Annotated in this window: 48 protein-coding genes (1 of these 48 cut by a window edge); 34 read left to right on the forward strand and 14 right to left on the reverse strand. The window is 65.6% G+C overall.

Annotated features, from left to right (window positions below):
- The 5 genes from AC1D0O_RS23330 to AC1D0O_RS23350 all read left to right on the forward strand — a co-directional run.
- Nucleotides 1-2,394: the 3' portion of an indolepyruvate ferredoxin oxidoreductase family protein gene (locus tag AC1D0O_RS23330; RefSeq protein ID WP_477655864.1), read on the forward strand. It extends 1,173 nt beyond the left edge of the window; 2,394 of the gene's 3,567 nt are visible here — the last part of the coding sequence; the start codon falls outside the window, past its left edge; its stop codon occupies nucleotides 2,392-2,394.
- Between the two features lie 219 nt (nucleotides 2,395-2,613).
- Nucleotides 2,614-2,961 carry a preprotein translocase subunit YajC gene (yajC, locus tag AC1D0O_RS23335; protein ID WP_477655865.1) on the forward strand — a complete coding sequence of 116 codons (348 nt, stop codon included), beginning with the start codon at nucleotides 2,614-2,616 and terminating at the stop codon, nucleotides 2,959-2,961.
- A gap of 106 nt (nucleotides 2,962-3,067) precedes the next feature.
- Nucleotides 3,068-4,945, forward strand: a complete 1,878-nt coding sequence (gene secD / locus AC1D0O_RS23340; protein ID WP_477655866.1) for a protein translocase subunit SecD — start codon at nucleotides 3,068-3,070, stop codon at nucleotides 4,943-4,945.
- 38 nt (nucleotides 4,946-4,983) lie between these two features.
- Nucleotides 4,984-5,937: a protein translocase subunit SecF gene (secF, locus tag AC1D0O_RS23345; protein WP_477655867.1), complete on the forward strand. Its 954-nt coding sequence runs from the start codon at nucleotides 4,984-4,986 to the stop codon at nucleotides 5,935-5,937.
- A 27-nt stretch (nucleotides 5,938-5,964) separates the two neighbouring features.
- Nucleotides 5,965-8,649 (forward strand): DUF1631 family protein, encoded by a 2,685-nt coding sequence (locus tag AC1D0O_RS23350; RefSeq protein ID WP_477655868.1) that lies wholly within the window; start codon nucleotides 5,965-5,967, stop codon nucleotides 8,647-8,649.
- 69 nt (nucleotides 8,650-8,718) lie between these two features.
- Here the strand turns inward: AC1D0O_RS23350 and AC1D0O_RS23355 are convergent, their stop codons facing one another.
- From AC1D0O_RS23355 to AC1D0O_RS23365, 3 genes are all read right to left on the reverse strand, one after another.
- Nucleotides 8,719-9,234: a Smg family protein gene (locus AC1D0O_RS23355; protein ID WP_477655869.1), complete on the reverse strand. Its 516-nt coding sequence runs from the start codon at nucleotides 9,232-9,234 to the stop codon at nucleotides 8,719-8,721.
- 78 nt (nucleotides 9,235-9,312) lie between these two features.
- Nucleotides 9,313-10,419, reverse strand: a complete 1,107-nt coding sequence (gene dprA / locus AC1D0O_RS23360) for a DNA-processing protein DprA (protein ID WP_477655870.1) — start codon at nucleotides 10,417-10,419, stop codon at nucleotides 9,313-9,315.
- A 96-nt stretch (nucleotides 10,420-10,515) separates the two neighbouring features.
- Nucleotides 10,516-11,739 (reverse strand): LysM peptidoglycan-binding domain-containing protein, encoded by a 1,224-nt coding sequence (locus AC1D0O_RS23365; RefSeq protein WP_477655871.1) that lies wholly within the window; start codon nucleotides 11,737-11,739, stop codon nucleotides 10,516-10,518.
- A gap of 229 nt (nucleotides 11,740-11,968) precedes the next feature.
- Here AC1D0O_RS23365 and def point away from each other — a divergent pair, with 229 nt between their 5' ends.
- The 6 genes from def (at nucleotide 11,969) to pyk (ending at nucleotide 17,511) form a co-directional block, all read left to right on the forward strand.
- A complete protein-coding gene (gene def, locus AC1D0O_RS23370) occupies nucleotides 11,969-12,490 on the forward strand; it encodes a peptide deformylase (RefSeq protein WP_477655872.1) in 522 nt (173 codons plus the stop codon).
- A gap of 84 nt (nucleotides 12,491-12,574) precedes the next feature.
- Complete coding sequence (gene fmt / locus AC1D0O_RS23375; protein ID WP_477655873.1) at nucleotides 12,575-13,561, forward strand: methionyl-tRNA formyltransferase; 987 nt, start codon at nucleotides 12,575-12,577, stop codon at nucleotides 13,559-13,561.
- A gap of 7 nt (nucleotides 13,562-13,568) precedes the next feature.
- Nucleotides 13,569-14,321 (forward strand): AzlC family ABC transporter permease, encoded by a 753-nt coding sequence (locus AC1D0O_RS23380; RefSeq protein ID WP_477655874.1) that lies wholly within the window; start codon nucleotides 13,569-13,571, stop codon nucleotides 14,319-14,321.
- Nucleotides 14,318-14,653 (forward strand): AzlD domain-containing protein, encoded by a 336-nt coding sequence (locus AC1D0O_RS23385; protein ID WP_477655875.1) that lies wholly within the window; start codon nucleotides 14,318-14,320, stop codon nucleotides 14,651-14,653. Before AC1D0O_RS23380 ends, AC1D0O_RS23385 begins: the two co-directional genes overlap by 4 nt.
- Nucleotides 14,654-14,769: 116 nt before the next feature.
- The gene (locus tag AC1D0O_RS23390; protein ID WP_477655876.1) at nucleotides 14,770-15,963 is read left to right on the forward strand and encodes a phosphoglycerate kinase; all 1,194 of its coding nucleotides are present in this window, start codon (nucleotides 14,770-14,772) and stop codon (nucleotides 15,961-15,963) included.
- 114 nt (nucleotides 15,964-16,077) lie between these two features.
- The gene (gene pyk / locus AC1D0O_RS23395; RefSeq protein WP_477655877.1) at nucleotides 16,078-17,511 is read left to right on the forward strand and encodes a pyruvate kinase; all 1,434 of its coding nucleotides are present in this window, start codon (nucleotides 16,078-16,080) and stop codon (nucleotides 17,509-17,511) included.
- 207 nt (nucleotides 17,512-17,718) lie between these two features.
- On the opposite strand, the gene AC1D0O_RS23400 is transcribed toward pyk, so the two are convergent.
- The gene (locus tag AC1D0O_RS23400; RefSeq protein ID WP_477655878.1) at nucleotides 17,719-18,462 is read right to left on the reverse strand and encodes a phosphatase PAP2 family protein; all 744 of its coding nucleotides are present in this window, start codon (nucleotides 18,460-18,462) and stop codon (nucleotides 17,719-17,721) included.
- Nucleotides 18,463-18,590: 128 nt separating this feature from the next.
- On the opposite strand from AC1D0O_RS23400, the gene AC1D0O_RS23405 reads away from it, so the two are divergent.
- The 5 genes from AC1D0O_RS23405 to AC1D0O_RS23425 all read left to right on the forward strand — a co-directional run bounded on the left by AC1D0O_RS23405 (nucleotide 18,591) and on the right by AC1D0O_RS23425 (nucleotide 23,267).
- Complete coding sequence (locus AC1D0O_RS23405) at nucleotides 18,591-19,286, forward strand: response regulator (RefSeq protein WP_477655879.1); 696 nt, start codon at nucleotides 18,591-18,593, stop codon at nucleotides 19,284-19,286.
- Complete coding sequence (locus AC1D0O_RS23410; protein ID WP_477655880.1) at nucleotides 19,283-20,620, forward strand: histidine kinase dimerization/phospho-acceptor domain-containing protein; 1,338 nt, start codon at nucleotides 19,283-19,285, stop codon at nucleotides 20,618-20,620. The genes AC1D0O_RS23405 and AC1D0O_RS23410 overlap by 4 nt, the downstream gene beginning before the upstream one ends.
- Before the next feature lie 145 nt (nucleotides 20,621-20,765).
- Complete coding sequence (fba, locus tag AC1D0O_RS23415) at nucleotides 20,766-21,830, forward strand: class II fructose-bisphosphate aldolase (RefSeq protein ID WP_477655881.1); 1,065 nt, start codon at nucleotides 20,766-20,768, stop codon at nucleotides 21,828-21,830.
- A gap of 113 nt (nucleotides 21,831-21,943) precedes the next feature.
- Complete coding sequence (locus AC1D0O_RS23420) at nucleotides 21,944-22,852, forward strand: phosphoribosylaminoimidazolesuccinocarboxamide synthase (protein WP_477655882.1); 909 nt, start codon at nucleotides 21,944-21,946, stop codon at nucleotides 22,850-22,852.
- 25 nt (nucleotides 22,853-22,877) lie between these two features.
- Nucleotides 22,878-23,267 (forward strand): hypothetical protein, encoded by a 390-nt coding sequence (locus AC1D0O_RS23425; protein WP_477655883.1) that lies wholly within the window; start codon nucleotides 22,878-22,880, stop codon nucleotides 23,265-23,267.
- A 7-nt stretch (nucleotides 23,268-23,274) separates the two neighbouring features.
- Here the strand turns inward: AC1D0O_RS23425 and trxA are convergent, their stop codons facing one another.
- A complete protein-coding gene (trxA, locus tag AC1D0O_RS23430; RefSeq protein WP_477655884.1) occupies nucleotides 23,275-24,168 on the reverse strand; it encodes a thioredoxin in 894 nt (297 codons plus the stop codon).
- Between the two features lie 180 nt (nucleotides 24,169-24,348).
- Here trxA and purE point away from each other — a divergent pair, with 180 nt between their 5' ends.
- Genes purE through AC1D0O_RS23455 form a run of 5 tightly spaced genes read left to right on the forward strand, consistent with a single transcriptional unit; the run spans nucleotide 24,349 to nucleotide 29,363 of the window.
- Nucleotides 24,349-24,858 carry a 5-(carboxyamino)imidazole ribonucleotide mutase gene (gene purE, locus AC1D0O_RS23435; protein ID WP_477655885.1) on the forward strand — a complete coding sequence of 170 codons (510 nt, stop codon included), beginning with the start codon at nucleotides 24,349-24,351 and terminating at the stop codon, nucleotides 24,856-24,858.
- Nucleotides 24,855-26,096, forward strand: coding sequence for a 5-(carboxyamino)imidazole ribonucleotide synthase (locus AC1D0O_RS23440; RefSeq protein WP_477655886.1), 1,242 nt, complete (start codon nucleotides 24,855-24,857; stop codon nucleotides 26,094-26,096). The genes purE and AC1D0O_RS23440 overlap by 4 nt, the downstream gene beginning before the upstream one ends.
- A 9-nt stretch (nucleotides 26,097-26,105) precedes the next feature.
- Nucleotides 26,106-27,104 carry an L-threonylcarbamoyladenylate synthase gene (locus AC1D0O_RS23445; RefSeq protein WP_477655887.1) on the forward strand — a complete coding sequence of 333 codons (999 nt, stop codon included), beginning with the start codon at nucleotides 26,106-26,108 and terminating at the stop codon, nucleotides 27,102-27,104.
- Nucleotides 27,105-27,146: 42 nt separating this feature from the next.
- Nucleotides 27,147-28,697 carry a hypothetical protein gene (locus AC1D0O_RS23450; protein ID WP_477655888.1) on the forward strand — a complete coding sequence of 517 codons (1,551 nt, stop codon included), beginning with the start codon at nucleotides 27,147-27,149 and terminating at the stop codon, nucleotides 28,695-28,697.
- A gap of 42 nt (nucleotides 28,698-28,739) precedes the next feature.
- Complete coding sequence (locus AC1D0O_RS23455; protein ID WP_477655889.1) at nucleotides 28,740-29,363, forward strand: LysE family translocator; 624 nt, start codon at nucleotides 28,740-28,742, stop codon at nucleotides 29,361-29,363.
- Between the two features lie 9 nt (nucleotides 29,364-29,372).
- Here AC1D0O_RS23455 and cutA read toward each other — a convergent pair whose 3' ends face one another.
- Together cutA and dacB are read right to left on the reverse strand one after the other, a co-directional pair.
- A complete protein-coding gene (gene cutA, locus AC1D0O_RS23460) occupies nucleotides 29,373-29,756 on the reverse strand; it encodes a divalent-cation tolerance protein CutA (RefSeq protein WP_477655890.1) in 384 nt (127 codons plus the stop codon).
- Between the two features lie 176 nt (nucleotides 29,757-29,932).
- Nucleotides 29,933-31,450 (reverse strand): D-alanyl-D-alanine carboxypeptidase/D-alanyl-D-alanine endopeptidase, encoded by a 1,518-nt coding sequence (gene dacB / locus AC1D0O_RS23465; protein WP_477655891.1) that lies wholly within the window; start codon nucleotides 31,448-31,450, stop codon nucleotides 29,933-29,935.
- Nucleotides 31,451-31,561: 111 nt separating this feature from the next.
- On the opposite strand from dacB, the gene tsaB reads away from it, so the two are divergent.
- From tsaB to AC1D0O_RS23480, 3 genes are read left to right on the forward strand one after another with little or no spacing between them, the layout of a single operon-like run.
- Nucleotides 31,562-32,320, forward strand: coding sequence for a tRNA (adenosine(37)-N6)-threonylcarbamoyltransferase complex dimerization subunit type 1 TsaB (gene tsaB, locus AC1D0O_RS23470; protein ID WP_477655892.1), 759 nt, complete (start codon nucleotides 31,562-31,564; stop codon nucleotides 32,318-32,320).
- Nucleotides 32,317-32,796 (forward strand): ribosomal protein S18-alanine N-acetyltransferase, encoded by a 480-nt coding sequence (gene rimI, locus AC1D0O_RS23475; protein ID WP_477655893.1) that lies wholly within the window; start codon nucleotides 32,317-32,319, stop codon nucleotides 32,794-32,796. Before tsaB ends, rimI begins: the two co-directional genes overlap by 4 nt.
- A complete protein-coding gene (locus AC1D0O_RS23480; protein ID WP_477655894.1) occupies nucleotides 32,793-33,554 on the forward strand; it encodes a uracil-DNA glycosylase family protein in 762 nt (253 codons plus the stop codon). The genes rimI and AC1D0O_RS23480 overlap by 4 nt, the downstream gene beginning before the upstream one ends.
- Nucleotides 33,555-33,561: 7 nt before the next feature.
- On the opposite strand, the gene AC1D0O_RS23485 is transcribed toward AC1D0O_RS23480, so the two are convergent.
- Nucleotides 33,562-34,449, reverse strand: a complete 888-nt coding sequence (locus tag AC1D0O_RS23485; RefSeq protein ID WP_477655895.1) for a DMT family transporter — start codon at nucleotides 34,447-34,449, stop codon at nucleotides 33,562-33,564.
- A gap of 194 nt (nucleotides 34,450-34,643) precedes the next feature.
- On the opposite strand from AC1D0O_RS23485, the gene pyrF reads away from it, so the two are divergent.
- A complete protein-coding gene (gene pyrF, locus AC1D0O_RS23490; RefSeq protein WP_477655896.1) occupies nucleotides 34,644-35,480 on the forward strand; it encodes an orotidine-5'-phosphate decarboxylase in 837 nt (278 codons plus the stop codon).
- Nucleotides 35,481-36,096: 616 nt separating this feature from the next.
- Here the strand turns inward: pyrF and AC1D0O_RS23495 are convergent.
- The 5 genes from AC1D0O_RS23495 to AC1D0O_RS23515 are packed head-to-tail and all read right to left on the reverse strand — an operon-like array spanning nucleotide 36,097 to nucleotide 42,042.
- Nucleotides 36,097-36,918: an amidohydrolase family protein gene (locus AC1D0O_RS23495; protein ID WP_477655897.1), complete on the reverse strand. Its 822-nt coding sequence runs from the start codon at nucleotides 36,916-36,918 to the stop codon at nucleotides 36,097-36,099.
- Between the two features lie 40 nt (nucleotides 36,919-36,958).
- Nucleotides 36,959-37,966 carry an NAD(P)-dependent oxidoreductase gene (locus tag AC1D0O_RS23500; protein ID WP_477655898.1) on the reverse strand — a complete coding sequence of 336 codons (1,008 nt, stop codon included), beginning with the start codon at nucleotides 37,964-37,966 and terminating at the stop codon, nucleotides 36,959-36,961.
- 41 nt (nucleotides 37,967-38,007) lie between these two features.
- Entirely contained in the window at nucleotides 38,008-39,057 is a 1,050-nt protein-coding gene (locus tag AC1D0O_RS23505; RefSeq protein WP_477655899.1) for a LacI family DNA-binding transcriptional regulator, read from the reverse strand.
- A gap of 40 nt (nucleotides 39,058-39,097) precedes the next feature.
- Nucleotides 39,098-41,011 carry a TRAP transporter large permease gene (locus AC1D0O_RS23510; protein ID WP_477655900.1) on the reverse strand — a complete coding sequence of 638 codons (1,914 nt, stop codon included), beginning with the start codon at nucleotides 41,009-41,011 and terminating at the stop codon, nucleotides 39,098-39,100.
- Between the two features lie 2 nt (nucleotides 41,012-41,013).
- Complete coding sequence (locus AC1D0O_RS23515) at nucleotides 41,014-42,042, reverse strand: TRAP transporter substrate-binding protein (protein WP_477655901.1); 1,029 nt, start codon at nucleotides 42,040-42,042, stop codon at nucleotides 41,014-41,016.
- A gap of 437 nt (nucleotides 42,043-42,479) precedes the next feature.
- Here AC1D0O_RS23515 and AC1D0O_RS23520 point away from each other — a divergent pair, with 437 nt between their 5' ends.
- The 8 genes from AC1D0O_RS23520 to AC1D0O_RS23555 all read left to right on the forward strand — a co-directional run bounded on the left by AC1D0O_RS23520 (nucleotide 42,480) and on the right by AC1D0O_RS23555 (nucleotide 50,196).
- Complete coding sequence (locus AC1D0O_RS23520) at nucleotides 42,480-44,084, forward strand: ABC transporter substrate-binding protein (protein WP_477655911.1); 1,605 nt, start codon at nucleotides 42,480-42,482, stop codon at nucleotides 44,082-44,084.
- 51 nt (nucleotides 44,085-44,135) lie between these two features.
- Entirely contained in the window at nucleotides 44,136-45,200 is a 1,065-nt protein-coding gene (locus AC1D0O_RS23525; RefSeq protein WP_477655902.1) for an ABC transporter permease, read from the forward strand.
- On the forward strand, nucleotides 45,197-46,111 hold the full coding sequence (gene nikC / locus AC1D0O_RS23530) for a nickel transporter permease (RefSeq protein WP_477655903.1): 915 nt from the start codon (nucleotides 45,197-45,199) through the stop codon (nucleotides 46,109-46,111). The genes AC1D0O_RS23525 and nikC overlap by 4 nt, the downstream gene beginning before the upstream one ends.
- Nucleotides 46,108-46,959 (forward strand): ABC transporter ATP-binding protein, encoded by an 852-nt coding sequence (locus AC1D0O_RS23535; protein ID WP_477655904.1) that lies wholly within the window; start codon nucleotides 46,108-46,110, stop codon nucleotides 46,957-46,959. Before nikC ends, AC1D0O_RS23535 begins: the two co-directional genes overlap by 4 nt.
- A gap of 20 nt (nucleotides 46,960-46,979) precedes the next feature.
- Nucleotides 46,980-47,741: an ABC transporter ATP-binding protein gene (locus AC1D0O_RS23540; protein WP_477655912.1), complete on the forward strand. Its 762-nt coding sequence runs from the start codon at nucleotides 46,980-46,982 to the stop codon at nucleotides 47,739-47,741.
- Between the two features lie 83 nt (nucleotides 47,742-47,824).
- A complete protein-coding gene (locus AC1D0O_RS23545; protein WP_477655905.1) occupies nucleotides 47,825-48,793 on the forward strand; it encodes a dipeptidase in 969 nt (322 codons plus the stop codon).
- 27 nt (nucleotides 48,794-48,820) lie between these two features.
- Complete coding sequence (locus AC1D0O_RS23550; protein WP_477655906.1) at nucleotides 48,821-49,267, forward strand: acyl-CoA thioesterase; 447 nt, start codon at nucleotides 48,821-48,823, stop codon at nucleotides 49,265-49,267.
- A gap of 23 nt (nucleotides 49,268-49,290) precedes the next feature.
- Nucleotides 49,291-50,196 (forward strand): EamA family transporter, encoded by a 906-nt coding sequence (locus tag AC1D0O_RS23555; RefSeq protein ID WP_477655907.1) that lies wholly within the window; start codon nucleotides 49,291-49,293, stop codon nucleotides 50,194-50,196.
- On the opposite strand, the gene AC1D0O_RS23560 is transcribed toward AC1D0O_RS23555, so the two are convergent.
- Nucleotides 50,183-51,133: a LysR family transcriptional regulator gene (locus AC1D0O_RS23560; RefSeq protein WP_477655908.1), complete on the reverse strand. Its 951-nt coding sequence runs from the start codon at nucleotides 51,131-51,133 to the stop codon at nucleotides 50,183-50,185. The genes AC1D0O_RS23555 and AC1D0O_RS23560 overlap by 14 nt on opposite strands.
- A gap of 100 nt (nucleotides 51,134-51,233) precedes the next feature.
- On the opposite strand from AC1D0O_RS23560, the gene AC1D0O_RS23565 reads away from it, so the two are divergent.
- The gene (locus AC1D0O_RS23565) at nucleotides 51,234-51,878 is read left to right on the forward strand and encodes an NAD(P)-dependent oxidoreductase (protein ID WP_477655909.1); all 645 of its coding nucleotides are present in this window, start codon (nucleotides 51,234-51,236) and stop codon (nucleotides 51,876-51,878) included.
- Nucleotides 51,879-52,415: the final 537 nt, after the last annotated feature.

The following is a 52,415-nucleotide window of genomic DNA, read 5'->3' on the forward strand; positions in this document are numbered from 1 at the left end:
GGCCGCTCCAACCCGAGCGACAACTGGCTGTTGCGCGCCAAGGCCGACTTGACGCCGGCCATCATCGCCAAGGCGATTGCCAAGCGCCTGAAAAAACTCGGCGTGCCGGCCGATGTGATCTCGCGCATGGACGAGCGCCTGGCCGTGATTGAAGGGCGAGAGCGCGCCCTGGCTGAAGGCAAGGCCGACACCGGCGAGCGCGCGCCCTGGTTCTGCAGCGGCTGCCCGCACAACACCAGCACACGCGTGCCCGAGGGCTCACGCGCCGTGGCCGGCATAGGTTGCCACTACATGGCGACCTGGATGGACCGCTCCACCTCCACCTTCACCCAGATGGGCGGCGAGGGCGTGACCTGGGTGGGCCAGGCGGCCTTCACGACCGACGCGCACATTTTTGCCAACCTCGGCGACGGCACCTACTTCCACAGCGGGCTGCTGGCGATACGCCAGGCCATCGCCTCGGGCGTGAACATCACCTACAAGATTCTTTACAACGACGCGGTCGCGATGACCGGCGGCCAGCAGGTCGGCGAACGGCCCGAAGGCCACTCGGTGCTGCAGATCATGCAAAGCCTGCGCGCCGAGGGCGTGGCCAAACTGGTGATCGTGACCGACGAGCCGCAAAAATACGACAGCGCGCCGCTGCTCGAGGGCGTGACGGTGCACCACCGCGACGAACTGGACCGCATCCAGCGCGAGTTTCGCGAACTGAAGGGCACGACCGCCATCATTTACGACCAGACTTGCGCGACGGAAAAACGCCGCCGCCGCAAACGGGGAACCCTGGTGGACCCGGAAAAACGCGTGGTGATCAACGAACTGGTCTGCGAAGGCTGCGGCGACTGCTCGGTGCAGTCCAACTGCCTGTCGGTGGAGCCGCTGGAGACCGAATTCGGCCGCAAGCGCCGCATCAACCAGAACACCTGCAACAAGGATTATTCCTGCGTGAAGGGCTTCTGCCCCAGCTTCATCACCGTCGAGGGCGGCCAGTTGAAGAAACCGAAGAAAGAAAAGAAGGGCGCGCCCAGCAGCCTGCCGCCGGTTCCAGAACCCATCTTGCCCGTGGCCGAAAACGCCTGGGGCATCGTGGTGGGCGGCGTGGGCGGCACCGGCGTTATCACCATCGGCCAGCTGCTGGGCATGGCCGCGCACATTGAAGGCAAGGGCGTGGTCACCCAGGACGCCGGCGGCCTGGCGCAAAAGGGCGGCGCCACCTGGAGCCACATCCAGATCGCCAACCGGCCCGAAGCGATTTACACCACCAAGGTCGACACCGCCAAGGCTGATCTGGTGATTGGCTGCGACCCCATCGTGGCCGCCAGCAAATACACGCTCACCGTCATGCAACCGGGCCGCACCTATGTGGCCATGAATTCGCATGGCACGCCGACGGCGGCTTTTGTGACCAACCCCGGCTGGCAATTCCCGGGCGGCAATTGCGAGAGTGCCGTGACCGCCGCAGTGGGTGCTGACTTGTTGGGCAGCTTCGATGCCGAGCAAGTGGCGGTGCAACTGGTGGGCGACTCGATTTACACCAACCCGTTGATGCTGGGCTTTGCCTGGCAAAAAGGGCGGGTGCCGCTGTCGCATGCCGCGTTGATGCGGGCGATTGAACTCAATGCCGTGCAGGTCGACAACAACAAGGCGGCTTTTGAATGGGGCCGTCGCTGCGCGCACGACCTGGCATCGGTGCAGGCGCTGTTCAAGGCCGCGCAGGTCATCGAATTCGTGAAGAAGCCGGCGCTGGCCGAAATGCTGGCCAAGCGGGTGGACTTCCTCACGGCCTACCAGAACGCGGCCTATGCCCAGGCCTACCAGGCGTTTGTCGAGAAGGTGCGGGCCGGCGAGGCGCCGCTCGGCAAAACGACGTTGACCGAAGCCGTGGCGCGTTACCTGTTCAAGCTGATGGCTTACAAGGACGAGTACGAGGTGGCGCGCCTGCACACCGACACGGCCTTCCTGGGCAAAGTGAATGCCATGTTTGAAGGCGACTTCAAGCTTCATTACCACCTGGCGCCGCCGCTCATTGCGCCGAAAAACGACAAGGGCGAATTGCAGAAGAAGCAGTTCGGCCCCTGGATGCTGGGTGCGTTCAAGATGCTGGCCCGCCTGAAAGGTCTGCGCGGCACCCCGCTGGACGTCTTTGGCCGTACCGAAGAGCGGCGCACGGAGCGGGCCCTGATCGAGGAGTACAAAACCAGCCTGGAAGAAGTGCTGGCGGGCCTGACGGCCGAAAACCACGCCACGGCGCTGGAAATCGCCCGGATTCCCGAAATGATCAAGGGCTATGGCCACGTCAAGGCGCGCCACCTGGCCGCCGCGCGGCCGCAGTGGACCGCGTTGATGCAGTCCTTTCGTACCCCCGGATCTACCGTCCAGCGGAAAGCCGCCTGAGCCCGGGGCCGCCTCGGCCCCGGGCTTTCCTTGACAAGCCGGCCCCGCGGCAAAGCCCGCGGCGGCCCGCTGCGCGTAAACCCGGCTTGAAAAGCCCCTGGGGCGCGCCAGTTACCCCTTTGTGCGGCTGCCCTGCCGCATACAATCGTGGACTCCGCGCGCCGTCCGTGCTGGACGGCGCGCGCGCCAGTGTGTCTTTAATATGTTGTGGAGTTAGCCGTGTTCATTTCTTCCGCCTTTGCCCAAACCGCTCCAGCCGCAGCCGCCGGTGGCGACATGATGTCGCTGTCTTCGCTTCAGGGCATGCTGCCCCTGGTGTTGATGTTTGTGGTGCTGTATTTCGTCATGATCCGCCCGCAGATGAAAAAGCAGAAGGAGCATCGCGCCATGATCGACGCGCTGGCCAAGGGCGATGAAGTCGCGACGGCCGGCGGCCTGCTCGGCAAGGTGAGCAAGCTGGGCGACGTTTACCTGACCCTTGAGCTGGCCCCCGGCGTTGAAGTGCAGATGCAGCGCAGCGCCATCATCCAGGTCCTGCCCAAGGGCGCGATCGGCACGGCCAAGTAAGGCATCAGGCCCCTTGTGAGGATCCACAGGGGCTTGCGGTATATCGGGGCTGCTGCTTGATGCGGGCGCCCCTTTTGTTCATTTGTCCACCAGGAACAGCCCTCCCATGAATCGTTATCCGGCCTGGAAGTACGCCATCATCGTGGTCGCGCTGCTGATCGCGGCTCTGTACACACTGCCCAATTTCTTCGGTGAAGCGCCTGCGGTGCAGGTGTCCAGCAGCAAATCCATCGTCAAGGTCGACAGCACGACCCTCGCCAAGGTCGAGCAGTCCCTCAAGGACGCCGGTATCGCGGCCGACGCCATTACGCTCGAAGGCAATTCCATCAAGGCGCGTTTCGGCGACACCGACACGCAGCTCAAGGCCAAGGATGCCATCCAGAAAGCCTTGGCGCCCGATGCGAACGATCAATCCTATGTGGTCGCGCTCAACCTGCTGTCGCGTTCGCCCGCCTGGCTGACTTCGCTGCATGCCTTCCCGATGTACCTCGGGCTGGACTTGCGCGGCGGCGTCCATTTCATGCTGCAGGTGGACATGCAGGCGGCGCTGACCAAGCGTGCCGAATCGCTGGCCGGCGACATCCGCCTGTCGCTGCGCGAGAAGAACATCCGGCACGGCGGCATCAGCCGCAATGGACAGGCCATTGAAATCAAGGTGCGCGACTCCGCCACCCTGGCCTCCGCCAAAGGGCTGATCCAGGACCAGTTTGCCGACCTGCAGACCGCCGATGCGCCGGACGGCACCGAATACAAGCTGACGGCCAGCATCAAGCCCGAAGCCGCGCGCCGTATCCAGGACCAGGCGCTCAAACAGAACATCGTGACCCTGCACAATCGCATCAACGAGCTGGGCGTGGCCGAGCCGGTGATTCAGCAGCAGGGCATAGACCGCATCGTGGTACAACTGCCCGGCGTGCAGGACACGGCCAAGGCCAAGGACATCCTGGGCCGCACCGCCACGCTGGAAATGCGCCTGGTGGACGACAGCGCCGAGGCCCGGGCCGCTGCGGGCAATACCGGCGCGGTCCCTTTCGGTGACGAGCGCTTCTTCGAACGCAACGGCCAGGCGGTGATCGTCAAAAAGCAGGTGATCCTGACCGGCGAGAGCCTGACGGATGCCCAGCCCGGCTTCGACTCGCAGAACCAGCAGCCCAAGGTGGACCTCACGGTCGATGCCAAGGGCGGGCGCATCATGCGCGACACCAGCCGCGAAAACCTCAAGAAGCGCATGGCCATCCTGCTGTTCGAAAAAGGCAAGGGCGAGGTCCTGACGGCGCCCGTCATCCAGGGTGAACTCGGCAACCGCTTCCAGATTTCCGGCTCCATGAGCGTCACTGAAGCCAACGACCTGGCGCTGCTGCTGCGCGCCGGCTCGCTGGCCGCGCCCATGGAAATCATAGAAGAGCGCACCATAGGCCCGACCCTGGGCGCCGACAACATCTCCAAGGGCTTTCACAGCGTGTCCTGGGGTTTTGTCGTGATCGTGGCCTTCATGGCGGCGTATTACATGCTCTTCGGCCTGTTCTCCGGCCTGGCACTGGCCGTCAACCTGCTGTTGCTGGTGGCGGTGCTGTCCATGCTGCAGGCAACCTTGACCCTGCCCGGCATGGCGGCCATGGCGCTGGCGCTGGGTATGGCCATCGACTCCAACGTGCTGATCAACGAGCGCGTGCGTGAAGAACTGCGCAGCGGGGCATCGCCGCAGGCGGCCATCCACGCGGGTTATGAACGGGCCTGGGCCACCATCCTGGACTCCAACATCTCGACGCTGATCGCCGGCTTGGCCTTGCTGGCCTTTGGTTCAGGCCCGGTCCGCGGTTTTGCGGTGGTGCACTGCATCGGCATCCTGACCAGCATGTTCTCGGCGGTGTTTTTCTCGCGCGGCTTGGTCAACCTCTGGTACGGCCGCCAGAAAAAGCTCAAGTCGGTTTCCATCGGCACCGTGTGGCGGCCCGCCGCGTCCGGCGCCGTGGCGACCAAGTAATCCCGGCCTCTTTTTCCTGAGTTTCCCAAGGACCCCAGATGGAATTCTTCAAAATCCGGCGCGACATTCCGTTTATGCGGCATGCCCTGATTTTTAACATCATCAGTTTTGCGACTTTTGCGCTGGCCGTTTTCTTCCTGATCACGCGCGGCCTGCACCTGTCGGTGGAGTTCACCGGCGGCACCCTGATGGAGGTGAACTACACCCAGGCCGCCGACGTTGGAAAGATCCGCGACACCGTGGCCGGCCTCGGATTCGCCGACGTGCAGGTGCAGAACTTCGGCACCTCGCGCGACGTGATGATCCGCCTGCCCGCCCAGAAGGGCGTGAGCACCGCCCAGCAAAGCGACAAGGTGCTGGGAGCCCTGAAGGCGGCCAGCCCCGACGTGACGCTGCGCCGCACGGAATTTGTGGGCCCGCAGGTCGGTGAGGAGCTGGCCCATGACGGGTTGAAAGCGCTCGCCATGGTGGTCTTTGGCATCATGGTCTACCTGGCCTTTCGCTTTGAGTGGAAGTACGCGGTGGCGGCCATCATCGCCAATCTGCACGACGTCGTCATCATCCTGGGCTTCTTTGCGTTCTTCCAGTGGGAGTTTTCGCTGGCTGTTCTGGCGGCGGTGCTGGCGGTACTCGGTTATTCCGTGAATGAATCGGTGGTGATCTTCGACCGGATCCGCGAGAACTTCCGCCGCTACCGCAAGATGAACACCGTGGAGATCATCGACAACGCGATCACCTCCACCATCAGCCGGACCATCATCACCCACGGCTCGACCCAGATCATGGTTTTGTCGATGTTGTTATTCGGTGGCCCTACACTTTTTTACTTTGCTCTGGCCCTGACCATCGGCATCCTGTTCGGCATTTATTCCTCGGTTTTTGTGGCGGCCGCGATTGCGATGTGGCTGGGCATCAAGCGGGAAGACCTGGTCAAGGCGCCGGCCAAAAAAGGCGAGGATCCCAATGACCCCAACGCAGGGGCCACGGTGTAAGCTATAGGCTAATCATCCAGGGCGGTCGTGGCTCCAAGCAACAAAAATAACAGTCTTCTGGTCGAGCAGGCTCGCGCGCTGTTTACGGAGCGTGCCGCTCGGATATTGCCCGCACTCGCCAAAACCATTAAGGACAAACTGTCCGCGCTGGTCGACCAGCCGGGCAGCGCCCGCGACATGCAGGAAAGGCGCGATGGCTGGCTGGCTTTCCAGAAAAGCGGCGATGCATGGGTCCGCGGCACCGCCGCGGCCTGGGCCAACGCGCAGGCCGTTCCCGCCGCCAACTCGCCCGCCCGTTTCCTGGACAGCGGAAAATTCGAACTGATGGGTAACGACGTGATGGAGGACAAAATCCTCGCCTCACGCCTGGCCCTGCGCCTGCTCGATTTCACCAGCTGGGAACTCAACGACCTTCGCTTGCGCATCCAGAACCTGGAGGGGATTTCCGAGCTTCACAAGCAGGACATCCTGCGCCCTGAAGTGCTCGCCCAGCATCTGGTCGAGCAGTGGAGCATTGCTTCCCTGCCCCGCGAAGTCTTGGTTGCGGTCCAGAGTTCCATCCAGAAGGACATGGGCGAGCACCTGCTCGAAACCTACCACGCCACCAACGAATTCCTTGTGCAGCACGGCGTCATGGCCGAAATCGACCTGAGGCCGTTGGTCAAGCGCACGCCTTCGGCCGCCGGTGCCGGCTCTGGCACCGCCGCCAAAACGGCAGCTGAAGCGCAGAGAGACAAAGCCCCGCAGGGCGGTGACAACCGGGCCGGGTCCGGCATGGGCGGCGGCGGTGCTTCAGGCGGTGGTGCGGCTTACGGCGGCCCCGGTGGGAACAATGCCTCATCTTCCTATAGTGACCCCGGCGGCCGGGGCCCGGCTTCCGCGGGCAGTGCCCGAGGAGGCGGTTCCGGCGCAGCTTCATCTTCATCATCCAGAGGCGGCGCCGGCTCTCCCTACGGCGGGACCGGCAACGGTGTGACAGGCGGTGGCGCGCGAGGCGCAAGCGGCGCGGCCGGCGGCGTTTCTGGCGGGCCGCCGGCGGGCCGTATTTCGGGTGGTGGCGCGGCCGCTCCCGGCGCTGCGGGCCGTCCCGGCAACGCAGGCAACGGCATTGAGAATGCCGGCAAGCCCAATGCGGCAAAAGGCCCCGAAGCGAACACCGGGCCGGGCCAGGGGGTGCACGAAGAAACCCGCATGCAGACCGCCACCACACCCCTGGCCAGGGCACGCATGCGCGCCCAGGGCGTGATGGGGCAACTCAAGCGCCTGCTGTCGAACCAGGCGGCGGGTTTCGACGACACGCGCCCCAGCCAGGCCTCGCCGCCGCTGGCGCAGGCCATGGCCAGCGTGGAACGCGCGGAAGAAACCGGCGCGGAACGCACCCTGCTCGCGGATGCGCAAGGCCAGGTCTACGGCCAGGCGCAGGTGGACCATGCCGCGGGCGTTCTGCGTGAGCGCACCACCAAGCTCAAGGAGGCTGCTTCCACCTCCTCCGAAAAAGCGACGATTGAAATCGTGGCCCTGATGTTCCAGAGCATCCTGGCGGAAGACCGTATTCCCGCCGTGATCCGCGTCTGGTTCGCGCGCCTGCAGATGCCGGTGCTGCGCGTGGCGATCTCCGAGCCCGAGTTCTTCGAGTCCCTGCAGCATCCCGCGCGCCGCCTGATAGACCGCATGGGTTCCTGCGTGCTCGGTTTCGACGTCACGGTGGCGGGCGGCGTGCTGGAAGCGGAGATCAAGCGCGTCGTGCAGGTGATCGAGCAATACCCTGAAACCGGGCGCCGGGTGTTCCAGCTCGTTTACGATGAATTCGACAAATTCCTGTCCAGGTTTCTGTCAGAACACGGCAGCGCTGCCCGCGTGGTGAGCGTGGCCCAGCAGGTCGAGCAAAAAGAGACCATGACCATCCAGTACACCATTGAGATGCGCAACATGCTCAATGACATGCCGGTCCGCGATGAAATCCGCGAGTTCCTGTTCAAGGTCTGGGCCGAAGTGCTGGCGATCGCCGCCATGAGGAACGGCCCGCAGCATGAGGAGACCCTCACGCTCAAGCGGGCCGCCGCCGACCTGGTGTGGGCGGCGAGCGCCAAGCCCAACCGCAACGACCGCGCCCGCGTGATCGCCGACCTGCCCAAGCTGCTGCAGCTGCTGCGCCTGGGCATGTCCATGCTGGGGCTGGGCGTAGCCGACCAGGACGGGCACCTGAAAATCATCAGCGACACGCTGGCCGATGCCTTCATGTCCAAGACCGACGCGATTCCCGTGGAGAAGGTGGAGGCCATGGCCAAGCGCCTGACCAACCTCGAGGATTACCTCTCCGACGAGGACGTCGGGGATTTGCCGCTGGATACCGACAGCCTGGTGACCATGATAGGCATAGACGCCACCGACATCGAGGTGATTGCCGACGGCGGCAGCCATCCCACAGAGGCCATGCGCGCCTGGGCCAAGGAACTGCAGCTGGGCTCGTGGTTCAGCCTGGACCACAACGGAAAGGTCAGCCATGTGCAGTTCGCCTGGTGCAGCGACCGCAAGCAGCTGCACCTGTTTGCTTCCGCTGACGGCCGCAATTTCCTGATTCAGGCGCGCCGCCTGGCCGCCTACCTGCAGGCGGGCTTGCTGGTGCCGACGGAAGAGGAGGCGCTGACGGTGCGCGCCACGCGCGATGCGCTGGCCAAGCTCGACGCCAATCCCGAGCGCCTGCTGGGCTAGGTCTTTAAATTACGCATTGGAAGAGCGCCCTGGCGCACGGGGCCAAGCCGCCGGCGCCCGGCGTTCAGTTCAGTGGGCCAGGCGGAATTCCGAGTCGTCGCACAGCTCGTCGAGCACCAGCGCATCGGGCTCTTCGCCAAAACTCCAGTACACCATGAGGACGATGATTTTCAGGTCGTCCAGCGTCACCGGGTCGCCCGGGGCCGCCATGGCGCGGTCGATGACGATCTCGCGCATGTGCGGCGGCAATACGCCGGAGGACTCGAGGAAGCTCACAAAACCCAGGCTCTGCGCGCCCAGGTGCACCTGCTCGGCGACGGAGTACACACGCAGGCTGCCGGCGGATTGCGGCTGAATGGCGGGGGCGGTTGCAGAGGAGTCGCCGTTATCCTGCGGGGTTTTGGCCGGCAGGCTGATTTGCGTGCCCTGGGCCGCGGTGTTCAGGCCGTCGAGCCAGACAAGGGCTGCCTGGATTTCCTCGGCATCGAAGCCCGCCGCGGTGAGTTTGCGGCTCAGTCGGTGGAGTTCGGGGCAAGCGTCACCTTGCCAGTAATTCTCGTAGACGTACACCAGTACTTCAAACATGCACCCAATATAACGCAGATGCAGCCGGCCGTGTCGATCCTCCGGCCAGGCGCTTGAGGCGCATCGGAATTCGCCTCGTCAACCGGCTGCGAGGCGCTGGAACAGCCCGCCCGGCAGGCGCACCACCTGCCCGCACAGTTCGAGTTCCAGCAGACTGGCCTGCAGCCGCGCGGTGTCCAGCCCGGTGCGCGCCTGCAAGGCGTCCAGGCTGACGGGATCAAACCCCAGGGCCGCGATCAGCGGATCGCCTGCGTCCGGGCCGGCCGCCGTCTCATCGTTGCCGGTTGCGCGGGGGACGGTAGAAAGGTTCAGCTCTTCCAGCACGTCCTGCGCCACTTCCACGAGCTTGGCCCCCTGCTTGATCAGCGCGTGGCAGCCGCGGGACTGGGGTGAGTGGATGGAGCCGGGAATGGCAAAGACTTCCTTGCCCTGCTCCGCCGCCAGCCGCGCCGTGATCAGCGAGCCCGATTGCAGCGCCGCTTCCACCACCAGGGTGCCGCGGGACAGGCCCGAGATGATGCGGTTGCGCCGCGGGAAATTCGCCGCCAGCGGCGGCGTGCCGAGGGGAAATTCGCTGACGATCATGCCCTGTTGCACGATCCGGTGTGCCAGCGCGAGGTGCTTCTTGGGATAGACCCTGTCCAGTCCGGTGCCCACCACGGCAATCGTTTCGCCGCCGCCCAGCAGGGCGCCGTCATGCGCCGCGCCGTCAATGCCCAGGGCCAGCCCCGAGACCACGCAGAGCCCGGCGCCGCCGAAGGCCTTGGCGAACTGCCGGGCATTGGCCTCGCCTTGCGGCGTCGGGTTGCGGCTGCCGACGATGGCGATCAGCGGCGCCGCTGTTGGCCGCCCGGCCAGCGTGCCCAGCATGTAGAGCATCAGGGGCGGGTCCTCGATGTCGAGCAGGGCTTTGGGGTATGCGGCGTCGCCCAGCGTGGCTACCTGCCTGTCCTCGCCGGCCTGCAGCCATTCGAGGGTGATCTGCAACTGGGCCGCCAACGCCGGCGGTTCCGCCAGGATGGCTTTGGCCAGCTTGGTGGTGCCGAGTTGTGTGAGGACTGCTGCGCTCTGGTTGAAGACAGCCTGGGCCGACCCAAAAGCCGCCAGGAGCTTGCGCGCGGTGTCGTTTCCCACGCCGGGGGAAAGGGTCAAGCGCAGCCAGGCTTGAAGCTCTTGCGTGTCCACGTCAGTCTGGCTTTGGGAGAGGGCCGGCGTTTGGCGGGCGCGCAAGCGCTGCGTCCGCAGGCCGCACCGTGGCGGGCCCGGACGCAGGCATCGCGCTTAATTCGGGTTGACGAAGCGGTCGCCGACCTTGACGCCGTCGGTGATCTGCAGGATCAACGCGTAGGAGAGCTTGTCAAACGTGCGGAACACCATCATCAAGCCGTTGCGCTCGTTCGGCAGCTTGATCTGCGGCCGCGCGCTGTCGGTCTTGTCGGCCAGGCGCTCGCCGTCCTTGAGGATGGCCATGACATGGCCGCGTTCAAGCCCGTCCGCAGCACCCCGGTTGATCACCACGACCTGGTTTTCAGCCGCGTTTGCCACGGCGCTGCCGTAAATGGAGACGATCTGGCCCGTAATAGGAGTGGCGGGCGCGTGCGGCACATAGCTGACCAACTCCCGGGGAGGGTCGGGGAGCAGGCGGTCGCCGACGCGCATTTCTTCCTTGGTAGACACGATGTCGATGGTGGCGGGCACGATTTCCGGCTGGGGCTTGCCGTCCTTGCCTGGAACCTCGGTGACGGATTCGCCGCGCATGAGTTCGGCCTTGCCGATGTATTGCGCCTCGTAGCCCAGGATCTGCTTGGTGGTCGGGTCTTTCAGGGCCGTGGCATTGCGGTAGACGCGGTAATCCAGAGGCTGGCCTTTTGCGTCGCTCAGGGGAGTGCCGGTGGCAACGCCGCCCACGTACTCGCCGCGCGCATAGGCGCGGTCGCCACGGCTTAGCAGCACACGCCCTTCCTGGGCGGCGACGATGCGGGGAGCCCTTGAAAAGGTCGCATCGTCAACCAGGACGGCTTCCGAGAGGAAGGGTTCGATGACGTTGGACGCCAGTGTGGGAATGGAGTTGTCGGCCAGAGATTCGTAGCGGGTGCGGGGCGACACGCGCACCGTGTCCGTCGGCGGGCCGTCGCTTGAGGCCTGGCGCGTGCGCAGGGTGGCGCGGCCACCGGTCTTGTCCAGGTAAAGGTGCTGCCCGGGGTAAATGCGGTGGGGGTTGCGGATGTCCTGCAGGTTCATGCCCCACAGTTCCGGCCAGCGCCAGGGGCTTTTGAGGAACATGCCGGAGATGGCCCACAGCGTGTCGCCGCGCTTGACGGTGTATTCGTCCGGGGCGTTGGGCGCCAGCTCGCTGAGCGGGACACCCGCCTGGGCGACCTGGGTGGCTGTTGCTTTTTGGCCCGGTGTGATGGGGAAATTCTGGGCATGCAGGCCGCCGGCAATGCCCAGAAGGGCGGTGGCGGCTATTGAAATTTGACTGAAACGACCAAAAATTGTTTGCATCTTTGTAGGCCTTCGGCGCTTTTAGAGGACTGGCACGGCACGATCCGCAATGGATGCGGGCGAAAAAGAGCGTGTCATATCTTGATAAATTACTAACGATTTTGTACCTAAGCCCTTGATTAAGCAACGAATACACGATTCTGGGAATATCAGGATGCTGAAAAACCGAGAAAAGTGGCGAAAATAGCGACATCTCCCCTTCGCCCCTCCTTTTCCCTTGCCTTCCCTCATGAGCCAGCTGACCATTCTTCGTTACCCCGATCCCCGCCTGCACACGGTGGCCAAACCCGTGGCGGCCGTGGACGCCCGCCTGCGCAAGCTGGCCGATGACATGTTTGAAACCATGTATGAGGCGGCGGGCATAGGGCTTGCCGCCACCCAGGTGGACGTTCACGAGCGCCTGATCGTCATCGATGTGAGCGAAGACCGCAACCAGCCCATGGTGCTCATCAACCCCGAAATCGTCTGGGCCAGCGAGGAAACGCGCGTCGGCGACGAAGGTTGCCTGTCGGTGCCCGGTATTTATGACGGTGTGGAGCGCTCCACGGCGATCAAGGTCCAGGCCCTGGACCTGGACGGCAAGCCCCAGGTGTATGAAGCCGAAGGCATGCTGGCGGTCTGTATCCAGCATGAGATGGACCACCTGCTGGGCAAGGTGTTTGTCGAATACCTCTCTCCTTTGAAGCGCAACCGCATCAAGACCAAGATGATCAAGCAGAAAAAGGACGAGGACCGCGAAGCCACCCGCTGAGCGCTCCGCCGGCCGCAGCGGGACACGCGGGGCTTTGCCGCCCGCAGTCCGGGATTTCCCTAGGACTCTTTAGAATCAGGCGCCATGCGCGTCATTTTTGCCGGTACCCCTGAGTTCGCCCGTGTGGCCGTCGAAAGATTGCACGCAGCCGGTTTTGAAATCCCCCTGGTCCTGACCCAGCCCGACCGCCCCGCCGGCCGCGGCATGAAATTGCAGGCCTCTCCCGTCAAGCAGTGGGCTGAAACTGCCCATATCACGGTCGCCCAGCCCCGCAGCCTGCGCCTGGACGGCAAATTCCCCGATGATGCCGCCAGCGCCCGTGAGGCCATCGCCGCCGCGCGCGCGGACCTCATGGTGGTCGCGGCCTACGGCCTGATCCTTCCGCAATGGGTACTGGATACGCCCAGGCTGGGCTGCCTCAATATCCATGCTTCCTTGCTGCCGCGCTGGCGCGGCGCCGCCCCCATCCACCGCGCCATCGAGGCCGGCGATGCCGAAACCGGCATCACCATCATGCAAATGGATGCCGGGCTGGACACCGGCGACATGCTGCTGGTCGACAGGCTGCCGATCACCCCACAGGACACCACCGCTTCCCTGCACGACAGGCTGGCGGATTTGGGCGGGCGGCTTATTGTGGAGGCGCTGGAGCTCGCGGCCTGCGGCGGCCTGAAGCCCACGCCCCAGCCAACCGAGGGCATCACCTACGCCCACAAGATAGAAAAGCACGAGGCCATGATGGACTGGGCGCAAGGCGCCACCGTGCTGGAGCGCCGCATCCGCGCCTTCAATCCCTTTCCCGCTGCTGCCGGCGTGCTGGCGGGTCAGACCCTCAAGTTCTGGCGCGCCGAAATCCTTGCCGGCGCGGCCCGGCCCGCCGGTGCAGAGGCCGGCCAGGTGCTGGCCGCCGGCGCAGAGGGTATAGACATCGCCGCCGTGGACGGCGTATTACGCGTGAGCCGGCTGCAAAAAGCCGGCGGCAAGGCCCTGGATGCGGCCGATTTTTTGCGCGGTTTCGACATCCGGCCCGGCATGGTGTTCAGCCAGGCGGCGGCAGGCCAACAGGAATGAGGGTTTTGTGAAGACATTGTTCAAGCATCCGGAGTTCCGGGTGGGCGCCAGCGAACTCGCGGCCGTGGCGCCCGGCATTGCCGCCTGGGGCCTGATGACGGGCGTGGCCATGGCCAAGTCGGGCATGAGCCTGATCGAGGTGCTGCTCATGGCCATCCTGGTGTTCGCCGGCAGCTCGCAGCTGGCGGCCCTTCCGCTCATTGTGGCCGGCGCCCCCATGTGGGTGATCCTGGCGACCTCGTTTTGCGTCAACCTGCGTTTCATGGTTTTCAGCGCCCACCTGCGTCCCTATGTGATGCACCAGAGCCTGTGGCGGCGCCTGGTCTATGGCTACGGCATGGCGGACCTCAACTACGTGCTGTTCACCAAGCGCTTTCCGCACCCTTCCACCGATCCGCTGGTCATCCGGGGGCAAGAGGCCTACTGGGCGGGCAGTTGCGGGGTCAGCTGGGTCAGCTGGGTCGGCGCCAGCCTGCTCGGCATCGCGCTGGCCAATTCCATCCCGCTGTCCTGGGGGCTGGGCTTCGCCGGCATCCTGGCCTTGCTGGGCATCATGTGCTCGCTGGCCACCACCCGGTTGCGCGTGGTGTCGGCCGGCATCGCCGGCGCGGCCGCCGTGGCCACCTTTGCCCTGCCGCTCAAGCTCAACATCCTGGTGGGCATCGCCGCAGCGGTGGCCGTCTGCCTGCTGCTGGAAAAACCGGTGCCGGCCAAGCCCGCCGCGCCCGCACCCGCCCCCGGAACCGGAGATGCCGCATGAACCAGACCGACCTCTGGACCGTGGCCACCATCCTCGGCATGACGGCGATCACCGTCCTCACGCGCTGTTTCTTTTTCCTGTCGGACAAACCCTGGACCCTGCCGGCCTGGGCCCAGCGCGGCCTGCACTACGCGCCTATCGCCGCGCTGGCCGCGGTCATCGTGCCGGAAATGGTGATGACCCAGGGCCACCTGATCGCCACCTGGAAGGACGCGCGCCTGTTTGCCGTCGTCGCGGGCACGGCCTGGTACTACTGGCGCCACGGCGTGCTGGGCACCATCCTGGCCGGCATGGCGGTCTACCTGCCGCTGCACATAGCCCTCGGCTGGTAGGTAAGCAAACGCAAAGGCGCCTCGCGACCGGGTTTCCAGGAAAAGCGCCCGCCTACAATTGCGGCAGCTCAGGCCGGCACCGGCCTGAAGATCCACTTCCCTTGCGAGCCGTTTCCATGAATTTCATCCGTTTCTCCGACCTGTGCGCCAGCGGCAAAGTTGCCGGCAAGCGCGTGTTCATCCGTGCCGACCTCAATGTGCCGCAGGACGACGCCGGCAACATCACCGAAGACACGCGCGTGCGCGCCTCCATCCCCTGCATCCAGATGGCGCTGGACGCCGGCGCTGCCGTCATGGTGACCTCCCACCTCGGGCGGCCGGTGGAAGGCGAATTCAAGCCGGCCGACTCGCTGGCGCCCGTGGGCAAGCGTCTGGGTGAGTTGATGAAGCGCGAAGTGCCCGTGGTATCCAACTGGGTCGACGGCGTGGACGTCAAACCCGGCCAGCTGGTGCTGCTTGAGAACTGCCGCCTCAACAAGGGCGAGAAGAAGAACAGCGAAGAGCTGGCGCGCAAGATGGCCGCGCTCTGCGATATTTTTGTGCACGATGCTTTCGGCACCGCGCACCGCGCCGAAGCCTCCACCTACGGCATCGCGCAGTACGCTCCCATAGCCAGCGCCGGCCCGCTGCTGGCGGCTGAAATGGACGCGATTTCCAAGGCGCTGTCCAGCCCGCGCCGGCCGCTGGTGGCCATCGTGGCCGGCAGCAAGGTGTCGACCAAGCTCACCATCCTCAAATCGCTGGCCGCCAATGTCGACCAGCTCATCGTGGGCGGCGGCATCGCCAACACCTTCATGCTGGCCGCCGGCCTGAACATCGGCAAAAGCCTGGCCGAAGCCGACCTGCTGGCTGAAGCCAAGGCTGTGATCGAGGCCATGAAGGCGCGCGGCGCCGAAGTGCCCATCCCGACCGACGTGGTCACCGCCAAGGCCTTTGCCGCCGACGCGCTGGCCACCGTCAAGGCCGCCACCGAAGTCGCCGACGACGACCTGATCCTCGACATCGGCCCGCAAACCACCGCACGGCTGGCCGCGCAGCTCAAGGCCGCCGGCACCATTGTCTGGAACGGCCCTGTCGGCGTCTTCGAGTTCGACGCCTTCGCCAAAGGCACCGAAGGCATCGCGCGCGCCATCGCCGAAAGCAGCGCGTTCTCGATCGCCGGCGGTGGCGACACGCTGGCCGCGATTGCCAAGTACGGCATCGAAAAGCAGGTGGGCTATATCTCCACCGGCGGCGGCGCTTTCCTCGAAGTGCTGGAAGGCAAGACCCTGCCGGCCTTCGAGATTCTGCAGAAACGCGCTGCGGGCTGAGCGCTTTCGCTGTCTGCGACAGGGGCTGTAATGGCCCCGGCGGCCAAATTGGTAACGCCTCCGTAACTGTTTCCGTGTGAAAATCGGAAACTAAATTACATGGAGACATTCCCTATGCCGCGTCGCGCCACCAAGATCGTTGCCACCCTCGGACCCGCCTCCAGCGACCCCGCACTGCTGGAGAAAATGATCCGCGCCGGCGTCAACGTGGTGCGCCTGAACTTCAGCCACGGCACCGCCCAGGACCATGTGGACCGGGCCAAGCTGGTGCGCGAAGCCGCCCAGCGCGCCGGCCGTGAAGTCGCCATCATGGCCGACCTGCAGGGCCCCAAGATCCGCGTCGGCAAGTTCGCCGAAGGCAAGGTCCAGCTGGAGCCCGGCGAGAAATTTGTGCTCGACGCCTCCCGCACCGAGCCCGGCGACCTGAGGGGCGTCGGCCTGGACTACAAGGAACTGCCGCGCGACGTCAAAGCCGGCGATGTGCTGCTGCTCAACGACGGCCTGATCGTGCTCACCGTCGACGTGGTGCGCGGCGAAGAAGTGCACACCACCGTCAAGCTGGGCGGCGAGCTGTCCAACAACAAGGGCATCAACAAGCAGGGCGGCGGCCTGACAGCCCCGGCGCTGACCGCCAAGGACATGGAAGACATCAAGACGGCCATGAGTTTCCAGGCCGACTACGTCGCCGTGAGCTTCCCCAAAAACGCCACCGACATGGAAATGGCGCGCCAGCTCTGCAACGTGGCCGCCGCGCCCTACAAACACAAGCCCGGCCTGATCGCCAAGATCGAACGCGCCGAAGCCATTCCCAAGCTCGAGGAAATCCTGCGCGTCAGCGACGGCATCATGGTGGCCCGCGGCGACCTGGCCGTGGAAGTCGGCAATGCCGCCGTGCCGGCGTTGCAAAAACGCATGATCAAGATGGCGCGCGCCGGCGACAAGGTCGTCATCACCGCCACGCAGATGATGGAGTCCATGATCGTCAACCCGGTGCCCACGCGTGCCGAGGTCAGCGACGTCGCCAACGCGGTGCTGGACGGCACCGACGCGGTGATGCTCAGCGCCGAAACCGCCGCCGGCAAGTACCCGCTGGAGACCGTCGAGGAAATGGCCAAGATCTGCGAGGAAGCCGAAAAAGCCGAATACAAAGAACTCGAAGGCGATTTCTCGGGCAAGACCTTCAGCCGCATCGACCAGTCCATCGCCATGGGCGCGCTGTTCACCGCGCACCACTTGGGCGCCAAGGCCATCGTCGCGCTGACCGACAGCGGCTCCACCCCGCTGTGGATGAGCCGCCACGACATCCGCGTGCCGATTTACGCGCTCACGCCGCGCCTGGCCACGCAGCGCAAGATGGCGCTATACCGCAATGTGCGCCCGTTGCTGATGGACACCAGCGCCGACCGCGACACCGCCCTCGAACAGGCCGAAGGCCATCTCTTGCGCCGCAACATCGTGCAAAGCGGCGACGTGTACGCCATCACCTGCGGCGAGCCCATGGGCGCGCCGGGTGGCACCAATATGCTCAAAATCTGCAGAGTGGCCTAAAAATATGGCCCCCACGGTCGCTCACTTCGTGTAGCTCCCGAGGCCTTGCAGGCCGCGGCTCGCGAGACGCTCGCCTCTGTCGCCTGTCCAAACCTGCTCAAGCAGGTTTGGAGCCGCAGGCTCCAGCCCCTCGGGGGCCGCTGCGCCTGCGGTCCGGCAAAGCCGGTCCCGCGGCCCCTGCTGGGTTAAGAGCCCCGCGCCAGGGATCTACGGCTTCAGTGTTGCGAGGGCGGGCGCCTGTGCCTGAGCCGGTGACGGCCTTTGTGAAAGCATCTGGCTGACGATGTTGTCCACCAGGGCGGCCGAGGCCCAGCACAGCCAGGCGGTCCAGAGCGTGTGGCTCATATAGTGGGCGCCGCGCACCTGCTGTGCCAGGCCCAGCACCAGACCTGCCAGCAATGCACCGGCCAGCCAGCGTTGCGCCGTCCGGGGCAGGGTGTGGCGGAACGCAAAAAATCCACCGATAAAAGCAAAGCCCGCCGAAGCGTGGCCGGCCGGAAAGCAGCCGCCGCTGCCGCCGTCGTGCACGCCCCAGGCCCAGTGCGATACATAGGCCACCGTGCCCCCGAACTCATGCAGTTCCCAGGGGCAGCTCGTCAGGCTGTGCAGCTTGAGGGTGGTGACCACCAGCAGCGACACCAGTGTGGTCAGCGCCAATTGCACACGCCGCTCCACGGCCAGCAGGCGCAGGGCGCCGAAAGGCCGCGCGACGGCCGCCAGCAGCGCCAGCTCCGCTCCCCAGGGCAGCCAGCGGATGTCGTCGTGCAGCGTGCCGCGCCAGAACCAGTGGTCTTGCATGGCAAAGCCGGTAGCGGAGCCGAACCAGCGCGCCATTCCCAGATCCAGGCCTGAATGATCCCAGGCCAGCAGGAACGCGAGGCTGAACAGCGTCGCCAGGAAAATCCGGGATATAAGAGAGGTGCTGTCGCCAGCGGAAGGGAAGGCGGTCATGGGAGTCTTGCGGGAGTGGCGCGGGCAGGGGAAGCCGCAAGATATCGGGGGTGTCTTAACTCATCCTTAAGGCCTTGCAGGTGGCTGCGAAAGCTCCCGCTGCCGTCCGAAGCGCCGACAATGGCTTCATGCGAATCCTGGTGGTGGAAGACGACGCCGGCATCGCCCTGGGCCTGCGGACCAACCTGCAGCAGCGGGGCTATGCGGTCGATGCCTGCGCCAGCATGACCTCGGCATGGACGGCTCTGTCCAGTGAGCCCTTTGACCTGGTTCTGCTGGACCTGGGCCTGGTGGATGGCGACGGCGGCGACCTGCTGCTGCAGCTTCGGCATGCCCGCGCGGGCGCGCCCGGGGCGCTGCCCGACCCGCTGACGCCGGTGCTCATCATGACCGCGCGCGACCAGGTCGCCGACCGCATTTCGGGCCTCAATCTCGGCGCCGACGACTACTTGGTCAAGCCCTTCGACCTGGATGAACTCGAGGCGCGCATGCGCGCGCTGCTACGGCGCGCGGCGGGCCGCGCCCACCCGCTGCTGGTCCACGGCGAGCTGGTGATAGACCCGGCGGCCCGCACCGTGCTGCGCGCGGGTGCCGCCGTTGAGCTGGCGCCGCGTGAGTTCGCCCTGCTGCTCCTGCTGCTGGAGTCGCGCGGCCGGGTGCTGTCGCGCCAGCAGCTCGAAGCGCGCCTTTACAACTGGCAGGACGCCGTCGGCAGCAACGCGGTCGAGGTGCATGTGCACCACCTGCGGCGCAAGCTGGGCGAGGGCCTGATCCAGACCATGCGCGGCGTCGGTTATTTCATTCCGCGGGAGGGCGGCGCGTGAAGCCGGTTGTGCGTCCGCAGGCTTCGCTCACGCGCCGCCTTCTGCTGTGGGTGCTGGCGGCCTTGCTGCTGGTGTGGGCCGGTTTCGTGGCAGTGGGTTACAGGACAGGCGTTCATGAGGCGGGCGAACTGACCGACGGACACCTGGCCGGCACGGCGACGCTCATGCTCAACCTGGACCTGCCGCCTTTTGTGGATGCCGCGCGGGAAACCGCCCGCCCCGTCCTTCCCGCGCTCAAGAGCCACGACTACCAGCCTTCGCTCAGCGTGCTGGTGCGCGACGCCGGTGGCCGGCTGCTGGCCCGCTCGGGCGATGCACCCCTGCCGCCGTTCAGTGGGCAGGCCGGTTTCGCCGACCTGGAGCTCGGCACGCCGCCGGCCACCTGGCGCAGTTTTTCGCAGTGGGATGCCTCGCACACGCGGCAGGTGATGGTGTTGGTGCGTGCCGACGAGCGCGATGAAATGGCCGCCGACGTCGCCGGCCAGCTGGCCGAGCCCGGCTTGTGGCTGCTGCCGGTGGTGGCGCTTGCGCTGGGCGCGGCCATCTGGCGCGGCCTGCGGCCGCTGCAGGCGTTGTCACGCGACGTGGCTGAGCTTGAGGTGGACAAGGCCGAGCGGCTCGAGGCCCGCCATCCCTACCGCGAGTTCAACTCGGTCGTGCGTTCCATCAACACGCTGGTGGGCCAGCAACAGGATTCGCTGGAGCGCGAGCGCCAACTCGCCAGCGAGGTGGCGCACGAGTTGCGCACGCCGTTGGCTTCCATCGCCCTGCAGGCGGCCTCGCTGCGAGGCGAGCTCCCGCCCCCCGCGCGGGAGCAGGCGCTGGCGCAGATAGGCACCGACGCGATGCGCGCCGGGCACGTCATCGCCCAGCTGCTTTCGCTGGCGCGGGCCAGCCGCGGCGACCTGCAGCAGCAAATGCAGCGCCTGGACCTGGGTGCCCTGGCCGGGCAGGTAGTCGCCGGCTACGCGCAGGCCTCCTGGGAAAGCGGGCACACGCTCAGCGTGCAGGGCGAGGACGGGCTCGAGGTGCAGGCCCATCCGCTCTTGCTGGAGCTGGCCCTGCGCAACCTCGTCGATAACGCGCTGCAGCACACGGCCCGGGGCACGGCCGTCTGTGTCCAGTGGGGCCGTGACGGCAGCGGCGCGTGGCTGCAGGTCTGCGATGACGGCCAGGCTCGTCCGAGTGCCGCGGCGCCTTCCGGCGAAAGGCTGGGCCTGGGCCACAAAATCGTGAGTCGCGTGATGGACGTGCACGGTGGCCGGTTTGCGCAGACACCCGCGCCTGCGTCTTTTACACGGTGTTACCGCATGGTTCTGCCGCTAACTCCTTGAATAAACGGTCTTTACGCAGCCGTTAGAATGAGGGCCTCGGTTACTTCGCGGTTACGGCCCGTCCAGGCAGCCCTCGTGCTGTGCGGCCTCCGTTGGGAACCCGCCTTTTTCTGGCAGCGTTTTTAACTTTCTGGGGATTTTGATCATGGCACTCGTTTCGATGCGCGAGCTGCTGGACCATGCGGCAGTCAACGGCTACGGCATTCCGGCTTTTAACGTCAACAACCTCGAGCAGGTGCAAGCCGTCATGGAAGCGGCCAAGGAAACCGGCGCACCGGTGATCCTGCAAGCCAGCGCCGGCGCGCGCAAATATGCCGGCGAACCCTTCATCAAGCACCTGATCCAGGCGGCCATCGAGATGTACCCCAACATCCCGCTGGTCATGCACCAGGACCACGGCCAGAACCCCGACGTCTGCCAGGGCGCTATCGACCTCGGTTTTTCGTCGGTGATGATGGACGGCTCGCTGGAAGCCGATGGCAAGACCATCGCCAGCTACGACTACAACGTCGAAGTGACAAAAAAGGTCTCGCAGCTGGCCCACAAATACGGCGTCACCGTGGAAGGCGAACTCGGCTGCCTCGGTTCCCTGGAAACCATGAAGGGCGACAAGGAAGACGGCCACGGCACCGATGCGACCATGACGCGCGAGCAGCTGCTGACCGACCCCGAGCAAGCCGCCGACTTCGTCAAGCGCACGCAGATCGACGCGCTGGCCATTGCCATCGGCACCAGCCACGGCGCCTACAAATTCACCCGCAAGCCCACCGGCGACATCCTGGCCATCGACCGCATCAAGGAAATCCACAAGCGCATTCCGAGCACCCACCTGGTGATGCACGGCTCCTCCTCGGTGCCGCAGGAATTGCTGGCCCTGATCCGCCAGTACGGCGGCAACATGAAGGAAACCTACGGCGTGCCGGTCGAGGAAATCCAGGAAGCCATCAAGCACGGTGTGCGCAAGATCAACATCGACACCGACATCCGCTTGGCCATGACCGCCGCCGTGCGCAAGTTCCTGGCCGAGAACCCTGAAAAGTTCGACGCCCGCGAATGGCTCAAGCCCGCGCGCGAAGCCGCCAAGCAGGTCTGCAAGCAGCGCTACATCCAGTTCGGCTGCGAAGGCCAGGGCGCCAAGATTAAGGGCGACACCCTGCAGGTCGTGGCCGCCAAATACGCCAAGGGCGAATTGGCCCAGGTCGTCCATTAAGACGGCGTGAATAAACCCGCCAACCACCCGCGCGGATTGGCGATAATTCAAAGCCCGCGGACTCTTGCGAGTCGCGGGCTTTTTACTTTGATACCTCTCCCATGCCTCCCACCATGACCCAAGCACTCCATACCTCCGCCCTGACTTCCCTGCCACTGCTTGCGCGCGGCAAGGTGCGCGATAACTATGCCGTGGGCAAGGACAGGCTGCTGATGGTGGCCAGCGACCGGCTCAGCGCCTTCGACGTCATCCTCGGCGAGCCGATTCCCGGCAAGGGCGCGCTGCTCACGCAGATGGCGCTGTTCTGGTTCGGCAAGCTGGGCCACATCTGCCCCAACCACCTGACCGGCGAATCGCCCGAAAGCGTGGTCACGCCGGCCGAAGTCCCCCAGGTGGTGAACCGCTCCATGCTGGTCAAGCGCCTGAAGCCCATCCCGGTCGAGGCCGTGGTGCGCGGCTACCTGGCCGGCAGCGGCTGGAAGGAATACCAGGAGAGCCAGGCGGTCTGCGGCGTACCCCTGCCCGCGGGCCTGAAAAACGCCGGCAAGCTGCCCGAGCCCATCTTCACGCCGGCCGCCAAGGCCGAAGCCGGCGAACACGACGAGAACATCAGCTACGAGCAGGTGGTCAAGGTGGTCGGCCCCGAGCTTGCCGCGCGGATCAAAAAAATCAGCATAGAGATCTACAGCACCGCTGCCGCCTTCGCGCTGACCAAGGGCATCATCATTGCCGACACGAAATTCGAATTCGGCCTCGACGAGGACGGCACGCTGACGCTGATGGACGAGGTGCTGACGCCCGATTCCTCCCGCTACTGGCCCATCGAAGGCTATGAAGCCGCCTACGCGGCCGGCCAGAACCCGCCCAGCTACGACAAGCAGTTCGTGCGCGACTGGCTGGAAGCCGTGCGCATCAACGGCAAGCCCTGGGACAAGACCCCGCCCTCGCCGCACCTGCCCGCCGACGTGGTCGCCAAGACCGCCGCCAAGTACCAGGAAGCGCTGACCCGGCTGACCGCCTGAAGCGCAGGCCTGGCCCGGCGCCGCGATGGAATTCCTGCTGGAACTGCTGTTCGAGTTTTTCGGTGAGCTGTTTCTGCAGCTCTTTGGCGAGATGTTCGGCGGCGTTTTCAAGACCGTCTGGTATAAGCTGCGCGGCCGCGACCATGAGCTGACCGCGACGCAGGAAGCCGGCTGGTCCGTCATGACCGGCATTGCCGCCGGCGTGTTGACGGTACTGGTCGTGCCTCACCTGGCGATACGCCTGCACTGGCTGCAGATCCTCAACCTGCTGCTGGCGCCCGTGGTGGCGGGCCTGCTGGTCGAACGGCTGCGCGCCTGGCGCGAGTCGCGCCGCGAATTCAGCGTTGAAGTAGCCGGCTACGCAGCGCTGTTTGGTTTTGCCTTCGCCCTGACCCGCTGGTTTTTTGGCTCATGAGCCGGGCTTAGCTCAGGATCACGCTGCTCAGGCGGCGGCGGTAGGTGGCCACGGTGGGGTCTTCAGGAGGAATCTGCCCGTCGGCGACCTTGGGTTTGGGTGCTTCCATGACGTCGAGGACGGCGATATAGGTCTTGCGGGCGAGGTCCTCGTTCCAGGCCTTATCGCGCATCAGGATTTCCAGCAGTTCGTCGAGCGCGTCGGTCCAGCGCTGCTGCGCCATCAGCCCGCGGGCCTTGTCAAAACGCGCTTCGAAATCGCGCTTGTTGGCGGCGATCCTGGCGTCCAGGCCTGCCGCGGCGCCCGCGCCCTGGGCGGCGGCAAAGTCCATCGCATCCATCCAGCGCTTGAGTGAGTCAAAACGGCGCACCACCGTGGTTTGCGCGATCACCGGTGCAAACGCCACCTTGGCGTCGTCCTCGCGGCCCATCTGCAGCAGCAGCTTCACGTAGTCGAAACGTGCGTTGTCGTCGGCCGGGTTGGCGGCCACCGCGTGCTGCAATTTTTCGAGTACGGCGGCAGGATCGGTGCTTTCTTCCTCGAGCGCCAGTTCCTGCTCCCCGGCCAGTTCGTCCGCCGGCGGCAGGTGCTTGTCGAGGAATTCCTTGACCTTGCCTTCGGGCAGGGCGCCGGCAAAGCCGTCCACCGGCTGGCCGTTCATCATCAGGATGCAGGTCGGGATGCTGCGGATGCCGAAGGCCGCGCCCAGCTGCTGCTCCTGGTCGGAATCTATCTTCACGAGCTTGAAGCGCCCGGCGTATTCCACTTCGACTTTTTCCAGAATCGGGCCCAGCGACTTGCAGGGGCCGCACCACGGCGCCCAGAAGTCGATCAGCACGGGGGTGGTCATGGAAGCGGCAACGACTTCCGCTTCGAAATTGGCAATGGTGACGTCTATCATGATTCAGTGAAAAATGGGGCTGGAATAAGGGGTTTCAACCGCCGCGGCGCGGCCGGTGTCGCCCGGGAGCAGGCCCAAACGATAGCATGCAGGCCCCTTTGCCGCCGTCCGCCCGCCTGACCCTTAAAATCAGGGGTTACGGGCGAACGGCCTGCAAACCCCAAGACCCAGAAGGTCCCAATGACGACGACAAATAATACGGCCGCCCCCCTGGTTGGCGTGGTGATGGGCTCCAGCAGCGACTGGGAGACCATGCAGCACGCGGTGCAGATCCTCACCCAGTTCGGTGTGGCGCATGAAGCCCGCGTGGTATCGGCCCACCGCATGCCCGACGAACTCTTTGCCTATGCCGAAGGCGCCCAGGGACGCGGCCTGCAGGCCATCATCGCCGGCGCCGGCGGCGCAGCCCACCTGCCTGGCATGCTGGCCGCCAAAACGGCCGTGCCCGTGCTGGGCGTGCCGGTGGCCAGCAAGTACCTGCAGGGAGTCGATTCGCTGCACAGCATCGTGCAGATGCCCAAAGGCATTCCCGTCGCGACTTTCGCCATCGGCAACGCTGGCGCGGCCAATGCGGCCCTGTTCGCCGTCGCCGTGCTGGCCCTGCACGACAAGGCGCTGGCCGCCAAGCTGCAGGCCTTCCGCGCAGAGCAGACCGCCGCCGCGCATGCCATGACCCTGCCGCCCGCATGAGCCTTCCTTCCGGTCTCCCCGTTTTCCCCGGCACCGTTTCCGCTTCCGGCCAGCCCGCCACGCTGGGCGTGATGGGCGGCGGCCAGCTGGGCCGCATGTTTGTGCACGCCGCGCAGCGCCTGGGCTATTTCACCGCGGTGCTGGACCCCGACGCGCAAAGCCCCGCGGGCCTGGTGAGCCACCACCACATCCAGACCGGCTACGGCGACGAACAGGGGCTCAAGCAACTGGCCGCGCTGTGCGCCGCCATCACCACCGAATTTGAAAACGTGCCTGCCGCCGCGTTGCAGGCGCTGGCCGCCAGCCGCCCCGTGGCGCCGGGCGCCGCCGCCGTCGCCATTGCGCAGAACCGCATCGAGGAAAAATCGCACTTCACCGCCAGCGCCGCCGAATCCGGCGTGCTGGCCGGCGTCAGCTGCGCGCCTTATGCGGTAATTGAAACGCAGGTGCAACTCGAAGCTGTTCCCGCGGACCTGCTGCCCGGCATCCTGAAAACCGCGCGCATGGGCTACGACGGCAAGGGCCAGGTCCGCGTCAAAAATGCGGCCGAACTCGCCGCCGCCTGGGCCGGCCTGAATCAGGCTCCTTGCGTGCTCGAAAAAATGCTGCCGCTCAAGGCCGAGTGCTCGGTCATCGTGGCGCGCGGCTGGGACGGCCGCGTTGTGGGCTTCGCGCCCCAGCGCAATGTGCACGTAGCCGGCATCCTGGCCGTCACCCAGGCGTACGAGGGCAATATGCCCGCGGCCCTGGCGCAACGCGCGCTGGCGGCCACCCACACCATCGCCTACCACGTCGGCTACGTCGGCGTGCTTTGCGTCGAGTTCTTCCTGGTTGACGACGGCAGTGCCGACGGCGCGCTGGTCGTCAATGAAATGGCGCCGCGCCCGCACAACAGCGGCCACTACACGATGGACGCCTGCGACGTCTCGCAGTTCGACCTGCAGGTGCATGCCATGGCCGGCCTGCCGTTGCCGCAGCCGCGCCAGCATTCGCCGTCCATCATGCTGAACCTGCTGGGGGACGTGTGGCTGGACGCGCAAGGCCAGGCCCGCACACCCGACTGGCAGGCCGTGCTGGCCCTGCCCGGCACGCACCTGCACCTTTACGGCAAAACCGAAGCACGCGCCGGCCGAAAGATGGGCCACCTCAACATCACCGGTGCCGACGTCGCCGCCGTCAAGGCCACGGCACGCCAGGCGGCGGCCATCCTGGGGCTGCCCGGGCTTGAAGACATCTGATCGACGCCAATGATTTTGTCCGGCACCGACCCGCAGGCCCTTGCTGAGGCCGCCCGCCGCATCCAGGCCGGAGAGCTTGTCGGCTTCCCGACCGAAACGGTGTACGGCCTGGGCGCCGACGCGTCCAGCGACGCCGCCGTCGCCGGGATTTTTGCGGCCAAGGGCCGGCCCGCCGACCACCCGCTCATCGTGCATGTGGCCGACGCCGCGCAAGTGAATGATTACGCCACCGGCGTGCCGCCGTTTGCCGCGAAGCTGATCAAGGCATTCTGGCCCGGGCCGCTCACCGTGATCCTGCCGCGCAAGCCCGGCGTGGCCGCCGCCGCGGCCGGCGGCCAGGATTCCATCGGCCTGCGCTGCCCCTCGCACCCGGTCGCGCTGGCTTTCCTCAAGGCCTGCAACACCGGCGTCGCCGGCCCCAGCGCCAACCGTTTCGGCCGCGTCAGCCCCACCACCGCGCAGCATGTGCAGCAGGAATTCGGTGACAGCCTGCTGGTGCTGGACGGCGGGCCCTGCGACGTCGGCATCGAGTCCAGCATCGTCGACTGCACGCGCGGCCGGCCCGTGTTGTTGCGTCCGGGCGTGCTCACGCGCGCGCAGCTTGAGGCTGCCTGCGGCGAAGCCGTGCTGGGCAAGGACGAGTTCGAGCAGGAGGCCCTGGGCCTGGTTGGCGATGCGCCGCGCGCCTCCGGCACGCTGGAGGCGCATTACGCCCCTGACGCCAAGCTGCGCCTGATGGACGCCGGGCCGATCCAGACCGCACTCGATTTGCTGGGCGCCGAAGCCGCCCACATCGCGGTCTATGCCCGCAGCATCGTGCGCATCAAGTCCGAGCAGGTGCTGTACCGCCGCATGCCCGACGACGCGCTGGCCACTGCCCAGCAGCTGTTCGCCGTGCTGCGCGATTTCGACGCCAAAGGCGTCAAGCTGATCTGGGTGGAGAATCCGCCGCCGGATGCTGAATGGGACGGCGTGCGCGACCGGCTGGGTCGCGCTGCCGCGAGCTGAGACGATTCAAGTTTGCCTGAACAATCATAGAAAGTCGGTATCTTGAAACAACCAGCTTCGCAGCCCCCTTTGGGCATCGTGACCGCGAATGCTTCGCAAGCGGATCTGTGGCCAAAATTCTGGCGCATGGCAGCCTTGGTGGTCATCTTCGCCGCGGTGGCCTTCATCAGCGTCGCGCCCCAGGTGTCCAATGACTTCTGGCTGCAGGCAAAGGTGGGGGAGATCATTGCCCGGGATCACGTCATTCCGAAAACCATTTTGTTTCCCTTTACGGAAATACGCGATGCGCGTTTTAACGCGCACGAATGGTTGCCGTCGCTGATGTTCTACTGGCTTATCAATCTCGTTGGCGAGGATGGGCTGCCCCTGGTCATGGGCGTCGCCGGACTCGCGCTGTTCTCCCTCATGGCCTGGCTTGCCTATCGACGCAGTGACAAAAACTTGCCGATCGCCCTGCTGTTGGGGTTTTTGGCTGTTGGGGTGGAAAACCAGCGCCATTTCCTGCGCCCTGAACTGGTTTCGCTATTCCTTCTTGGGTTCTATTGGCTTTTGCTGGAGGCGTGCCGCCGGAAGCCGCAGGTGCTGGCGTGGATGGGCGCCTTGCTGGTGGTCGTTCTTTGGGCCAATACCCATGGCTCTTTTATCTTCGCGCCGATTATCGCGGCGATCTATGCGGTGGGCCTGTGGGTGGATGGGCGCAAGGCGGCGGCCTCGGGGGATTTACGCCAGAAACAGCTTCCGAAAGCATTCGCAATCTTCGCCATTGCCGCCCTGGCCGCGACCCTGGTCAACCCCGCCGGCCCGGAACTCCTGCGGTTTGTGGTTGACTTCGGCCACAGCGATACGAAGGTGATGGTCAATGAATGGTTGCCGACTTTTGCCCCAGGTTGGGAAGGGCTGCCCGGTGTATGGATTGGGGCTGGGTGTGTTGTCGTGACCGGGGCGGTGATGTTGTTTCAATGGCGCAAGCTCGGTGCCGTGGATGCGCTGATGTTCCTGATGTTCCTGATCCTGGCGCTCACGACAGTCCGGTTTCTCGTATATGTGGGCATGGTCTCGGCATTTGTGCTTTCCGCACTGGTGCCCAGCGGGGAGCAGGGCGCCGGGACACGGATCCGGGGTTATGCGATTTGCACAGCTGCGGCTGCCCTGGTGTTGGGCTTGGCCTCCCAATTCGGCAACGCCTTCGGCGCCTTTCCGCATCAGGCGTGGGGACCGATGAATCCCAGCTACACCAGTGCCATGGTCAAGAAGTTGAATGCGCCCGACATGAAGGGCAACGTGATCAATTCCTATGACCTCGGGGCGGAACTGGTCTACCGGGCCTATCCGCGGCTTCGCCCCTCGATCGACTCACGCATCGACTCCTATGGGGGTGCCTATACCTTGCTGAACGCGCGCCTGTTTCGCGACGACGCGCTGCTCAGGGAGTTCGTGAAAGATTACGATGTTCGCTATATGCTGCTCAACTGGCAGGATTTCCAGTCCCTGATAAAGCTGCCAAGCTGGACCGGCGGGCGCTGGACCGTCCGGGCCATGGATCATCGAGCCATATTGCTGCAAAGAAGCGACCTGCCTCCGCCTGCGCCTTGACCCGGGACACGCTCTGGCAGAACGACCATTCCAGGACGCACCATGCTTTCCATTCTCGTCACCATCTGGTTCCTCCACGTCGCGGCCATGATGAGTCCCGGGGCCAACGTGCTGCTGGTGTCGCAGCTGGCCGCCAGTGATCGCGCGCGCAGCGCGGTCTTCGCGGCCCTGGGCGTGACGGCGGGGGCCGCCATCTGGTCGCTGTGCGCGGTGCTGGGCGTCAATGCGGTGTTCCAGGTTTTTCCGGGGCTGCGCCTGGCGCTGCAAGTGGCCGGTGGGCTTTACCTGCTTTATGTCGCGAGCCGGCTCTGGCGCTCCGGCGGCGTGGCGCTGGATAGCAGCGGCCCGGCGGTGTCCTCGGCGGCGGCCTTCCGGTTGGGTTTCCTGACCAACATCACCAACCCCAAGTCGGCGCTGTTTTTCGGGAGCGTGTTCGCGGCGTCTTTCCCGGCGGCGCCCAGCGCGGGCCTTCAAGCGGCAGCCGTGGCCATGATCATTGCCAACGCGCTGTGCTGGCACATGCTGCTGGCTTATCTGTTCTCGCGTGAACGCGTGCGGCTCGCATATTCCGGCGCGCGCGTCGCGGCCAACCGCATCGCTTCGGTTGCCGTGGGCGCGCTGGGCCTCGGGCTGCTGGCGGCATCTTTGCGCGAGGCGCGTTCCTAGAAACGGCGCTCAGGGCAGCGCGAATTGTCCCTCGGGCTCAGGGCCCTCCGGCTCATCCGGCCCGCCCCGGCTTCCCTCGTCAATCCACTGCAGGTAAGAGCTTGAACCCGCGATGATCGGGATCTGCACGATTTCGGGCGTCTCATAGCTGTGGTGCGCCCGGATAAAAGACTCCACCGCCCTGAAGCGCGCGGTCCGCGTCTTGACGGACAGGCGCTGCTCGGGCTCGTCGCGCAGCACGCCTTGCCAGCGATAAATACTGCGGATGGCCTCTATCTGAACGCAGGCGCCCAGCCCGGCCTCGACGATCCGGCGGGCCAGTGCCTCGGCTTGCTGCGCCGTGGAAACCGTGGTCAGGACCAGGCAATAGCCGGGTTCGTTGAAGCTTGACATGCCGTGAGCTCCGGTGGGTTGTCGGTATAGACAGACAGAAACTGCGGGAAGCGCGGAAAGTGCCCAAATTTCAGGCATTGTGACGCAGGCCGCGCCAAATGGCGCTCTCGTCTTCCAGCCCCGGCGTCATCAACAGACTTGTCCACAGGCGGCAGGGATAACTCGGGCCTTCGGGCCTAGCGTGCGACCTCTTTCACGGTCCATTCCAGCAGCGCATCCAGCGCGGGCCGCGCGGCGCCGGCGTTCGGGTGGTTGACCATGCCCACGATGATGTAACGCGTGCCGCTGCTGCCGTTGGCATAGCCGGCGATGGCGGTCACGTCGCGCAGCGATCCGGTCTTCAAAAAAGCCTGTCCCGCGACACTTTTGCCTCGCTCGCGTAGCGTGCCGTCCACGCCAGCCACGGGCAGCGAATCGGCCAGGTCGGCGGCCAGCGGGCTTTTGGCGGCGTGCTGCAGCAGTGCGGCCAGGCCGGCCGCGCTGATGCGTTCGCTGCGGCTCAGGCCCGAGCCGTTGTCCATCACGGGGGGTGTGGTGCCCGGCAGGGTTTTGCGCCACCAGGCGGCCAGCGCGGCATGCGCCGATTCCAGCGTGCCGCTTTTGGGCTGGCCCAGGCTCGCATGCAGGCCCAGCGTCAGGAACAGGTGCTGCGCCATGATGTTGTTCGAGTACTTGTTGACGTCGCGCACCATCTCCACCAGCGGCGCCGAGGCATAGTCAAAGCGCGCGGGCGCCTTCTGGCCCGACAGCGTCCCGCTGCTGCGCAGCATGGCCAGTTCGGGAGGCGTGGCGTCGCGCACCGTGCCGGTCAGCAGCCCGCCCAGCTGCCGCCATGAGCCTTCAATGGCGCGCGCCGCGAAGCTGTTGGGGTCGGCATAGGCGCTAGGCCAGATTTTTTCGCCGCAGGCCGAGGGGTAGGTGCCCAGGAATTCAATCGTGGCGGGGTTCTCGACGCTGGCGCGCAGCTCGCTGCGCCAGTCGCCGCAGCGGCCCACGCGCACCATGGGCACGCTGCCGGCCACTTCCACGCCCGCCAGCGGCGGCTCATAGCGCACCAGCGCGCGCTTGTTCGGGATGTCCGGCGTGAAGGTCATCACCAGGGTCTTGAAATTGATCAGCAAGGCATCGGGCCGCGCGTTGTAGGGCCGCAGCGGCTCGCCGTCGAACTCGCCCGGGTCGACGGCGGGCACGCTGAAGGCGCTGCGGTCCAGCACGATGTCGCCGCGTATCGCCCGCGCGCCGCCGGCCTGCACTTCGGCCAGCAGGGCCTGCAGGCGCTCGACCACCAGCTTGGGGTCGCCGCCTCCGCGCACCACCATGTTGCCATTGAGGAGGCCGCCCGAGAGGCTGCCGTCCAGCAGCACCGTGGTTTTCCAGGTGAAGTCGCGGCCCAGGGCGTCCAGCGTTGAATAGGTCGTCACCAGCTTCATGACCGAAGCCGGGTTCATCGGCGTGTCGATGCGCCAGCTCAGGCGCGGCACCGGCTTGCCGCTGGCCGCTTCGACCACCAGCATGGACACCGCGTCGCGCGGTACCTTGGCGCGCGCCAGGGCTTTTTCAACCGGGGCGGGCAGGCGCGGGGCTTGCGCCAGGGCGGCTCGGGGGACGAAGGGCAGGGCGGCGATCAGCGCGGCGGCCAGCAGGCGCAGCGCAACAGGGTGCGGCGTGCGCGGGCGCGGCGGGTCTTGGGTCATGCGAGGATTATCGCGGCAGCCCACCGGCCATTGGCGGGGATAATCGGGTGCATATGCCCGGTAGTCCTTGATTCAAGCGCTGCCGGCCCCTGGTAGACCCGCTCCGACCGAATGCCGCAATTCCTCAAATTCCTCGCCTTTGACACCAGCACCGACCGCATGTCGGTGGCGGTGACCGACGGCGTGCGCAGCTGGCAGCACAGCGGCCCCGGCGGCGCGCAGGCCTCGACCACGCTGATCCCGGCCATCCTCGCGCTGCTGGCCGAGGCCGGGCTGGCACTCGGCGAGCTGGACGCCATCGCCTTCGGGCGCGGGCCGGGCTCCTTCACCGGCCTGCGCACCGCCTGCGCCGTGGCGCAGGGCCTGGCGCTGGGTGCACGGGACGGCGCGGGCATGCCGGTGCTGCCCATAGACACGCTGATGGCCGTGGCCGAGGAAGCGCGCTTTCAGCAGGCCGGCGCGCCGGCCGCCGAACGGCCGTTCGGCATCACGGCGCTGCTGGATGCGCGCATGGACGAGATGTATGTCCAGCGCTTTGAATTCAGCGGCGGGCAGTGCCGCGCGCTGGGCGAATGCGAACTGGTCCGGCCCGAGGACTTTGTGCCCGATGCCGCCGTCGACCTGCTCGCCGGCAATGTGTTTTCGGTCTACGCGGATCGCCTGCCGGCCGGCATGCCGGCGCAGGCCGAGGCCCTGCCCACGGCCGCCGCCCTGCTGCGCCTGGCGCCCGTACTGGCCGCCGCCGGGCAGTGTGTCAGCGCCGACCTCGCCCTGCCGCTCTACGTTCGGGATAAAGTAGCGCTCACCACCGAAGAGCGCGAGCGGGTCAAGGCCGCCAAACTCGCCGGCGCGCCCTCTCTTTCACCATGAACGCCATCCTCAAGCCCCTCGAAGCCCAGTTCGAAGCCATGACACCCGCATGGCTGGACGCGGTGGTGCGCGTGGAACAGGGCGCTTACGACCACCCCTGGACCCAAGGCAACTTCACCGACTCGCTCAATGCCGGTTACCAGGCGCAGCTGCTCACCGGCGGCAACCCGCCCAATGCCGAACTGCTGGGCTACTTCGTGGCCATGAAAGGCGTGGACGAGGTGCACCTGCTCAACATCACGGTCGCGCCCCAGCACCAGCGCCAGGGCTGGGCCCGCATCATGCTCGATGCGCTGGCCATCTGGTCGCGCGCGCAGGGCGCGCAATGGCTGTGGCTGGAGGTGCGCGTGAGCAATGTGCGCGCCAAGGCGATCTACGAGCGCTACGGCTTCCGCCACGTCGGCACGCGCCGCAATTACTACCCGAACGGCGCATCGGCGCGCGAAGACGCCGTCGTCATGAGCCTGGCCCTATGAGCCTGGACCTCGACAAACGCCATCGCGCCATGCTGCGCGAGATGGGCGTGCGCGTGTGGCTGCCTGTGTCGGAACCTGCTGCTGTTACCGCTGCCGAGGCAGTGGTGGAGGCAGCGCTTGCCCCGCAGGAAACCAGGCCGGCGCCGGCTCCCGCCGTGCGTGAAGCCCCGCCGCCTGTGCGCACCCCGCCTCCCCGCCCACCGGTGGTGGCCGCGCCGCCAGCCGAGGCGCGCGAAGCCTCCGCACCAGCCGCCGGCGCCTGGAGCATGGGTGCCGCGCAGGCGCTGTACGCCGACGCCGCCCATGCCGAGGGCGCGCGCTGGCTGGTGCTGGCCGAAACGCCGGCGGCCGCGCTGCAGCGTGAACCTTTCAATCCGTTTGAGGGCGAGGCCGGCAAGCTGCTCGACAACATGCTGCGCGCCGCCCGTTTGCACAAGGCCGGCGTGGTGCTGCTGGCACCGCTGGTGCGCGGCGCGGCCGCCGGTGTGGGCGCCGCCCTGCCCGAGGCCTTGCCGGCCCTGCTGGCCAGCGCGCAGCCCGACGTGGTGCTGGTCATGGGCCGCCTGGCCGCACAGGCTTTGCTGCAGTCCAGCGAGCCCTTCGGCAAGCTGCGCGGCCAGGTGCACGGCCTGCACGGCGCTCACACGGTGGTGACTTACGACGCCACTTATTTGCTGCGCAACCCCTCCGACAAGGCCAAGGCCTGGGACGACCTGTGCCTGGCCATGAGCCGTGTGGCCGGGCCTGCCGTCGGCTGAGACCGCTTCAGGCCTTGGCGGCGTCCCGGCTGGGCGCCAGCACCGAGGCGATCGCCGCCACCATCAACACCACCGCCGCCCAGTCCTGCCAGTGCAGCACTTCGCCCAGGCCCAGCGCGCCTGAGAACACGCCCAGGATGGGAATCATCATCACGCTCAGCGTCGAGGCCACAGGCGGCAGCGCGCGCGCCAGCGTGAACCAGGCCGCGTGGGCAAAACCGAAGATCAGCACCGCGTTGTAGAGAATCGCCGCCCAGGCCGTGGGCGAGGGCGCCTTCCACTGCGGCCGTTCAAAGACGATGCCCAGCACGGTCAATATGACAGCCGTCATCACCGTCATCCAGAAGGACAGCGTCAAGGTCGCGGCCTGTATCGTGGTCTTGCGCAACATCTGTGTGCCCAGCGCCCACACGGCGGCCGCCACCAGCGCGCACAGCACGCCCAGCGGCCGGCCCGACAGGTTGGTCAGTTCATACCAGAGCAGCAGGGCAACACCGAGCGCTGCGGCCGCAACACCCAGCCAGTTGCGGGCTTTCAGCTTCGCGCCGAAAAACCAGGCTCCGAGCAGCGCCGAAAAAATCGGCATGGTGTAGCCCAGGATGGCGGCGCGCCCGCTGCTGAGGTTTTTCACCGCCAGAATGATCAGCGCATGCCAGACAAACATATTCGCCGCCGCCAGCCAGAACAGCTCGCGCCACTTGTCACGCGGCACGAAGAACGGCACCTTGAGCCGCACCATCGCCAGCCCCAGCACCGGAATCCCCAGCCAGATTGAAATCGCCCGGAAAGTCAGCGGCGGATAGTCCGCGATGCCCATCTTCATCACCGGCCAGTTCAAACCCCAGACCAGGGTGAGCAGGACCAGCAGGACGAGTTGGCGTTGGGAGAGTTGCATGGGTGGGTGCGGCGGACGATGAAGAGTGCCGCTATTGTCCGGGCAGCAAGGAAATCTTGCTGCGGGCGTGTATGGCCCCCTTTCTCTACCAGCCGGGGCCGCGGAACTGGCTTTGCCAGGCCGCAGGCGCAGCGGCCCCCTCGGGGGGCAGCGCATTACACGAAGTGAAAAGCGTGGGGGCCTAAAATACCACTATGAATTTCCTCGACATGCTGGGCGCCGCAGAACGCCAGAACCATTCCATGCTCTGCGTCGGCCTGGACCCGGAGCCGACCAAATTCCCCGGCAAGCTCAAGGGTGACGCCAACAAGATTTACGATTTCTGCGCTGCGATTGTCGACGCCACCGCCGACCTGGTGATTTCCTTCAAGCCGCAGATCGCCTACTTCGCCGCCCATCGCGCCGAAGGCCAGCTCGAACGCCTGATGGAACACATGCGCCGCGTCGCGCCGCAAGTGCCCATCATCCTGGACGCCAAGCGTGGCGACATTGGCTCCACCGCCGAGCAGTACGCGAAAGAAGCGTTTGAGCGCTACGGTGCCGACGCGGTGACGCTCTCGCCCTTCATGGGCTTTGACTCGGTCGCGCCGTATTTGAAATACGAAGGCAAGGGCGCGTTTTTGCTGTGCCGCACCTCCAATCCCGGCGGTGACGATCTGCAGAACCAGCGTTTTGCTTCCATCGAAGGCCAGCCGCTGCTGTATGAACACGTGGCGCGCCTGGCGCAGGGGCCGTGGAACCTCAACGGCCAGTTGGGCCTGGTGGTGGGGGCGACTTACCCGGCGGAAATTGAGCGTGTGCGTGCTGTTGCGCCTGTCCTGCCCTTGCTGATTCCTGGTGTGGGGGCGCAAGGTGGGGATGCGGTGGCCACCGTCAAAGCCGGCTGGCGGGCCGGGGCGCCCATCATCGTGAATTCTTCTCGGGCTATTTTGTATGCGTCCAGTGGGGATGATTTTGCTGAGGCCGCTCGGCGGGAAGCTGTGAGGACTCGCGATGTCCTGGAGGCGGCTCGCGGGGAGGCTTCGAAATAGGCCGGGTCTTGCTCCGGCGGTGCGCCCTCTGCATAGGGTTGCTGGCCGGGAGTCGCCCGGCATGCGACTCACTTTTTTTGCTTCGCCAAAAAAAGTAAGCAAAAAAAGGCGACCCGCAGTCTGGGTCCCTGCGCTTCGCTACGGGCAACCTGCGGTGCTCGAGCCAAGCGGGGTCCGGCTAAACTCGCCTTCGGCTCAGACAACGCCGGCCCTGATCCGCTTGTCTCTGCGCTCCTCGGCCCAGCCAGGACGGGGCAATCGGGAGCGGAGACAGAAGACAAATACCAAAGAACAAACCAAGACAAACAAGGACTCGCCGTGGCGAGTCCTTGTTTCTTAGGTATTGGTATTCACTCCCCACCCCTTGTGGATGCGCCGAGGAGCGCAGGGCCAGACGGATCAGGGATCGCGTTGTTTGAGCGAAGCGAGTTTAGCGAGACCCCGTCTGGACCGAGCACCGCAGGTTGCCCGCAGCGAAGCGAAGGGACGCAGCAACCAGGGTCGCCTTTTCTTTTGCTTACTTTTCTTTTGGCGAAGCAAAAGAAAAGTGAGTAGCTGCCGGGCTACCCCCGGCCAGCAGGATTCAGCAGAATACCCAGTCGTAAGAACAATCCAATCACCTGAAGCCGTACAACTGCGCCGGGTTATCCACCAGGATTTTTTGTCGCGTTGCATCGCTGCTGGTCCAAGAAAACAGCAAATCATACAAATCCACTTCCGACGGCGCCGGATCCCGTCCCGGATGCGGCCAGTTACTCGCCCAGAGGCAGCGTTCCGGAAATTTCTCGGCCAGCGTGCGCGCGATCAGGCTGACATCGTCATAGCCGGGCGCGCCAACCTTGGAGGTTTCATAAGGCGCCGACAACTTGATCCACACCTTGCCGGTGTCCAGCACACGCAGCAGCGACTGGAATGAAGGATGGCCCGGCTTGACCGGTTCGAGGAATTTGCCGTTGTGGTCTATCACCAGCTTGCAGGGCAGGCGCTTGAGTACCTCTTCATGCTCGGGAAAATCGCGGCCGTCCAGTTGCAGGTTGACCATCCAGTCCATCGCGGCCAGCCGCGCGGCCATGGGTTCCAGCGAACGCCACTCCAGCACCGGATTGATCATCATGTAACGCACGCCGCAGATGCCGCCGTCATGCAGGCGTCGCAGTTCGGCATCCGTCACCTCGGGCGCCACCAGCGCGATGCCGCGGCCCGACTCGCCGAGCTGCGCCACGGCGTCCAGCGTGCAGCTGTTGTCAAAGCCGTAAGCCGAGGGCTGGACGATGACCGCGCGGCTCAGGCCCAGGGCCTTTTGCACTTCGCGGTAGGTCGACACCGGCAGATGCGGTGGCACCCAGGCCACATTGGGGACCATGGGGTATTTGTCTTCGTAGATGTGCACGTGGCAGTCGCAGGCGCCGGCGTACATGGTGTTCTGGGTGGCTTGCATGAAAAAAGCTTTCGCAAAAAAGTGGAAGTGACGGCGTAGTTCAGGCTGTTTGCGGCGCCTGGGTGGCCTGTTGCCAGCGCGCGGCCTGCGCGGCGTTCACAGCACCTTTGGGCGCGCGGCCCTGAAGCAGTTCGGCCACCTGGGCCACCGTCTCCAGCGCCTGGTGTTCCACCGCCGGCGGCGTGAGGCCACCTATGTGCGGCGAAGCGATCACGCGCGGGTGCGCGGCCACACGCGGCGAGGGCATCTGGTCGGGCGCGCGGCCCACGTCCACCGCGCAGCCTGCCAATGTGCCGGCATCGAGCGCCGCCAGCAGCGCTTCGTCATCGACCAAGTTGCCGCGCGAGGCGTTGATAAAAAACGCACCGGGCTTCATGGCCGCGAAGGTGGCGGCATTCATCATGTTCTCGGTGGCCTCGGTCGCGGCGGCCAGGCAGACCACGTAGTCGGAGCGCTGCAGCAGCGGCAGCAGCTCGGCCTGCTCGAGTTCCTTGCGGTTTGTGGGCGTGTAGGGGTCGTACACCACGATGCGCATGCCCAGCGCGAGCGCCACGTCGCACAGGTAGTGGCTGATCTGCCCATAACCGATGACACCCAGCGTCGCGCCGCGCAGCTCTCGGCCCATGGCGGGTATCACGGGCCGGCCGGCGTGGTAGTCGGCCGCGGCCCTGCTGATGTGGCGGCTCAGATCGATCATCGCGCCGATGACCCATTCGCTGACCGAGGCGATAAACCCCGCGCTGGCCTGGGTGACCAGCACGCCGTGGCGGCTGGCGGCCGCCACGTCGATGTTGCGGATGTCGATGGCGCAGCGCACAAAGGCCAGCAGCCGTGGCAGGCCGGCGAACAGGGCCTCGTCGCCCACCGTCTGGCGGTAGGAGATGATGACCTCGCAATCGCCGGCCAGCGCGGCCAGCTCGGAGGAGGAGAGGTCGGTGTCGCCTGGATTGAAGCGCACGTCGGCAATGGCCTTGAGCGCGGCGATGGCGCGGTCGCCGAAGTAGTGTGCGAGCTTGCTCTGGGGATGGCTGACAAAAACCGTTGTCATTCAAAAACCTTGTGTTCTGTCTGTCTCAAAGTCAAAAAAAGTCAGCGCTTGCCCGCGCGGTATTCGGCAACCGAGTCGCGCGCCACGAGCGTGGGCTGGAAAATGAATTCCTGTGTCTCTATGGACGGGTCGGCCAGCCGGCTCATCACGCGTTCGACCATGACCTGCGCCATCTCGGGCACCGGCAGGCGCACGCTGGTCATGGCCGGGTGCATCAGCGTGGAGAGGAAGACGTTGTCGATGCCGATGACCGAGACGTCTTCGGGCACGGCCAGGCCCGCGTCGCGAAAACCCGCCATCAGGCCGAAGGCCATCAGGTCGTTGACGCCTATCACGCCGGTGGGCCTATCCGGCAATTTGGCCAGCAGGCTGGCCTGGGCGCGGCCCACTTCGCTCATCATCGAATCGCCATACTCGTCGACCGGCGTGCCCTCGACGACGCGGGCGCTGGCTTCCAAGCCCGCGGTTTTGGCGGCCGACAGGAAGCCGGCAATCTTCTCGTTACGGCTCATGGTGCGGCCGGCCGGCGTGACAAAAGCCAGGCGGCGGTGGCCCAGGTCTATGAGGTGCTGCGTGGCGATGCGCGCCGACTCGAAGCTGTCCACCGTGACGTGGTCGACGATGGAACGCATATTCGGCGTGGCGCGCCTGTCGTAGCTCACCATCACCATTCCGCGTTCGGCCGCGGCCTCCACGTGCTGCTCGTCGATCAGCGAGGAAATGATGATCACGCCGCGCACGCCGTGCGCCAGCAGGTCGTCGAAGAAGCGCGTCTCCTTGTCCCTGTCGCGGTAGGTGTTGCCGATCATGATGCGAAAGCCGTAGCGCTCCTGTGCCAGGGTCTCGATCTCGCGCGCGATGAAGCCGTACATCGGGTTGGCCATGGACGGCACCAGCAGCCCTATCAGCGGCGTGTAGCCGGTCTTCAGCTGGCGCGCCGTGGAGTTGGGCCGGTACTTGAGCTCGGCGATGGCGGCCTCCACGCGCGCCAGCGTCTCGGCGGCCATGCGGTTGGCGCGGCCGTTGAGCACGTTGGACACGGTGCTGGTGGAAACCCCGGCCAGGCTGGCGACATCTCGGATCTTGCTCACGTTTTTTGTCCTGTCTTTTTGAATGCGTCTGCTGGCATTTTCACAGGCCCATGCGGGTCGGCAGCCACAGCGAGAATTGCGGCACCAGCACCAGCAGGATAAGCGTGACGAACAGCACCGCCAGGTATTTCATCATGGGCCGGGCCACGTCCTTGACGTGCGTGCCGGTGATGGCGCAGGTGGCGAACAAGCCCAGCCCGACCGGCGGCGCGAACAGCCCCAATCCCATGGCAATCACCATGACGGTCCCAAAATGTAATGGATTGACACCCAGCTGGGAGGCAATCGGCGTCAGCAGGGGCCCGAAAATGATTAGCGCGGGCGCGCCCTCCAGCACGGCACCGAAGACGATCATGATGAGCACCGAGAGCAGCACGAACATGGTGCTGCCGTAGGAATGCGCAAAGCCGATCATGAAGGTCGACAGGTATTGCGGTATCTGCTGGATGGTCAGCGCAAACGACACGCTGGACGCCGCCGCGACGATGAACAGGATGCCGCCGGCCATGGAGGCCGAGCGCACAAAGAGCTGCGCCACCGACTTGACCGTGAGCTCGCGGAACGCCAGCCAGCCCACCACCAGCGCATAGACCACGGCGAAGGCCGAGACCTCGGTGGAGGTCGCGACGCCGGAGGTCACGCCCTTGCCTATCATGGCTACCATCACCAGCGCCACCATGGCGCCGCCCAGCAGGCGAAACATCGGTGTGCGCACATCGAAGGCTTCGTCGGGGTTGATGCGCGTGCCCACATAAATCGTCACGGCCGCCAGCGACAGCGCCAGCACCGCGGCGGGCACCAGCCCGGCCATGAAGAGGCCGGCAATCGAGATGTTGGCGACAAAACCCATGATGATCATGTTGATGCAGGGCGGAATCGTCTCGGCCATCACGGCGGTGCAAGCCAGGAGGCCGGCAGTTTCGTTCGGGTCCTGTTTGGTCTTGCGCACGGCCGGCATGATGATGCCGCCCACCGCCGCGATGTCGGCCAGCTTGGAGCCCGAGACGCCCGAGAAGAAAGCGGTCGCGGTGATGGTGATCAGCCCCAGCCCCCCGCGCACCCGGCCGAACATGCGCAGCAGCAGCTCGATAAGGCGGGATGACATGCCGTTGGACTCCATCAGCAGCCCGGCCAGCACGAAGAAGGGAATCGCCAGCAACACGTAATGGTCGGTGCCGGCCATCACCTGCTGCGAATACACCAGCATGGGCAGGGACGGGTCGGCCATGAAGAAGACCAGCGACGACAGCCCCAGCACAAAGGCGATCGGCACGCCCAGCAGCAGGCCGCCGACGAAACCCACGGTCAGCAGCATCCAGGGCTTGATGGCTATGCCGGGCAGCAGCATGTTCCAGCCCACCACCGCCGCCACCATGGCGATGCCGACGCCCAGCGTCGACCACACCACGCGCGAAGGGCCGTTGACCGCGTTGGCCAGGCCGAACATCGTCATGAACAGGCTGCCGATGACCACCGGGAAGGTGTAGATCCACTGCGGCAAGCCTATGGGCGTGGTGCTGGACCAGGAGTCCACCAGCAGGCCGACGGAGGAAACGAAAAGGCAGGCCGACACGGCCACGATGATCCAGCTCGCGAACTGCATCAGCGCCGGTTGCCAGCGCGCGGGCAGCAGGCCGCGGAAGATGTCCACACCCACGTGCTGGCTGCGCGCCAGCACCGTGGCCGCGCCGAAGAACACCAGCACGATCATCAGCGCGCGCGCCACCTCCTCGGCCCAGTCAAAGGGCTCGTGCAGGAAGTAGCGGAACACCACCGAGACGAACACCACCAGCACGTCGACGGCCAGCACCACGCCCGCGGCGTATTCGGTCATGCGCATCAGCCAGGCCAGCCAGCGGCCGGGCGAATGGCCGACGCTGAAGCCCGGTGCGGACGCGTGCGCCGGGTTATGCGAGAGGGCTTCGGGCAGGGCCGCGGACATGCTGGCTTCCATGCTCAGCTCCGCGCCGCGCTGATCGCCGTGAACAGCGGCGCGGTTTCAGGGTATTGCTTGGCAAAACCTGCCCAGAGTTTGGTTTCCATTTCCTTGCGGACTTGGTCGCGCTCGTTTTTGGCCATGGGCGTGAACGTGATGCCGAGCTTCTTGAGGTCTTCGATGCCCTGCAGGCCTTTGTCGGTGCCGGTCTTGCGCAGCTGGACGGTCGAATCGGCGGCGGCCTTCATGAAAGCCGGGCGCAGCTCGGCCGGGATCCTGTCAACGCCGCGCTTGCCCATGATGCAGACCATGGGGCTGAACAGGTGCTCGGTCATCCAGCAGTGCTTGACGACCTCGTTGAGCTTGCTCGCCAGCACCGTGCCCGAGTCATGCTCGAAGCCGTCGACCACGCCGGTCTGCGCGGCCATGTAGAGCTCGCCGAAGGAAATCGGCGTGGGAATCGCGCCCATGATCTTGAAGGTCTCGATAAAGGCCGGCGTCGGCAGCACGCGCAGCTTGACGTTCTTGATGTCGGCCAGCGACTTGACCGGCTGCTTGGTGTAGACGTTGCGCGCACCGTAATGGGCGCTCCAGGTGATGACCTGGCAGCCCGTGCTTTTCTGCAGCATCTCGTTGAGTTTTGCGCCCACGCCGCTGTCCAGCGCCTTGGCCACGTGCTCGTAGCTGTCGAACAGGTAGCCGAGGTCCAGCATGCCGAGCTGCGGCGTCACCGTGGCCCAGATGGACGAGCCGGTCAGCATCATGTCGATGGAGCCGACCTTGACCTGCTGCACCACGTCGCTTTCCTTGCCGAGCTGGTTGTTGGGGAAGTAGTCGATGCGGATCTTGTCGCCTACGGCCTTCTTGAGGTTGGCCTCCATGAGCTGCTGCCAGGCGAAGTGCGAGGAATTGAGGTCGGGCAGATGCGCGGACGACAGGCGCAGCGCGACGGTGGACTGGGCTTTTGCCAGGCCCGAAAACCCCGTCGCCATGGCAACGGAGGCGGCGGACGTGGTCTGGACGAAGCGGCGGCGTGAGAGTGAAGTCATTTTTGTCTCCTGAGGTGTTTTGCGATGCGCTGGGCATCTCGGCGTGCTGTCGGGTTCGTTGTAGAACGATTTACTGTATCGTTACACTAAATTCCCAGTCAAGCCGGGGAGACGGGGTTTTGATAGGTGTTTTCCTCCGTAAACGGGTGTTTTCGAACCGTTTGGAAAGCCGGAGCCCAGCCTCGTGAAATCTGCGCAGGAAAACCCGACGCCCCTTTTTGGGTCACTCGGCAATCGCGGAAAACCCGGGTCTTGACGAGACCCCGCAGCGGCGCAGAATGCATCAGCCTGCCAGCTTGTATGTACAAGTTACAGGCAGCAACAAGCGGGGTGTGGGCACGGTTCGTGCTCACCTCCAGGGCTCCGTGCGCAGTCGCCACAAGCGGTGCAGCGTATTTTTTTGAACCGTCCAACCGAAGGAAATCATCTTGAACCACATGCTTCCCCTCCTCAGCCGCCGGGTGCTTTGCGCCACAGCAGCGGCCGCCATGCTGGCCTGCGGCGCTGGTGCCGCCCTGGCCGCCACGCCCAAGGACACGCTGGTGCTGGCCTTCGGTTTTGACGACATCATCACCATGGACCCGGCCGAGGCCTTCGAGCTGTCCGCCGGCGAAATCATGGGCAACACCTACGACCGCCTGCTGCGCCTGGACGTCAACGATCCCTCCAAACTGGTCGGTGACGTGGCCAAGTCCTGGAACGTCTCGGCCGACGGCAAGACCTACACCTTCGAGATCAAGCCCGGCATCAAGTTCGCCTCGGGCAACCCGCTGACGGCCGAGGAAGTGGCCTACTCATTGCAGCGCGCCGTGATGCTGGACAAATCCCCGGCCTTCATCCTGACGCAGTTCGGTTTTTCCAAGACCAACGTCAAGGACAAGATCAAGGCCACCAGCCCGACCGTGCTGACCATGGAGACCGACAAAGCCTATGCGCCGACCTTCGTCTTCAACTGCCTGACGGCCAATGTGGCCGGCATTGTCGACATGAAGCTGGTGCAGTCCAAGGAGGTCAATGGCGACTGGGGTTATGCCTGGCTCAAGACCAATTACGCCGGTTCCGGGCCGCTCAAGCTGCGCGAATGGCGCGCCAATGAAATCGTGGCGCTGGAGCGCAACGACAACTACTACGGCCCCAAGCCCAAACTGGCCCGGGTGATCTACCGCCACGTGAAGGAGTCGGCCACGCAGCGCCTGCTGCTGGAAAAAGGCGACATCGACATCGCCCGCAACCTGAGTCCGCAGGACATCGCGGCACTCTCGGCCAACAAGGACGTGAAGCTCACCTCCACGCCCAAGGGCACTGTCTACTACATCAGCCTGAACCAGAAGAACCCCAACCTGGCCAAGCCCGAAGTGCGCGAGGCCATGAAGTACCTGGTCGACTACGGCGCGATCGGCGATACGCTGGTCAAGAACATCGGCGTGATCAACCAGAACTTCCTTCCGCAAGGACTACTGGGTGCCAGCACCGACAAACCCTACAAGCTCGACGTGGCCAAGGCCAAGCAGCTGCTGGCCAAAGCCGGCCTGCCCAACGGCTTCAAGGTCACCATAGACATGCGCACCATCCAGCCGGTGCAAGGCATCACCGAGGCCTTCCAGCAGACTGCCAAGCAGGCCGGCATTGACATCGAGATCATTCCCGGCGACGGCAAGCAGACCTTGACCAAGTACCGCGCGCGCACCCACGACATGTACATCGGCCAGTGGGGCGCTGACTACTGGGATCCGCATTCGAATGCCGACACCTTCACGCGCAACCCCGACAACGCCGACGACGCCAAGGCCAAGCCGCTGGCCTGGCGCAATGCCTGGGCAATTCCCGAGCTGACCAAGCAATCGGACGCCGCCGTGCTCGAACGCGACGCCGGCAAGCGCAAGAAGATGTATGAAGAGCTGCAGGCCGAGTTCCGCAAGACCAGCCCCTTCATCATGCTGTACCAGCAAACCGAGGTGGCGGCCTTCCGCAACAACGTGGACGGCCTGAAGCTGGGCCCGACCTTCGACAGCAACTATATGTTCAACGCGTCCAAGCGCTGACAGCTGTTAGCTCCACCGACTTTGGCCATCCCCGACCCCACAGCTGCCGGCATGGCGCCGCTCACCGCGGTGAGCGCGCGCACTGCGGGGCAACGCCTGACGCCGCACGCCAAGAGCTTCGGTAATTTCCTGGTGGTGATTTTGCTCACCTACCTGGGCCTGCTCGCCGTGACCTTCTTCATAGGCCGGGTGATTCCCATAGACCCGGTGCTGGCCATCGTGGGCGACCGGGCGCCGGCCCATGTGATCGAACGTGCACGCCAGGAACTGGGGCTGGACAAACCGCTTTACCAGCAGTTCTACATCTACCTCGGCAAGGTGCTCAAGGGCGACTTCGGTGTCTCGGTGCTGACCGCCAACCCCGTGATGACGGACATCAAGCGCGCCTTTCCGGCCACGCTGGAGCTCGCCAGCCTGGGCATATTGATAGGCGCGGGCCTGGGCGTTCCTCTGGGCGTGTGGGCGGCTGTGCGGCGCGGCAAGCTGGTGGACCAGGTGGTGCGCGTGATCGGCCTGGTCGGTTATTCAGTGCCCATCTTCTGGCTCGGGCTGATGGCGCTGGTGGTGTTTTATGCGCGCCTGGGCTGGGTGTCGGGGCCGGGACGCATCGACGTCACCTATGAATACACGCTCACGCCCGTCACCGGCCTGCTTTTGCTCGACACCGCCATGGCCGGCGAGTGGGAGGCTTTCCGCAATGTGTTTTCGCACCTGATACTGCCGGCCTCGCTGCTCGGGTACTTCGCGCTGGCCTACATCAGCCGCATGACGCGCTCCTTCATGCTCAACGAGCTCGCGCAGGAATACGTGATCGCCGCGCGCGCCAAGGGCCTGTCGGAGTCGCGCATCATCTGGCGCCACGCGCTGCGCAATGCCATGGTTCCGCTGGTGACGGTGATTGCGCTGTCGTATGCGGGCCTGCTTGAGGGCTCGGTGCTGACCGAAACCGTGTTTGCCTGGCCGGGCCTGGGCCTGTACATCACCAACTCGCTGCAGAACGCCGACATGAACGCGGTGCTGGGCGGCACCATCATCGTGGGCTCGATTTTTGTGGGGCTGAATTTGCTCTCTGACGTCTTGTACAAGCTTCTCGATCCAAGGACGCGAATCCGATGAGCTCGAAGGTTGCTTTCCTGCGCGACTGGCTCGCCACCGACAGGCCGGGCTCACGCCGCCAGGCCTTTATGGGCCGGGTGTACCACGGGTGCCGAGATTTTTCGCGCAACCGGCTGGCGATGCTGGGCCTGCTCATCGTGCTGGGCCTGGTCGGGGTGGCGATCTTTGCCGACCTGCTGGCGCCTTATTCAGCCTATACCGGCGACCTGCGCACCACGCGGCTGTTGCCGCCCTCTTGGGCGCACTGGTTCGGCACCGACGACCAGGGGCGCGACATCCTATCGCGCATCATCATCGGCTCGCGCATCACGCTGATGGTGGTGATCCTGGTGGCGGTGCTGGCTGCGCCGCTGGGCCTGATTGTCGGCACCGTGGCCGGTTATGCCGGCGGCTGGGTCGATGCGGTGCTGATGCGCATCACCGACATCTTTCTGGCGTTCCCGCGCCTGATCCTGGCGCTGGCCTTTGTCGCGGCGCTGGGCCCCGGCATACAGAACGCGGTGATCGCCATCGCCATCACTTCCTGGCCGCCTTACGCCCGCATGGCGCGGGCCGAGACGCTGACGATACGCCAGACCGACTACATCGCCGCTGTGCAGTTGCTGGGCGCCTCGCCCTGGCGCATCGTGCTGGGCCACATCATGCCGCTGTGCCTGTCCTCGGTGATCGTGCGTGTCACGCTCGACATGGCCGGCATCATCCTGACGGCCGCGGGCCTGGGTTTCCTGGGCCTGGGCGCGCAGCCGCCCATGCCGGAATGGGGCGCGATGATCGCCAACGGCCGGCTCTATGTGCTGGATCAATGGTGGGTAGCGGCCGCGCCCGGCGCCGCGATTTTTGTCGTGAGCCTGGCCTTCAACCTGCTGGGAGACGGCCTGCGCGACGCGCTGGATCCCAAGGCCGCGAAATGACGACGAACTCCGCAACACCCCTGCTGGTCGTAGACGACCTGCGCGTCAGCTTCCCGCGCCGCGACGGCGGCATGACGGAAGCGGTGCGCGGTGTCTCTTTCACCTTGGGCCGCGAGCGCCTGGGCATCGTCGGCGAGTCGGGATCCGGCAAGTCGCAGACCGGCCGCGCCATCATGGGGCTGACCGCACCGGAAGGCCGTATCAGCGCCAAACGCCTTGAATTTGCCGGCGTGGACCTGCTCCGCTGCGCACCGGCCCAGCGCCGCGAGTTGCGCGGCGGCCGTATCGCCATGGTGCTGCAGGACCCGAAGTTTTCGCTGAACCCGGTCATGACCATAGGCGCGCAGATCGTGGAGACGCTGCAGGCGCATACCCGTGTTTCAACGGCGGAAGCGAAAAAACGCGCGCTCGCCGCGCTGGAGTCGGTGCGCATCGACGACCCGGCGCGCGTCTGCAAGCTCTATCCGCATGAGGTGTCGGGCGGCATGGGCCAGCGCGCGATGATTGCCATGATGCTGATCGCCGACCCCGACCTGCTGATCGCGGACGAGCCGACCTCGGCCCTGGATGTGACGGTGCAGTTGCAGGTGTTGTCCATCCTCGACGCCCTGGTGGCCGAGCGCGGCATGGGTTTGATCCTGGTGTCGCACGACCTGCGGCTGGTCTCCACCTTCTGCGACCGCATCCTGGTGATGTATGCCGGCCGGGTGGTGGAAGAGTTGGCTGCCGGCGGCCTGGCGAACGCGCAGCACCCCTACACGCGCGGCCTGATGGCTTGCCTGCCGCAGCTGGGCAAATCGACGCATCCGCTGGCCACGCTGGACCGCAAACCGGAGTGGGCGCTGTGAGCCCGGCCGCATCCAGCGCGCTGGGCCTGGAAGCCAGCGGCCTGCGCGTGGTCTACGACGGTTTTGTCGCGGTTGCCGACACCTCGTTTACCGTGGCCCCCGGCGAAAGCTTCGGCATCGTCGGCGAATCGGGCTCGGGCAAGTCCACGGTGCTGCGCGCCATTTGCGGGCTGGCGCCGCGCACGGCCGGCACGGTCCGGTTGCTCGGCCAGGACAGCGCACCCGGCAGCAAGGCCTTCAGGCGGCAGGTGCAAATGGTGTTCCAGGATCCCTATGGTTCGCTGCACCCGCGCCACACGGTGGACCGCATCCTGGCCGAGCCGCTGGCCATCCACGGCATCACCGATGCGGAAGCGCGCATTGAGCGCGCGCTCGAGGAGGTCGGCCTGGGCACGGGCTTTCGTTTTCGCTACCCGCACCAGCTCTCGGGCGGGCAGCGCCAGCGCATCGCGATCGCGCGGGCCCTGATCCTGGAACCGCAAATCCTGCTGCTGGACGAACCCACTTCGGCGCTCGATGCCTCGGTGCAGGCCGAGGTGCTGAATCTGCTTGAGGAACTGCGCCGCCGACGCGGCCTGACCTTCATCATGGTGAGCCATGACCTGGCCGTCGTCACCCACCTGTGCGAGCGGCTTATGGTGATGCAGCGCGGCCAGACGGTGGAAATGCTGGCCTCGGCCGACCTCGCGGCGCACAAGGCCAGCAACGCCTACACGCTGAGCCTGATGGAGGCTTCCACCGGCTTCAAGCGTCACACGGCCGAGGCGACAGCCGCCGTGTAAATCGTTACCGCGCCCCGCTGGCGCGCCGGCTGGCCGCGTGCTTTAATTTCTTCTCATCCTCTTTAATAACAAACGCCGCCGCCATGATCCACTGGGAAGCCCATGCCTGCCTGCCGCTGCACCCGGCGGCCGATTTTTCGCCCCTCGATTCGCTGCGCGCGGCGGGCGTCAACTACGTCTCCATCAACGTCGGCATGGACATGAACCCGGTGGCGCAGATCATGGCGGTGATCGCCGCCTTTCGCGCGAAGATCGCGGCCAACCCCGAACGCTACCAGCTGGTGTCCAGCGTGGAAGAAATCCGCGAGGCCGCGGCGGCGGGGCGGCTTGCCATCGGTTTTGACCTCGAAGGCGCGATGCCGCTGCAGGAGCATCCCGAGATGGTGGCGCTGTACCGCGACCTGGGCGTGCGGCAAATCCACTTCGCCTACAACCGCAACAACAGCGTGGCCGATGGCTGCCACGACGAGGCGCGCGGCCTCACGCCGCTGGGCGTGCGCATGGTGCGGGCCGTCAACGAGGCCGGGATGTTGATGGACTGCTCGCACACCGGCCGCCGCTGCAGCCTGGACATCATGGCGGCCTCGTCAAAGCCGGTGATCTTCAGCCACGCCAACCCGCTGGCGCTGGTCGAGCACGGCCGCAACATCAGCGACGAGCAGATACGCGCCTGCGCCGCGACCGGCGGTGTGGTCTGCGTCTCGGGCGTCTCGGCCTTCCTGGGCACACGCACGCCCACCGCCGACGACATGGCGCGGCACGTGGCCTATGTGGCCGGCCTGGTTGGCGCGCAGCATGTGGGCATAGGCCTGGACATCAGCTTCCGGCAGGACGAGCTCAACGACAACCCGCCCGGTGACTACGACCCCACCTACTGGTGGCCCAAGTCGGCCGGCTACAACCGCGCCGTGCAGCGCACGGTATATACGCCTGTCGAGACCTGGCAGCTGCTGCCTGACGCGCTGCGCCAAGTGGGACTGGACGAGGCCGGGATCGAAGGCGTGATGGGCGACAATATGATGCGTGTCGCCGCCACCGTCTGGCACGACTGAACATCCCGCAACCCACCGGCAGCCCCCATGTCCTCCATCACCCTCCGCTTCCTGGCCGAACCCAGCACCGTCAACTTCGGCGGCAAGGTGCACGGCGGCACCGTCATGAAATGGATCGACGAGGCAGGTTATGCCTGCGCCACCAGCTGGGCCAAGCGCTACTGCGTCACCGTCTCGGTGGGCAGCATCCGCTTCCAGCGTCCCATCATGATCGGCGACCTGGTCGAAGTCGAAGCCCGCCTGGCCTACACCGGCACGACCAGCATGAACATCTCGGTGGAGGTGCGCGCCGGCGACATGAAGGTCGGCCAGATGCAGGTCATCACCGAGTGCCTGGTGGTGTTTGTCGCGGTGGACCTGGACGGCAAGGCCTTGCCCGCCCAGGAATGGCGGCCCGAGACGCCCGGCGACGTTGCGCTGGCCCAGCGCGTCAAGGCGCACCTGGACGCCGCGCGCAACATGCAACTGGGCTGAGCCGCGCCCCACTCCCAATCCCGATGCAGAACAATGCCCTGACGGGCCGCGACCTCGCGGCCGCCCTCATGGTCGTCATGCTGTGGGGCGTCAACTTTGTGGTGATGAAATTCGGGCTGCGCGACTTCACGCCTTTCCAGTTGGGCACCGCCCGCTACGTATTCGCGGTGCTGCCGCTGGTGCTGCTGGTCCGCCCGCCCAAGGTGGCCTGGAAGTGGGTCGCCGGCTACGGCCTGCTGCAGGGCGTGGGGCAGTTCGGTATCTTGTTTTTCGCGCTCAAGGTCGGCATGACGGCAGCGTTAGCCTCGGTGCTGCAGCAGACCCAGGTGTTCTGGACCGCGCTGTTCGGTTTTGTGCTGCTGCATGAACGCGCCAGCCGCCCGCTGCAGATGGGCCTGGTGCTCGCGGCGCTGGGCCTGGTCTGCTTCGCGCTCAACTACATGGGCACGGACGGCGGCGGCGCGACCACGCCGCTGGGCTTTGTGCTTACGCTGTGCGCGGCAGCCATGTGGGCCATGTCCAACATCGTGGCGCGGCGTGTGCAGCAGACCTACAAGGACTATTCGCCGCTGGCTTTTGTGGTGTGGAGCAGCCTGGTGGCCGTGCTGCCTTTTGCGGCGCTGTCCTGGGCTTTCGATCCCGAAGCCCTGCGCTGGCACTGGCTGGAGGCGCGCGCCTCCAGTTGGGCGGCGGTGGCCTACCTGGGCTGGGCCGCCACCATCCTGGGCTACGGCTTGTGGACGAATCTGCTCAAACGCCACCCCGCGAACCGCGTTGCACCCTTCAGCCTGGGCGTGCCTGTCGTGGGCCTGGCCACCGGCATGCTGGTGCTGGGCGAGGTCGTCACGCCCTGGCAGTGGGCCGGCGTCGCCTTTGTGGTGGCCGCGCTGGCGTGTGTGATGCTGGGCGGGCTGGTCAAGCGGCGTTAGCGCTTCGGGCGGCGGCAGCTATGCCGCCGTTGTCCTGTCGGGCGGCAAACCAGGCTGCCAGTAAATCCAGCGTATGCCGCACTTTGGCCGGCTGCTCCCCGCGCCGCGGTGTCACGGCATAAAGCGGCATGTCCGTCATCCGCCAGCCGGGCAGCACCGGCAGCAGCCTGCCGTCGGCCAGCGCCTGGCGGTCGTCTTCACTCACCGCCATGCTGATGCCCCAGCCTGCCACGCACAGCGCATGCACGGCCGTGACCTGCGAGGCCTGCACACGCGCCTCCAGCCGCAAGGTTTCACGCTCGCCGCCGGGGCCTTCCAGCTCGAGCATCTCCGCCCCCGTGTTTTGCGGCCGGCTGGCCAGCCAGTCGTGCTGCAGCAAATCCTGTGGGTGCGCGGGCCAGCCGCGCTCGCCCAGGTAGGCCGGTGAGGCGCACAGCACGCGCGTCATGCTGCCCAGCTTGCGCGCCACCAGCGATGAGTCGGCCAGATGCCCCACTCGCAGGGCGATGTCCACCCGCTGCTCGATCAGGTCGATGACGGTGTCGTCCAGCAGCAGCCGCAGGCTGAGCTTGGGATGGCCGCGCAGCGGCGCCAGCGCCGATGCCAGCAGGCCGCCGAAGCCTATGGGCGCAGCCAGCCGCAACTCGCCCTCGGGCTCATCGCGCAGGCGCACCAGCGCCTGTTCGGCCTGGCGCGCGGCGCCCACCATGGCGGCGCAACCCGCGTGGTAGCGCTCGCCAGCCTCGGTCAGCGTCAGGCGCCGGGTCGAGCGGTGCAGCAGGGCCAGGCCCAGTGCCTGCTCGAGCTGGCGCAAATGCTGGCTCACGGCCGACGGCGTCATGCCCAGCCGGCGCGCCGCCGCCGTCAGCGACCCCGCCGCCACGACCTCGGCAAAGACGGCCATGCGTTTGAGTTGGTCCAGGGATTTGTCGCTCATTGATTAGCAATACTTAAGAGTGTTGGCGAATTTTGCCAACTATTCAGTTACTTGTGAAGCAATCAAACTAGTGGCTTCTTTCATCAACAGGGGAATTTCCATGAACATCGCACTCATAGGCGCCACCGGTTTTATTGGCGCACCGATTCTTTCCGAGCTGCTGGGCCGCGGCCACAAGGTCACCGTGCTGGCCCGCAACCCCGGCAAAGTCGCGCCGCAAACCGGCCTCAAAGTCGTGGCCGCCGACGCACTCGACGCCGACCAGGTCGCCAAGGCCGTGGCCGGCCATGACGCCCTCATCAGCGCCTACAACCCCGGCTGGGGCGAGCCGAAGATTTATGACCTGCACCTGCAGGCCAGCCAGGCCATCGTGAAGGGCGTCAAGCAGGCCGGCCTGAAGCGCCTACTGGTGGTGGGCGGCGCCGGCAGCCTGTATGTGGCGCCCGGCCTTCAACTGGTGGACACGCCGGAGTTTCCCGCCGAGTACAAACAAGGCGCGCTGGCCGCGCGCGAGGCGCTGAACCAGCTCAAGCTTGAAAGCTCGCTGGACTGGAGTTTTGTTTCGCCTCCCATCGGCTTGGCGCCCGGCGAGCGCAGCGGTAAATACCGGCTCGGCGGCGACGAACTGCTGGCCGGTCAGGGGGATAAGCCGGCTGGTATCTCTGTGGCTGACCTGGCCGTGGCCATCGTGGATGAGGTTGAGGCGCCTCGGCATGTGCGACAGCGGTTTACTGTGGCCAATTGAGGCTGATTGGCCTTGCAGCGATTGGCCGGGTCTTGCTCCGGCAACGCGCCCTTCGCGGAGTCCGGCTGGCCGGGGGTTGCCCGGCAGCAAGTAACTTTCTTTTGCTTCGCCAAAAGAAAGTCACCAAAGAAAAGGCGACCCGCAGTCTGGGTCCCTACGCTTCGCTACGGGCAACCTGCGGTGCTCGAGCCAAGCGGGGTCCGGCTAAACTCGCTTCGCTCAGACAACGCCGGCCCTGATCCGCTTGTCTCTGCGCTCCTCGGCCCAGCCAGGACGGGGCAATCGGGAACGGGAACAGAAGAAAAAAATACCAAAGAACAAACCAAGACAAACAAGGACACGCCACGGCGTGTCCTTGTTTCTTCAAGTATTGGGTATTCCTATCCCCACCCCTTGTGGATGCGCCGAGGAGCGCAGGTCCAGACGGATCAGGGATCGCGTTGTTTGAGCCGAAGGCGAGTTTAGCGAGACCCCGTCTGGACCGAGCACCGCAGGTTGCCCGCAGCGAAGCGGAGGGACGCAGCAACCAGGGTCGCC

Source organism: Polaromonas sp. P1_F2 (assembly GCF_056405735.1).

Bases quoted from the DNA above. Each gene is read 5' to 3' on its own strand.
- tsaB (WP_477655892.1), top strand. From the start codon at position 31,562: ATGCCGCAATTCCTCAAATTCCTCGCCTTTGACACCAGCACCGACCGC.
- AC1D0O_RS23445 (WP_477655887.1), top strand. From the start codon at position 26,106: ATGATTTTGTCCGGCACCGACCCGCAGGCCCTTGCTGAGGCCGCCCGC.
- AC1D0O_RS23565 (WP_477655909.1), top strand. From the start codon at position 51,234: ATGAACATCGCACTCATAGGCGCCACCGGTTTTATTGGCGCACCGATT.
- AC1D0O_RS23515 (WP_477655901.1), bottom strand. From the start codon at position 42,042: ATGACTTCACTCTCACGCCGCCGCTTCGTCCAGACCACGTCCGCCGCC.
- AC1D0O_RS23535 (WP_477655904.1), top strand. From the start codon at position 46,108: ATGACGACGAACTCCGCAACACCCCTGCTGGTCGTAGACGACCTGCGC.
- AC1D0O_RS23500 (WP_477655898.1), bottom strand. From the start codon at position 37,966: ATGACAACGGTTTTTGTCAGCCATCCCCAGAGCAAGCTCGCACACTAC.
- purE (WP_477655885.1), top strand. From the start codon at position 24,349: ATGACGACGACAAATAATACGGCCGCCCCCCTGGTTGGCGTGGTGATG.
- nikC (WP_477655903.1), top strand. From the start codon at position 45,197: ATGAGCTCGAAGGTTGCTTTCCTGCGCGACTGGCTCGCCACCGACAGG.
- AC1D0O_RS23455 (WP_477655889.1), top strand. From the start codon at position 28,740: ATGCTTTCCATTCTCGTCACCATCTGGTTCCTCCACGTCGCGGCCATG.
- AC1D0O_RS23520 (WP_477655911.1), top strand. From the start codon at position 42,480: ATGCTTCCCCTCCTCAGCCGCCGGGTGCTTTGCGCCACAGCAGCGGCC.
- secD (WP_477655866.1), top strand. From the start codon at position 3,068: ATGAATCGTTATCCGGCCTGGAAGTACGCCATCATCGTGGTCGCGCTG.
- AC1D0O_RS23560 (WP_477655908.1), bottom strand. From the start codon at position 51,133: ATGAGCGACAAATCCCTGGACCAACTCAAACGCATGGCCGTCTTTGCC.
- def (WP_477655872.1), top strand. From the start codon at position 11,969: ATGAGCCAGCTGACCATTCTTCGTTACCCCGATCCCCGCCTGCACACG.
- AC1D0O_RS23420 (WP_477655882.1), top strand. From the start codon at position 21,944: ATGACCCAAGCACTCCATACCTCCGCCCTGACTTCCCTGCCACTGCTT.
- fba (WP_477655881.1), top strand. From the start codon at position 20,766: ATGGCACTCGTTTCGATGCGCGAGCTGCTGGACCATGCGGCAGTCAAC.
- AC1D0O_RS23550 (WP_477655906.1), top strand. From the start codon at position 48,821: ATGTCCTCCATCACCCTCCGCTTCCTGGCCGAACCCAGCACCGTCAAC.
- rimI (WP_477655893.1), top strand. From the start codon at position 32,317: ATGAACGCCATCCTCAAGCCCCTCGAAGCCCAGTTCGAAGCCATGACA.
- AC1D0O_RS23400 (WP_477655878.1), bottom strand. From the start codon at position 18,462: ATGACCGCCTTCCCTTCCGCTGGCGACAGCACCTCTCTTATATCCCGG.
- AC1D0O_RS23355 (WP_477655869.1), bottom strand. From the start codon at position 9,234: ATGTTTGAAGTACTGGTGTACGTCTACGAGAATTACTGGCAAGGTGAC.
- fmt (WP_477655873.1), top strand. From the start codon at position 12,575: ATGCGCGTCATTTTTGCCGGTACCCCTGAGTTCGCCCGTGTGGCCGTC.
- AC1D0O_RS23385 (WP_477655875.1), top strand. From the start codon at position 14,318: ATGAACCAGACCGACCTCTGGACCGTGGCCACCATCCTCGGCATGACG.
- AC1D0O_RS23440 (WP_477655886.1), top strand. From the start codon at position 24,855: ATGAGCCTTCCTTCCGGTCTCCCCGTTTTCCCCGGCACCGTTTCCGCT.
- pyk (WP_477655877.1), top strand. From the start codon at position 16,078: ATGCCGCGTCGCGCCACCAAGATCGTTGCCACCCTCGGACCCGCCTCC.
- secF (WP_477655867.1), top strand. From the start codon at position 4,984: ATGGAATTCTTCAAAATCCGGCGCGACATTCCGTTTATGCGGCATGCC.
- cutA (WP_477655890.1), bottom strand. From the start codon at position 29,756: ATGTCAAGCTTCAACGAACCCGGCTATTGCCTGGTCCTGACCACGGTT.
- pyrF (WP_477655896.1), top strand. From the start codon at position 34,644: ATGAATTTCCTCGACATGCTGGGCGCCGCAGAACGCCAGAACCATTCC.
- AC1D0O_RS23545 (WP_477655905.1), top strand. From the start codon at position 47,825: ATGATCCACTGGGAAGCCCATGCCTGCCTGCCGCTGCACCCGGCGGCC.
- AC1D0O_RS23405 (WP_477655879.1), top strand. From the start codon at position 18,591: ATGCGAATCCTGGTGGTGGAAGACGACGCCGGCATCGCCCTGGGCCTG.
- AC1D0O_RS23480 (WP_477655894.1), top strand. From the start codon at position 32,793: ATGAGCCTGGACCTCGACAAACGCCATCGCGCCATGCTGCGCGAGATG.
- trxA (WP_477655884.1), bottom strand. From the start codon at position 24,168: ATGATAGACGTCACCATTGCCAATTTCGAAGCGGAAGTCGTTGCCGCT.
- AC1D0O_RS23425 (WP_477655883.1), top strand. From the start codon at position 22,878: ATGGAATTCCTGCTGGAACTGCTGTTCGAGTTTTTCGGTGAGCTGTTT.
- AC1D0O_RS23525 (WP_477655902.1), top strand. From the start codon at position 44,136: ATGGCGCCGCTCACCGCGGTGAGCGCGCGCACTGCGGGGCAACGCCTG.
- AC1D0O_RS23390 (WP_477655876.1), top strand. From the start codon at position 14,770: ATGAATTTCATCCGTTTCTCCGACCTGTGCGCCAGCGGCAAAGTTGCC.
- AC1D0O_RS23365 (WP_477655871.1), bottom strand. From the start codon at position 11,739: ATGCAAACAATTTTTGGTCGTTTCAGTCAAATTTCAATAGCCGCCACC.
- AC1D0O_RS23510 (WP_477655900.1), bottom strand. From the start codon at position 41,011: ATGGAAGCCAGCATGTCCGCGGCCCTGCCCGAAGCCCTCTCGCATAAC.
- AC1D0O_RS23485 (WP_477655895.1), bottom strand. From the start codon at position 34,449: ATGCAACTCTCCCAACGCCAACTCGTCCTGCTGGTCCTGCTCACCCTG.
- AC1D0O_RS23495 (WP_477655897.1), bottom strand. From the start codon at position 36,918: ATGCAAGCCACCCAGAACACCATGTACGCCGGCGCCTGCGACTGCCAC.
- dacB (WP_477655891.1), bottom strand. From the start codon at position 31,450: ATGACCCAAGACCCGCCGCGCCCGCGCACGCCGCACCCTGTTGCGCTG.
- AC1D0O_RS23555 (WP_477655907.1), top strand. From the start codon at position 49,291: ATGCAGAACAATGCCCTGACGGGCCGCGACCTCGCGGCCGCCCTCATG.